Source organism: Pseudomonas sp. MTM4 (assembly GCF_019355055.1).
Classification (GTDB): Bacteria; Pseudomonadota; Gammaproteobacteria; order Pseudomonadales; family Pseudomonadaceae; genus Stutzerimonas.
Genome location: NZ_CP048411.1, coordinates 2,255,172 through 2,311,656, shown reverse-complemented (window position 1 = coordinate 2,311,656; position 56,485 = coordinate 2,255,172). Strand labels below are relative to the sequence as shown.

54 protein-coding genes (2 of these 54 only partly in view) are annotated in these 56,485 nt (G+C 60.6%); 39 read left to right on the top strand and 15 right to left on the bottom strand.

The genetic code is table 11. The features are described from left to right. The 8 genes from secY to GYM54_RS10525 all read left to right on the top strand — a co-directional run. A protein-coding gene (gene secY / locus GYM54_RS10560) for a preprotein translocase subunit SecY (RefSeq protein ID WP_181104973.1) crosses the window boundary here: on the top strand, window positions 1-1,196 show its 3' portion. 133 nt of this gene lie to the left of the window's left edge; 1,196 of the gene's 1,329 nt are visible here — the last part of the coding sequence; its start codon lies off the left edge, out of view; its stop codon occupies window positions 1,194-1,196. Window positions 1,197-1,225: 29 nt separating this feature from the next. Beyond that, entirely contained in the window at window positions 1,226-1,342 is a 117-nt protein-coding gene (gene rpmJ, locus GYM54_RS10555; RefSeq protein ID WP_021209367.1) for a 50S ribosomal protein L36, read from the top strand. Between the two features lie 131 nt (window positions 1,343-1,473). Next, the gene (gene rpsM / locus GYM54_RS10550; RefSeq protein ID WP_014854208.1) at window positions 1,474-1,830 is read left to right on the top strand and encodes a 30S ribosomal protein S13; all 357 of its coding nucleotides are present in this window, start codon (window positions 1,474-1,476) and stop codon (window positions 1,828-1,830) included. A 19-nt stretch (window positions 1,831-1,849) separates the two neighbouring features. Continuing rightward, complete coding sequence (rpsK, locus tag GYM54_RS10545; protein ID WP_014854207.1) at window positions 1,850-2,239, top strand: 30S ribosomal protein S11; 390 nt, start codon at window positions 1,850-1,852, stop codon at window positions 2,237-2,239. Between the two features lie 17 nt (window positions 2,240-2,256). Continuing rightward, the gene (rpsD, locus tag GYM54_RS10540; protein ID WP_131651928.1) at window positions 2,257-2,877 is read left to right on the top strand and encodes a 30S ribosomal protein S4; all 621 of its coding nucleotides are present in this window, start codon (window positions 2,257-2,259) and stop codon (window positions 2,875-2,877) included. Window positions 2,878-2,899: 22 nt separating this feature from the next. Further along, window positions 2,900-3,901, top strand: coding sequence for a DNA-directed RNA polymerase subunit alpha (locus GYM54_RS10535; RefSeq protein ID WP_019339960.1), 1,002 nt, complete (start codon window positions 2,900-2,902; stop codon window positions 3,899-3,901). Window positions 3,902-3,946: 45 nt separating this feature from the next. Continuing rightward, window positions 3,947-4,333, top strand: a complete 387-nt coding sequence (rplQ, locus tag GYM54_RS10530; protein WP_019339959.1) for a 50S ribosomal protein L17 — start codon at window positions 3,947-3,949, stop codon at window positions 4,331-4,333. Between the two features lie 182 nt (window positions 4,334-4,515). After that, a complete protein-coding gene (locus GYM54_RS10525) occupies window positions 4,516-5,976 on the top strand; it encodes a catalase (RefSeq protein ID WP_197445957.1) in 1,461 nt (486 codons plus the stop codon). An 88-nt stretch (window positions 5,977-6,064) separates the two neighbouring features. On the opposite strand, the gene uvrA is transcribed toward GYM54_RS10525, so the two are convergent. After that, the gene (uvrA, locus tag GYM54_RS10520) at window positions 6,065-8,911 is read right to left on the bottom strand and encodes an excinuclease ABC subunit UvrA (protein ID WP_197445956.1); all 2,847 of its coding nucleotides are present in this window, start codon (window positions 8,909-8,911) and stop codon (window positions 6,065-6,067) included. Window positions 8,912-9,041: 130 nt separating this feature from the next. Between uvrA and GYM54_RS10515 the strand changes: the two genes are divergently transcribed. From GYM54_RS10515 to GYM54_RS10470, 10 genes are all read left to right on the top strand, one after another. Further along, window positions 9,042-10,409: an MFS transporter gene (locus GYM54_RS10515; protein ID WP_197445955.1), complete on the top strand. Its 1,368-nt coding sequence runs from the start codon at window positions 9,042-9,044 to the stop codon at window positions 10,407-10,409. 183 nt (window positions 10,410-10,592) lie between these two features. Further along, complete coding sequence (locus tag GYM54_RS10510) at window positions 10,593-11,087, top strand: single-stranded DNA-binding protein (RefSeq protein ID WP_197445954.1); 495 nt, start codon at window positions 10,593-10,595, stop codon at window positions 11,085-11,087. A 143-nt stretch (window positions 11,088-11,230) separates the two neighbouring features. Then, a complete protein-coding gene (locus GYM54_RS10505; protein WP_003293055.1) occupies window positions 11,231-12,451 on the top strand; it encodes a site-specific integrase in 1,221 nt (406 codons plus the stop codon). Further along, on the top strand, window positions 12,438-13,973 hold the full coding sequence (locus GYM54_RS10500; RefSeq protein WP_374105184.1) for a site-specific integrase: 1,536 nt from the start codon (window positions 12,438-12,440) through the stop codon (window positions 13,971-13,973). The genes GYM54_RS10505 and GYM54_RS10500 overlap by 14 nt, the downstream gene beginning before the upstream one ends. Then, window positions 13,966-15,975 carry a hypothetical protein gene (locus GYM54_RS10495; RefSeq protein WP_003293111.1) on the top strand — a complete coding sequence of 670 codons (2,010 nt, stop codon included), beginning with the start codon at window positions 13,966-13,968 and terminating at the stop codon, window positions 15,973-15,975. The genes GYM54_RS10500 and GYM54_RS10495 overlap by 8 nt, the downstream gene beginning before the upstream one ends. 3 nt (window positions 15,976-15,978) lie before the next feature. Further along, window positions 15,979-16,392, top strand: coding sequence for a hypothetical protein (locus GYM54_RS10490; protein WP_003293109.1), 414 nt, complete (start codon window positions 15,979-15,981; stop codon window positions 16,390-16,392). Next, window positions 16,392-16,832, top strand: coding sequence for a VPA1267 family protein (locus GYM54_RS10485; protein ID WP_003293107.1), 441 nt, complete (start codon window positions 16,392-16,394; stop codon window positions 16,830-16,832). The genes GYM54_RS10490 and GYM54_RS10485 overlap by 1 nt, the downstream gene beginning before the upstream one ends. Continuing rightward, window positions 16,829-19,150 (top strand): ATP-dependent RecD-like DNA helicase, encoded by a 2,322-nt coding sequence (locus tag GYM54_RS10480; RefSeq protein WP_024162378.1) that lies wholly within the window; start codon window positions 16,829-16,831, stop codon window positions 19,148-19,150. The genes GYM54_RS10485 and GYM54_RS10480 overlap by 4 nt, the downstream gene beginning before the upstream one ends. Window positions 19,151-19,408: 258 nt before the next feature. Next, complete coding sequence (locus GYM54_RS10475) at window positions 19,409-20,293, top strand: sugar nucleotide-binding protein (protein ID WP_197445953.1); 885 nt, start codon at window positions 19,409-19,411, stop codon at window positions 20,291-20,293. Then, the gene (locus GYM54_RS10470) at window positions 20,286-21,215 is read left to right on the top strand and encodes an NAD-dependent epimerase/dehydratase family protein (RefSeq protein WP_197445952.1); all 930 of its coding nucleotides are present in this window, start codon (window positions 20,286-20,288) and stop codon (window positions 21,213-21,215) included. Before GYM54_RS10475 ends, GYM54_RS10470 begins: the two co-directional genes overlap by 8 nt. Before the next feature lie 73 nt (window positions 21,216-21,288). Here GYM54_RS10470 and GYM54_RS10465 read toward each other — a convergent pair whose 3' ends face one another. After that, window positions 21,289-21,975, bottom strand: coding sequence for an OmpW family protein (locus GYM54_RS10465; protein ID WP_197445951.1), 687 nt, complete (start codon window positions 21,973-21,975; stop codon window positions 21,289-21,291). A 195-nt stretch (window positions 21,976-22,170) separates the two neighbouring features. Here GYM54_RS10465 and GYM54_RS10460 point away from each other — a divergent pair, with 195 nt between their 5' ends. The 6 genes from GYM54_RS10460 to GYM54_RS10435 are packed head-to-tail and all read left to right on the top strand — an operon-like array spanning window position 22,171 to window position 27,052. Continuing rightward, window positions 22,171-22,941, top strand: coding sequence for a DUF3450 domain-containing protein (locus GYM54_RS10460; protein WP_197445950.1), 771 nt, complete (start codon window positions 22,171-22,173; stop codon window positions 22,939-22,941). Then, window positions 22,938-24,284 carry a MotA/TolQ/ExbB proton channel family protein gene (locus tag GYM54_RS10455; protein WP_197445949.1) on the top strand — a complete coding sequence of 449 codons (1,347 nt, stop codon included), beginning with the start codon at window positions 22,938-22,940 and terminating at the stop codon, window positions 24,282-24,284. Before GYM54_RS10460 ends, GYM54_RS10455 begins: the two co-directional genes overlap by 4 nt. A gap of 55 nt (window positions 24,285-24,339) precedes the next feature. Then, window positions 24,340-24,822 (top strand): MotA/TolQ/ExbB proton channel family protein, encoded by a 483-nt coding sequence (locus GYM54_RS10450; RefSeq protein ID WP_231752250.1) that lies wholly within the window; start codon window positions 24,340-24,342, stop codon window positions 24,820-24,822. Between the two features lie 10 nt (window positions 24,823-24,832). Beyond that, complete coding sequence (locus GYM54_RS10445) at window positions 24,833-25,243, top strand: biopolymer transporter ExbD (protein WP_131651917.1); 411 nt, start codon at window positions 24,833-24,835, stop codon at window positions 25,241-25,243. Further along, on the top strand, window positions 25,243-25,959 hold the full coding sequence (locus GYM54_RS10440; RefSeq protein WP_197445948.1) for an energy transducer TonB: 717 nt from the start codon (window positions 25,243-25,245) through the stop codon (window positions 25,957-25,959). Before GYM54_RS10445 ends, GYM54_RS10440 begins: the two co-directional genes overlap by 1 nt. Before the next feature lies 1 nt (window position 25,960). Next, window positions 25,961-27,052, top strand: coding sequence for a tetratricopeptide repeat protein (locus tag GYM54_RS10435; RefSeq protein WP_197445947.1), 1,092 nt, complete (start codon window positions 25,961-25,963; stop codon window positions 27,050-27,052). 171 nt (window positions 27,053-27,223) lie between these two features. Here the strand turns inward: GYM54_RS10435 and GYM54_RS10430 are convergent, their stop codons facing one another. The 4 genes from GYM54_RS10430 to GYM54_RS10415 all read right to left on the bottom strand — a co-directional run bounded on the left by GYM54_RS10430 (window position 27,224) and on the right by GYM54_RS10415 (window position 30,364). Beyond that, the gene (locus GYM54_RS10430) at window positions 27,224-27,736 is read right to left on the bottom strand and encodes a DUF3299 domain-containing protein (protein ID WP_131651952.1); all 513 of its coding nucleotides are present in this window, start codon (window positions 27,734-27,736) and stop codon (window positions 27,224-27,226) included. Between the two features lie 8 nt (window positions 27,737-27,744). Beyond that, entirely contained in the window at window positions 27,745-29,010 is a 1,266-nt protein-coding gene (locus GYM54_RS10425) for an ABC transporter permease (RefSeq protein WP_197445946.1), read from the bottom strand. A 2-nt stretch (window positions 29,011-29,012) separates the two neighbouring features. Continuing rightward, complete coding sequence (locus GYM54_RS10420; protein WP_197445945.1) at window positions 29,013-29,720, bottom strand: ABC transporter ATP-binding protein; 708 nt, start codon at window positions 29,718-29,720, stop codon at window positions 29,013-29,015. A 74-nt stretch (window positions 29,721-29,794) separates the two neighbouring features. Beyond that, entirely contained in the window at window positions 29,795-30,364 is a 570-nt protein-coding gene (locus GYM54_RS10415; RefSeq protein WP_197445944.1) for a DUF2796 domain-containing protein, read from the bottom strand. Between the two features lie 107 nt (window positions 30,365-30,471). Here GYM54_RS10415 and GYM54_RS10410 point away from each other — a divergent pair, with 107 nt between their 5' ends. Next, window positions 30,472-30,819: a hypothetical protein gene (locus tag GYM54_RS10410; protein ID WP_181104947.1), complete on the top strand. Its 348-nt coding sequence runs from the start codon at window positions 30,472-30,474 to the stop codon at window positions 30,817-30,819. Between the two features lie 4 nt (window positions 30,820-30,823). Here the strand turns inward: GYM54_RS10410 and GYM54_RS10405 are convergent, their stop codons facing one another. Both GYM54_RS10405 and GYM54_RS10400 read right to left on the bottom strand, forming a co-directional pair. Then, the gene (locus GYM54_RS10405) at window positions 30,824-31,684 is read right to left on the bottom strand and encodes a neutral zinc metallopeptidase (RefSeq protein WP_197445943.1); all 861 of its coding nucleotides are present in this window, start codon (window positions 31,682-31,684) and stop codon (window positions 30,824-30,826) included. Window positions 31,685-31,775: 91 nt separating this feature from the next. Next, window positions 31,776-32,210: a DUF411 domain-containing protein gene (locus GYM54_RS10400; RefSeq protein ID WP_197445942.1), complete on the bottom strand. Its 435-nt coding sequence runs from the start codon at window positions 32,208-32,210 to the stop codon at window positions 31,776-31,778. A 180-nt stretch (window positions 32,211-32,390) separates the two neighbouring features. Between GYM54_RS10400 and GYM54_RS10395 the strand changes: the two genes are divergently transcribed. Further along, the gene (locus GYM54_RS10395; protein ID WP_181104941.1) at window positions 32,391-32,981 is read left to right on the top strand and encodes a DUF4345 domain-containing protein; all 591 of its coding nucleotides are present in this window, start codon (window positions 32,391-32,393) and stop codon (window positions 32,979-32,981) included. Between the two features lie 32 nt (window positions 32,982-33,013). Here GYM54_RS10395 and trmA read toward each other — a convergent pair whose 3' ends face one another. Next, window positions 33,014-34,105, bottom strand: a complete 1,092-nt coding sequence (gene trmA / locus GYM54_RS10390; RefSeq protein ID WP_197445941.1) for a tRNA (uridine(54)-C5)-methyltransferase TrmA — start codon at window positions 34,103-34,105, stop codon at window positions 33,014-33,016. A 301-nt stretch (window positions 34,106-34,406) separates the two neighbouring features. Beyond that, window positions 34,407-35,702, bottom strand: a complete 1,296-nt coding sequence (locus GYM54_RS10385) for an NCS2 family permease (RefSeq protein ID WP_131651906.1) — start codon at window positions 35,700-35,702, stop codon at window positions 34,407-34,409. 355 nt (window positions 35,703-36,057) lie between these two features. Here GYM54_RS10385 and GYM54_RS10380 point away from each other — a divergent pair, with 355 nt between their 5' ends. The 3 genes from GYM54_RS10380 to GYM54_RS10370 are packed head-to-tail and all read left to right on the top strand — an operon-like array spanning window position 36,058 to window position 39,775. Then, window positions 36,058-36,591 (top strand): (2Fe-2S)-binding protein, encoded by a 534-nt coding sequence (locus GYM54_RS10380; RefSeq protein WP_197445940.1) that lies wholly within the window; start codon window positions 36,058-36,060, stop codon window positions 36,589-36,591. Continuing rightward, the gene (locus GYM54_RS10375; protein ID WP_197445939.1) at window positions 36,588-37,574 is read left to right on the top strand and encodes a xanthine dehydrogenase family protein subunit M; all 987 of its coding nucleotides are present in this window, start codon (window positions 36,588-36,590) and stop codon (window positions 37,572-37,574) included. Before GYM54_RS10380 ends, GYM54_RS10375 begins: the two co-directional genes overlap by 4 nt. Beyond that, window positions 37,571-39,775, top strand: coding sequence for a xanthine dehydrogenase family protein molybdopterin-binding subunit (locus GYM54_RS10370; protein WP_197445938.1), 2,205 nt, complete (start codon window positions 37,571-37,573; stop codon window positions 39,773-39,775). The genes GYM54_RS10375 and GYM54_RS10370 overlap by 4 nt, the downstream gene beginning before the upstream one ends. Window positions 39,776-39,959: 184 nt before the next feature. Here GYM54_RS10370 and GYM54_RS10365 read toward each other — a convergent pair whose 3' ends face one another. After that, window positions 39,960-41,087, bottom strand: a complete 1,128-nt coding sequence (locus GYM54_RS10365) for a class I SAM-dependent methyltransferase (RefSeq protein ID WP_197445937.1) — start codon at window positions 41,085-41,087, stop codon at window positions 39,960-39,962. 86 nt (window positions 41,088-41,173) lie between these two features. Between GYM54_RS10365 and GYM54_RS10360 the strand changes: the two genes are divergently transcribed. Beyond that, complete coding sequence (locus tag GYM54_RS10360; RefSeq protein ID WP_197445936.1) at window positions 41,174-41,950, top strand: ferredoxin--NADP reductase; 777 nt, start codon at window positions 41,174-41,176, stop codon at window positions 41,948-41,950. A gap of 286 nt (window positions 41,951-42,236) precedes the next feature. Here the strand turns inward: GYM54_RS10360 and gdhA are convergent, their stop codons facing one another. Beyond that, window positions 42,237-43,574: an NADP-specific glutamate dehydrogenase gene (gdhA, locus tag GYM54_RS10355; protein WP_131651900.1), complete on the bottom strand. Its 1,338-nt coding sequence runs from the start codon at window positions 43,572-43,574 to the stop codon at window positions 42,237-42,239. A gap of 274 nt (window positions 43,575-43,848) precedes the next feature. On the opposite strand from gdhA, the gene GYM54_RS10350 reads away from it, so the two are divergent. After that, entirely contained in the window at window positions 43,849-44,364 is a 516-nt protein-coding gene (locus tag GYM54_RS10350; protein WP_257626594.1) for a gluconokinase, read from the top strand. Window positions 44,365-44,460: 96 nt separating this feature from the next. On the opposite strand, the gene ettA is transcribed toward GYM54_RS10350, so the two are convergent. Continuing rightward, on the bottom strand, window positions 44,461-46,128 hold the full coding sequence (gene ettA, locus GYM54_RS10345) for an energy-dependent translational throttle protein EttA (protein WP_197445935.1): 1,668 nt from the start codon (window positions 46,126-46,128) through the stop codon (window positions 44,461-44,463). Window positions 46,129-46,344: 216 nt separating this feature from the next. On the opposite strand from ettA, the gene GYM54_RS10340 reads away from it, so the two are divergent. The 6 genes from GYM54_RS10340 to GYM54_RS10315 all read left to right on the top strand — a co-directional run bounded on the left by GYM54_RS10340 (window position 46,345) and on the right by GYM54_RS10315 (window position 53,894). Beyond that, a complete protein-coding gene (locus GYM54_RS10340; RefSeq protein WP_231752249.1) occupies window positions 46,345-49,344 on the top strand; it encodes an EAL domain-containing protein in 3,000 nt (999 codons plus the stop codon). A gap of 181 nt (window positions 49,345-49,525) precedes the next feature. Then, window positions 49,526-50,779: a serine hydroxymethyltransferase gene (gene glyA, locus GYM54_RS10335; protein WP_181104928.1), complete on the top strand. Its 1,254-nt coding sequence runs from the start codon at window positions 49,526-49,528 to the stop codon at window positions 50,777-50,779. 106 nt (window positions 50,780-50,885) lie between these two features. Beyond that, window positions 50,886-52,238 carry a cache domain-containing protein gene (locus GYM54_RS10330; protein WP_197445933.1) on the top strand — a complete coding sequence of 451 codons (1,353 nt, stop codon included), beginning with the start codon at window positions 50,886-50,888 and terminating at the stop codon, window positions 52,236-52,238. Between the two features lie 36 nt (window positions 52,239-52,274). Next, window positions 52,275-52,913 carry a response regulator transcription factor gene (locus GYM54_RS10325; RefSeq protein ID WP_131651894.1) on the top strand — a complete coding sequence of 213 codons (639 nt, stop codon included), beginning with the start codon at window positions 52,275-52,277 and terminating at the stop codon, window positions 52,911-52,913. Between the two features lie 87 nt (window positions 52,914-53,000). Further along, entirely contained in the window at window positions 53,001-53,462 is a 462-nt protein-coding gene (locus GYM54_RS10320) for an isoprenylcysteine carboxylmethyltransferase family protein (protein ID WP_181104924.1), read from the top strand. A gap of 63 nt (window positions 53,463-53,525) precedes the next feature. Then, window positions 53,526-53,894 (top strand): PilZ domain-containing protein, encoded by a 369-nt coding sequence (locus GYM54_RS10315; RefSeq protein WP_197445932.1) that lies wholly within the window; start codon window positions 53,526-53,528, stop codon window positions 53,892-53,894. Between the two features lie 5 nt (window positions 53,895-53,899). Here the strand turns inward: GYM54_RS10315 and radA are convergent, their stop codons facing one another. After that, entirely contained in the window at window positions 53,900-55,261 is a 1,362-nt protein-coding gene (gene radA / locus GYM54_RS10310) for a DNA repair protein RadA (RefSeq protein ID WP_197445931.1), read from the bottom strand. A gap of 115 nt (window positions 55,262-55,376) precedes the next feature. Here radA and GYM54_RS10305 point away from each other — a divergent pair, with 115 nt between their 5' ends. Next, complete coding sequence (locus GYM54_RS10305) at window positions 55,377-55,811, top strand: CopD family protein (protein ID WP_197445930.1); 435 nt, start codon at window positions 55,377-55,379, stop codon at window positions 55,809-55,811. Between the two features lie 177 nt (window positions 55,812-55,988). On the opposite strand, the gene GYM54_RS10300 is transcribed toward GYM54_RS10305, so the two are convergent. After that, window positions 55,989-56,246: a YdcH family protein gene (locus tag GYM54_RS10300; RefSeq protein WP_197445929.1), complete on the bottom strand. Its 258-nt coding sequence runs from the start codon at window positions 56,244-56,246 to the stop codon at window positions 55,989-55,991. 219 nt (window positions 56,247-56,465) lie between these two features. Here GYM54_RS10300 and mscL point away from each other — a divergent pair, with 219 nt between their 5' ends. Further along, window positions 56,466-56,485, top strand: the start of a protein-coding gene (gene mscL / locus GYM54_RS10295) for a large-conductance mechanosensitive channel protein MscL (protein ID WP_197445928.1). The gene runs 391 nt beyond the window's last position; the window shows 20 of its 411 coding nt (coding positions 1-20); it begins with the start codon at window positions 56,466-56,468; its stop codon lies beyond the right edge, outside the window.

Sequence of the window (56,485 nt, the reverse complement as noted above, 5' to 3'; positions counted from 1 at the left end):
CCGACAGGTTGGCCGAGCTGTTCCGTCAGAACGAAGGGACCATCCTTAGCCTGTTCAACATGTTTTCCGGTGGTGCGCTGGAGCGCATGAGTATCTTTGCGTTGGGGATCATGCCGTACATTTCGGCGTCGATCATCATGCAGCTCATGACCGCCGTCAGCCCTCAGTTGGAGCAGTTGAAGAAAGAGGGTGAGGCCGGTCGCCGCAAGATCAGCCAGTACACGCGTTACGGTACGCTGGTGCTTGCCGTGGTGCAGGCTATTGGCATGTCGGTCGGCCTCGCCGGACAGGGAGTCGCATTCAGCAATGACTTCGGCTTCTACTTCGTGGCAATCACCACCTTTGTGGCTGGTGCGATGTTCATGATGTGGCTGGGCGAGCAGATCACCGAGCGGGGTGTCGGTAACGGCATTTCGATGTTGATCTTTGCAGGTATCGTTGCGGGTCTTCCGGGTGCGCTGGGGCAGTCCTTCGAGTCCGCGCGGCAGGGTGATGTGAATATCATCGCGCTGCTGGCTGTTGGGCTGGTGGCTGTTGCCATCATCGGTTTTGTGGTCTTCATCGAGCGTGGGCAGCGGCGTATCGCCGTGCACTATGCCAAGCGTCAGCAGGGTCGTAAGGTCTTTGCTGCGCAGACGAGCCACCTGCCGCTGAAGGTCAACATGGCTGGAGTTATTCCAGCCATCTTCGCCAGTAGCATTCTGCTGTTCCCTGCTTCGCTGGGACAGTGGTTCGGTCAGTCGGAGAGCATGGGTTGGTTGGCTGATATTTCTCAGTCGATCGCTCCTGGTCAGCCGTTGAATATCCTGTTGTTCAGCGCCGGTATCATCTTCTTCTGCTTCTTCTACACGGCATTGATGTTCAATCCGAAAGATGTTGCGGAAAATCTGAAGAAGTCCGGTGCGTTTATCCCGGGGATTCGGCCTGGCGAGCAGTCGGCGCGCTATATTGATGGCGTATTGACTCGCTTGACCATGTTCGGCGCCCTGTACATGACGGCTGTATGCTTGCTGCCTCAGTTCCTTGTGGTTGCTGCAAATGTGCCGTTCTACCTTGGCGGGACATCGTTGCTGATTGTGGTCGTGGTTGTAATGGACTTCATGTCTCAAGTGCAGTCGCACCTCATGTCTCACCAGTACGATTCCCTGATGAAAAAAGCCAACCTGAAGGGCTATGGCGGCGGAATGCTCCGCTGAAGGTAGTTCGTAAGGTTCCAGGAGTTGTCATGAAAGTTCGTGCATCGGTCAAAAAACTGTGCCGCAACTGCAAAATCGTCCGTCGCGAAGGCGTCATTCGGGTGATCTGCAGTGCAGAACCGCGTCACAAGCAGCGCCAAGGCTGATTGTGAGCTAAGGCTCGAGCCCGGTAGCTAGTGCGCTGCCGGGTTGATTATTTGTTATTACAGCGTTAGTATCTCGCGCCCTTTTCTTGGCTTCCGGGGCGTTGGGTAGCTGTCAATTGGAGTTTCACTGAATGGCCCGTATTGCAGGCGTAAACATTCCAGATAACAAGCACACTGTTATCTCGCTGACCTACATCTATGGTGTTGGTCGCACTCGCGCGCAGACTATCTGCGCAGCTACCGGCGTAAACCCGGCAGCGAAAATCAAAGATCTCTCCGACGAGCAGGTCGAACTGCTGCGCGGCGAAGTGGCAAAGTTCATCGTTGAGGGTGATCTGCGTCGCGAAGTCAACATGAAGATCAAGCGCTTGATGGACCTAGGTTGCTACCGCGGCCTGCGTCATCGTCGTGGTCTGCCGGTGCGCGGTCAGCGTACCAAGACCAACGCCCGCACCCGTAAGGGCCCGCGCAAGCCGATCCGCAAGTAATCGCGTAGGAATTTAAGTAATGGCAAAACCTGCTGCTCGTCCTCGTAAAAAAGTCAAAAAGACAGTGGTTGATGGCATCGCCCATATCCATGCGTCTTTCAATAACACCATCATCACGATCACCGATCGCCAGGGTAACGCATTGTCCTGGGCTACTTCCGGTGGCTCGGGCTTCCGTGGTTCACGTAAAAGCACCCCGTTCGCTGCTCAGGTAGCTGCTGAGCGCGCCGGTCAGGCCGCTCTGGAATACGGTCTCAAGAACCTTGATGTCAACGTCAAAGGTCCAGGCCCGGGTCGTGAATCCGCTGTTCGTGCTTTGAACGGTTGTGGTTATAAAATCGCCAGCATCACCGACGTGACGCCGATCCCGCATAACGGGTGCCGTCCGCCGAAGAAGCGTCGCGTGTAATCAGGAGACAGTGAAGAATGGCTCGTTATATTGGTCCCAAGTGCAAACTGTCTCGTCGTGAAGGCACCGATCTCTTTCTGAAGAGTGGTGCGCGCGCGCTCGAATCGAAATGCAACATTGAAACCCCGCCAGGTGTTCACGGCCAGCGCCGTGGACGTCTGTCTGATTACGGTACTCAGCTGCGTGAAAAGCAGAAGGTCCGTCGTATCTATGGCGTGCTCGAGCGCCAGTTCAGCGGTTACTACAAGGAAGCGGCTAGCCGCAAGGGCGCTACCGGCGAGAATTTGCTGCAACTGCTGGAGTGCCGTCTGGATAACGTGGTTTACCGCATGGGCTTCGGCTCTACTCGTGCTGAATCGCGTCAGCTGGTTTCCCACAAGGCAATCAGTGTAAATGGCAAGACCGTGAACGTTCCGTCCTACCAGGTCAAAGCTGGTGACGTGGTTGCCGTTCGCGAGAAGTGCCGTAACCAGCTGCGTATCGCCCAAGCCCTGGAACTGTGCGTACAGCGCGGTCGTGTTGAGTGGGTCGAAGTAGATGCCGACAAGAAATCCGGCGTTTTCAAGAATGTTCCGGCTCGCAGTGATCTGTCCGCCGACATCAACGAAAACCTGATTGTCGAGCTCTACTCCAAGTAAGGGCTAGAAAATAGGTGTATCCATGCAGATTTCGGTAAATGAGTTCCTGACCCCCCGCCATATCGATGTGCAGGTGGTCAGTCCGACCCGTGCCAAGATCACGCTCGAACCTCTCGAGCGTGGTTTCGGCCATACCCTGGGCAACGCGCTGCGTCGTATTCTGTTGTCCTCCATGCCCGGCTGTGCTGTGGTCGAGGCTGAGATCGACGGTGTGCTCCACGAGTACAGCGCTATCGAGGGCGTGCAGGAAGATGTCATTGAAATCCTGCTCAATCTCAAAGGTATCGCCATCAAGCTGCACGGCCGTGATGAAGTGACCTTGAGCCTGGTGAAGAAGGGCGCGGGCGCTGTTACCGCTGCCGATATCCAGCTGGATCACGATGTCGAAATCGTCAATGGCGATCATCTGATCGCCAACCTGGCGGCTAATGGTTCGATCAACATGAAGCTCAAGGTCGCTCGCGGCCGTGGTTACGAGCCTGCTGATGCGCGTCAGAGCGACGAGGACGAAAGCCGTAGCATCGGTCGTCTGCAGCTCGACGCCACCTTCAGCCCGGTCCGTCGCGTGGCTTATGTGGTCGAAAACGCTCGTGTCGAGCAGCGTACCAACCTGGACAAGCTGGTCATTGACCTGGAAACCAATGGCACTTTGGATCCCGAAGAGGCGATCCGTCGTGCCGCGACTATTCTGCAGCAGCAGCTGGCCGCATTTGTCGACCTCAAGGGAGACAGCGAGCCGGTTGTAGTCGAGCAGGAAGACGAGATCGATCCGATCCTGCTGCGTCCGGTTGATGATCTGGAGCTGACCGTTCGTTCGGCCAACTGCCTCAAAGCAGAAAACATCTACTACATCGGTGATCTGATTCAGCGCACCGAAGTCGAGCTGTTGAAAACGCCGAACTTGGGCAAGAAGTCTCTGACCGAAATCAAAGACGTTCTGGCCTCTCGTGGTCTGTCCCTGGGCATGCGTCTCGACAATTGGCCGCCGGCAAGTCTCAAGAAGGACGATAAGGCTACGGCCTGATCGCCCATAGTCACCGAACTGATCGTTTGGTAAGGAATTTCAATCATGCGTCATCGTAAAAGTGGCCGTCATCTCAGCCGCACAAGCGCACACCGCAAGGCCATGTTCCAGAACATGGCGGTGTCGCTGTTCGAGCACGAACTGATCAAAACAACCCTGCCTAAGGCCAAGGAACTGCGTCGCGTTGCCGAGCCGCTGATCACCCTGGCCAAGGAAGACAGCGTCGCCAACCGTCGTCTGGCTTTCGACCGTACTCGCTCGAAGGCTATCGTTGGCAAACTGTTCAATGACCTGGGTCCGCGTTATGCCACCCGCCAAGGTGGTTACCTGCGTATTCTCAAGTGCGGTTTCCGCGCTGGGGACAATGCGCCCATGGCTTATGTGGAGCTGGTTGACCGTCCGGTTACCGGTGAAGTCGAAGCAGCTGAGTAAGCTAGCTTCGTCAAGAAAACCGAGCCTTCAGGCTCGGTTTTTTTTCGTCTGAAGATTTTGGCTATCGGTAGCGTTGATCTTGATCATTAGAGTGTATTGGTTGCGATTCATATGATGGCACTCAACCAGCCGGTGACGTGACCGACACTGGATAGTTCTCGAATTGCCACGGAGTAGTAGCCATGACCGATCAGCCCAAACTCACTACCGTCGCCGGTGCCCCGGTAGCCGAAAACCAGAATTCCATGACCGCCGGTGCGCGCGGTCCCATGTTGCTGCAGGACGTGTGGTTTCTAGAGAAGCTCGCACATTTCGATCGTGAAGTGATCCCTGAACGGCGTATGCATGCCAAAGGCTCTGGCGCCTTTGGTGAGTTCGTTGTTACTCATGACATTACCCGCTACACCAAGGCGGTAGTCTTCTCGGAAGTGGGCAAAAAAACACCGATGTTTGCGCGGTTCTCTACCGTTGCCGGCGAGCGCGGTGCTGCCGATGCCGAACGTGACATCCGCGGCTATGCCCTGAAGTTCTACACCGAGCAAGGCAACTGGGACATGGTCGGCAACAACACGCCAGTGTTCTTTTTCCGCGATCCACTGAAATTCCCCGATCTGAACCATGCGGTCAAGCGCGACCCGCGCACCAACATGCGTAGTGCCAACAATAATTGGGACTTCTGGACCGGCCTGCCGGAGGCGCTGCACCAGATTACCTATGTGATGGGCGACCGTGGGATACCGGCCTCCTACCGGCACATGCATGGTTTCGGCTCGCACACCTACAGCTTTATCAGCGCCGATCACCAGCGGTACTGGGTCAAGTTCCATTTCAAAACCCAGCAGGGCATCAAGAACCTCACCGACGCCGAAGCAGCAGCTATCGTTGCTGGCGATCGTGAAAGCTCTCAGCGTGACCTGTTCGAGGCAATCGAGCGTGGCGATTTCCCTCGCTGGACCATGTACGTACAAGTAATGTCCGAAGCTAAGGCGGCAAGCTATCGTTTCCATCCGTTCGATCTGACCAAGGTCTGGTCGAAGAAGGATTGCCCGCTGATCGAAGTGGGTTACTACGAGCTCAACCGCAACGCCGACAATTACTTCCAGGATGTGGAGCAGGCGGCATTCACGCCCGCGAACGTGGTGCCGGGCATCAGCTTCTCGCCGGACCGCATGCTTCAGGGGCGCCTGTTTTCCTACGGCGATGCGCAGCGCTACCGCTTGGGCGTCAACCACCACCAGATCCCGGTGAACGCGCCGCGCTGCCCAGTGCACAGCTTCCATCGCGATGGCGCGATGCGGGTCGATGGCAACCACGGTGGTCGCTTGCATTACCAGCCGAACACTTACGGGGAATGGCGTGAGCAGCCAGACTTCAGCGAGCCGCCGTTGGCGCTCGAAGGCGCCGCCGCCCGTTACGATTACCGGTTGGACGATGCGGACTACTTCACTCAGCCAGGCGATCTGTTCCGGTTGATGGAGGCGGACGAGCAGCAGCGTCTATTCGAGAACACAGCGCGGGCGATGGGCGATGCGGCACGGCATATCAAGCTGCGGCATATCAAGCACTGCTACTTGGCTGATCCAGCCTACGGTACCGGTATCGCCAAGGCGTTGGACCTCCCTGTCGAGGAAGCGCTGGCTTAGGCCTTCTGTGACGAAATAGCCCGCAGCATGCTGCGGGCTTTCGTATCGGGTCGGATTTACGATAGGGCTCGGGGCAGACCTGTAGCGTTCATTTATGCCGGGCTTGATCACGCTCAAGCAACGGCTTAAGAAAGTGACCGGTATGCGACTGCGGCATCTCGGCAACGTTTTCGGGGGTGCCCGTAGCGATGATCTGGCCGCCTTTCGAGCCCCCCTCGGGGCCGAGATCCACCAGCCAGTCCGCCGTCTTGATCACGTCCAGATTGTGCTCGATGACTACCACCGTATTGCCGTGATCGCGAAGGCGGTGCAACACATCCAGCAACTGCTGGATATCGGCGAAGTGCAACCCCGTGGTGGGCTCGTCGAGGATGTACAGCGTCTTGCCGGTATCCCGTTTGGACAGCTCGCGCGACAGCTTGACCCGTTGTGCCTCGCCTCCTGATAGGGTGGTCGCGCTCTGTCCGAGCTTGATGTAGGACAGCCCCACATCGATTAGCGTCTGCAGCTTGCGTGCGACGGCTGGCACCGGAGCGAAGAATTCCCGCGCCTCTTCGATGGTCATATCCAGCACTTCGGTAATGCTTTTGCCTTTGTACTTCACTTCCAGCGTTTCGCGGTTGTAGCGCTTGCCCTTGCACACGTCGCAGGGCACGTAGATATCCGGCAGGAAGTGCATTTCCACTTTGATCACGCCGTCGCCCTGGCAGGCCTCGCAGCGCCCGCCCTTGACGTTGAAGGAGAACCGCCCCGGGCCGTAACCGCGAGAGCGGGCTTCAGGTACGCCAGCGAAAAGCTCGCGGATCGGCGTGAACAGTCCGGTATAGGTCGCAGGGTTAGAGCGCGGTGTGCGTCCTATCGGGCTCTGGTCGATGTCCACGACCTTGTCCAGATGCTGCAGACCATCGAACGAATCATGAGGTGCCACCTCGAGCGTCGTCGCGCCGTTCAGGGCCGTGGCGGTGATCGGAAAGAGCGTGTTGTTGATCAGCGTCGACTTGCCCGAGCCCGACACCCCGGTGATGCAGGTCAGCAGGCCCACGGGGATTTCCAGATCGACGTTGCGCAGATTGTTGCCGCGTGCGCCCTTGAGCCTGAGCAGCTTGCTCGTATCGCGAGGGGTGCGTTGCGCGGGATAGAGAATATTTACCCGGCCGGAAAGATAGCCGCCGGTCAGCGAGGCGGGATTGTTCATCACCTCGTCCGGCGTGCCTTGCGCCACGATCTGTCCACCATGCACACCGGCGCCGGGACCTATGTCGACCACGTAGTCGGCGAGGCGTATGGCATCTTCATCATGCTCGACGACGATCACCGTATTGCCGATGTCGCGCAGGTGACGCAGGGTGCCGAGCAGGCGTTCATTGTCGCGCTGATGGAGGCCGATAGAGGGTTCGTCGAGGATGTACATGACCCCGACCAGACCGGCACCGATCTGGCTGGCCAGGCGGATGCGCTGAGCTTCGCCGCCGGACAGGGTGTCGGCGCTGCGGTCCAGCGTCAGGTAGTCTAGGCCTACGTTGACCAGGAACTGCAGCCGTTCGCGAATCTCCTTGAGAATCTTGTCGGCGATCTCACCGCGACGTCCGATGAGCGACAGGTCACCGAAATACTCGGTGGCATCGCCGATCGGCAGGCCAGTCACCGCCGGTAGGGTCTTGTCCCCGACCCATACATGGCGTGCTTCGCGACGCAGGCGGGTGCCGCGGCATTCCGGGCAGGGCTGAGTACTGAGATATTTGCCCAGTTCTTCACGTACCGAATTGGATTCGGTTTCACGGTAGCGCCGCTCAAGATTGGGGATGATTCCCTCGAAGGGGTGAGAGCGTTTGACGATGTCGCCGCGGTCGTTCAGATAGCGGAAATCCACGTTCTCCTTTCCACTGCCGCGCAAGACGACTTTCTGCTGCTCCGCCGGCAGTGAGTCGAATGGCTCGTCAAGACTGAAACCATAATGCGATGCGAGCGATCCGAGCATCTGGAAGTAATAGACGTTGCGCCGATCCCAACCGCGAATGGCGCCCTCAGCCAGGGTCAGCTCGCCATTGACCAGGCGTTTGGCATCGAAGAACTGTTTGACGCCCAGGCCGTCGCAGGTCGGGCATGCGCCGGCCGGGTTGTTGAACGAGAACAGCTTGGGCTCGAGCTCGCTGATCGAATGCCCGCAAATTGGGCAGGCGAAGCGGGCTGAGAAAATCATTTCCTCAGTGTCATTCTCGTCGTCCATCGAGGCGACCAGGGCGATGCCGTCGGCGAGCTTGAGTGCCGTCTCGAAGGATTCGGCGAGACGCTGCTGCAAGTCGCTGCGCACTTTGAAACGATCCACCACGACATCGATGGAGTGCTTCTTTTGCTTATCGAGTTTCGGCAGTTCATCGAGTTCGTAGAGCCGCCCGTTGATCCTCGCCCGTACGAAGCCCTGCGCGCGCAGCTCATCGAACACCGCCAGATGCTCGCCCTTGCGTTCGCGAATGACGGGCGCGAGCAGCATCAGCTTGCGGCCTTCCGGTAGTGCCAGCACCTGATCGACCATCTGGCTGACCGTCTGGGCTTCCAGCGGTGCATCGTGATCCGGACAGCGCGGCGTACCGACGCGTGCATAGAGCAAGCGCAGGTAATCATAGATCTCGGTAATGGTGCCGACGGTCGACCGGGGATTGTGCGAAGTCGACTTCTGCTCGATGGAGATGGCCGGGGAGAGGCCTTCGATGGTATCGACGTCCGGCTTTTCCATCATCGAGAGGAATTGCCGGGCGTATGCCGAAAGCGACTCGACATAACGGCGCTGCCCTTCGGCATAAAGCGTATCGAACGCCAGAGAGGACTTGCCGGAACCGGACAGGCCGGTAATCACGATCAGTTTGTCGCGCGGCAGAGTCAGGTCGATGTTCTTCAGGTTGTGGGTACGAGCCCCACGAATCAGAATCTTGTCCAAAGCAGCCTCGCGTGGCGGGCGAAAACCCGCAAGTATACGGCTGGGGCGGCATCGCGGCAAAAGCGTGCGCCTGTGCCAAGCAGGGGATGGCTGCTAGAATCGCCGCCGGTTCATTCAGGCGAGACCCCACATGCAGGATCCCTACAGCGAGCGCATGAGCGCCAGCGAAACCCGCGCAGCATCCGGGCTGGCCCTGGTTTTCGCGTTTCGCATGCTCGGCATGTTCATGGTGCTGCCAGTGCTGGCAACCTATGGCATGGATCTGCAAGGTGCTACGCCGGCACTGATTGGTCTCGCTATCGGTGCTTATGGTTTGACCCAGGCGGTGCTGCAAATTCCGTTCGGCATGCTCTCTGATCGGATCGGCCGCCTGCCGGTGATTTATTTCGGCTTGCTGATCTTCGCTGCCGGGGCAGTGCTGGCGGCGACGGCCGATTCTATCTGGGGCGTAATTGCCGGCCGCGTCCTGCAGGGTGCCGGGGCGATCTCGGCAGCAGTGATGGCGCTGTTGTCGGATCTCACACGCGAGCAGCATCGTACCAAGGCGATGGCGATGATTGGCATGAGCATCGGCATTTCGTTCGCAGTGGCAATGGTCGTCGGCCCTCTGCTGACCCGTGCTTTCGGTCTGTCCGGATTGTTTTGGACGACTGCCGGCATGGCGTTGATGGGCGCGCTGGTTGTCGCCATATTGCCGCGCGCTCACCAGCATTTGCGCCATCGTGAATCAGGTGTCGCCAAGCAGGCGCTCGGTGCCACGCTGCGTCATCCCGATTTGTTGCGCCTGGATTTCAGTATTTTCGTTCTGCACGCCATCCTCATGGCAAGTTTCGTTGCGCTGCCTCTGGCATTGGTCAGTGAAGCGGCATTGCCAAAGGATGAGCATTGGTGGGTCTATCTCACAGCGTTGGTAGTCGGTTTCTTCGGTATGGTTCCTTTCATCATCTATGGCGAGAAGAAGCGCCAGATGAAGCGCGTCGTGCTGGGAGCCGTTAGCGTGCTGCTGTTGGCCGAGGTGTTCTTCTGGTGGTTCGGTGATCGTCTCTGGTCGCTGGTCGGCGGCATGATCGTGTTCTTCATCGCGTTCAACCTGCTGGAAGCATCACTGCCCTCGTTGATCAGCAAGGTTGCGCCAGCTGGTGGCAAGGGCACGGCGATGGGGGTTTACTCCACCAGTCAGTTTCTTGGTGCCGGCATTGGCGGCATTCTCGGTGGCTGGTTCTACCAGCAGGGTGGCCTAGGGTTGGTTTTCGCTGGTTGTGCAGGGCTTTGCGTGCTGTGGTTGATGGTTGCCTGGAGCATGCGCGAGCCACCGTACGTTACCGGCCTGCGCCTGCCATTGTCGGCTGACGCCGCGCTTAATCCTATTCTTGCTAAGCAAATGCTGGCGGTTCCGGGCGTGTCGGATGCAGTGGTGATTGCCGAGGAAGCGGCTGCCTATGTCAAGGTCGACATGCGGGCGTTGGATCGGGCGGCGCTTGATCGTCTGCTCGCCTGATTAGCCTGGCTGCATTGTGAGCATCGGCCACCATCGAGCTGTCCACATTCCCATATCGTGAAGTCGCGCCGGTTGGCCGGCATGGGGCGGTGAGGTAAGATTCGCGGTCATTGGCTTTTTCCTGTTTGCAGGGATTCTCTCCAGTGAGCCAACCTAATTCATGTTTGAGCAAAGGAGTTACCCATGGCCAGAGGGGTGAATAAAGTCATCTTGATCGGCAATGTCGGCGGCGACCCGGAAACCCGCTACATGCCCAATGGCAATGCGGTGACCAACATTACGCTGGCCACCACTGACAGCTGGAAGGATAAGCAGACCGGTCAGCAGCAGGAGCGCACCGAGTGGCACCGTGTCGTGCTGTTCGGCAAGGTTGCCGAGATTGCCGGCGAGTATCTGCGCAAGGGCTCGCAATGCTACATCGAAGGTCGTCTGCAAACCCGTGAATGGGAAAAGGACGGCGTCAAGCGTTACACCACCGAGATTGTGGTGGACATGGGCGGCACCATGCAGCTTCTTGGTGGCCGCGGTGGCAGCTCCGACGATACCCCTCGTCAGTCCCAACCACGTCCGCAACGTGAGTCGCAACCGCAGCAGCAATCGCGGCCACAGTCCCAGCCGCAGCCGGCTCAGCAGCCAGCACCGGACTACGACAGCTTCGACGACGATATCCCGTTCTAGCGAACCCCTGAGACTTTTTTGTAAAGTTTCCGTCGAGAACCCCCGCTTAGCGGGGGTTTTCTCGTTTTTAGGGCGTAAAAAATCAGTTGACGATTTTTGGCTAGGCTCATACCTTGAATTTACGTAAGGAATTCGAGGTATTCATGCGGCTATCAGTGAGGAGGTTTCAAACCGAGTCAGGCGAGAGGTTTCTGATTCTCGTTGATGACGCGGGCATGCCTCTCTACTACCCTGCGCTCTTTGTGACAGCGGTTCTGCGTGGGGGAAACCGCGCCATCAATACCATCAGTCATGCCCTCACAGCCATCAAGCTGCTGTACGCATGGGATGACTACTACTGCGTTGACCTGGAGTCGCGCTTTAAGCGAAGCGAGCTGCTCTTCGAGCATGAGATCCACTCTCTTCGTGATTTCTCGCAGAAGCGCTTGGCTGACACGAAGCCCAATGAGGGCAAGGTCACTTCAATCAAGCGTCGCCAGCGGCTGGTCTCCACCGAAAGCCAGTTCAATCGAATGTCTGTGATTGCCGATTACGTGGGGTTCATCGCAGGGCGGCTATATCCGGTGACGGCAACCAGTGCCAAAGACATCAGCGCCATGGTGGCAATGATCAAAGCAAATCGGCCTCGGATAAATGAGCTTACCGAGAAGGACAGCTCTGACACTCACCTAGACGACGGCCTCCTGGACGCTCTTGAAGATGTCATCAGGCCAGGCGGCGAAGCCAACCCGATAGCCGATTCCGGTATCCAGGTTCGTAACGCACTCATGTTCACCATCCTTCGTTTAACGGGGATGCGCCGAGGCGAGCTACTCAATCTCAAGATCGATGATTTCGACTTCAAGACCGAGGTTGTTCGAGTGGTGCGGCGACCGGACTCCGCTGGAGACCCTAGGCAGTACCAACCATTGGCGAAAACCAGGGAGCGAACCCTCCCGTTGACGCCGGAGGTGATGGAGCGGATCAGCGACTATATCACTAAGTACCGTAATAAGGTGCCAGGCGCTCGAAAGCACGGGTTCCTATTTGTTACTCATAAAGCAGGCCCAAACCAAGGGTGGCCAATATCCAACTCAGGCTTCGGTAAATTCATTTTCGGCTTAACGGAGATAGCCTCAAATCTAGAAGGCTTTCACTCGCACGCCCTTCGCCATCACTGGAACTACGTGTTTTCACGACTAGTTACTGAGAAGGGAATAACGCCTGAGCGCGAAGAAAAACTGCGCTCCTATTTGATGGGGTGGAGTGAAACATCTGGCACCGCGAGTACGTATAACAGGCGCCACATCAGGGAAGAGGCTGGTAAGGCCGTAATAGAGTTGCAGAATAAGCGCCTAAGGAAGTTGTCTGATGAAAACAAATAACATGCATGGTTATGCTGCTAGATTACCCGCGCAATATGAACGCACAGAGTTTTTGTCTAGAGACGGTTATGCGGTTGTTGTTGCATCTGATTACTGGCGGCTGAGCAAGGATGTAGCCTTCAATCTTGATTGGCTTTGCGAATTTTTGAGCGATGATATGGTTCTTAGCTTTAGGCACGTTTTGAGTGTTTATGCTCAAACCTGCTCTTCAAAGCACGCTATAAACTTGCACGCTAGGCTTAAGGAGTACTTGAGATTCTCCGCAGGTCAAGCAGTCTTCAGTCCAGAGTCGATCATTTCATATCGAGCAAAGCTGCTCGGTGAAGAGTGGAAGCTCAGTGGTGTTCGCGCCTTCATCCGCACATGGGTTTCTACTGGGTACAAAGGTATTCCATCTGAAACGCTACCCATGATGGAAAAGTGGCGGATCAAGGGGAACGAAAAGGGTTTTGCTGTCCAATCCATGTGCCCAGAGAGCGGGCCGCTTACCGACATAGAGATGGATGGAATAGTCTCTGGGGTGCTGGAGTGCTATTCGAACGGCCAGTTAGATCTGCGAGACACTTGCTACGCAATGATTTTGGCAATGACAGGCAGAAGGTCGATCCAGATCACTTCCCTTAAGAATAAGGATCTTTTGTCTGTTGGGGATAAGTACTATATAAATTTCCCGCGCGGTAAACAGCGCTATGGGAAGTGGCGAACTGCGTTCAAAAAATTCCCTATCGTAGAGGATCTTTGGCTTCTCCTTCAGACCCAGGCGGAGCGCGTAAAGGCGCTATTCAATGAGCGAGTTTCTGGTGGGGTTTCACTGGAGCTTGTACGGGAACTGCCGCTTTTCCCTGCTATAGAGAAGTACGATGCATCGAAAAGCCTAGAGGAGTTGCTCTCAGGTGATTTCTTACATGCGCCGACTTCAGCGATCACATACGCAATGAATACCGTTAAGTCTCAGGTGGCTGTAATTAGCGAGCGGACAGGCGCTATTACTCACATGAACCCTACTCGCTTCCGATACACCCTCGGAACTAACCTCGCCAGAGAGGGCAAAGGGGAATACGTCATCGCCGAGGCGCTAGATCACTCAGATACTCAAAACGCGAGCGTGTACGTTAGAAACATCCCTGAATTCGTCGAGCAAATCGACAAGGCTGTGGCCTTGCAGCTTGCACCTCTCGCCCAGGCGTTCAGAGGGGTGCTTGTGGTCAATGAGGCTGCTGCTCATAGAGGAGGGGATCCCACCAGCCGGATATACAGTTCGGGTGGCAATGTCGGCAGCTGTGGAAGCTTTGGCTTCTGTGGTGCACTGGCTCCTGTCGCCTGCTACACATGCGCCCACTTCCAGCCGTGGCTGGAAGGCCCTCATGAACTCGTGCTGGATCAGCTGATCAGCGAGCGAGACAGCGTTCTTCAGGCAACAGGTGACCCAAAGGTCGCTTCTGTGAACGATCGGCTCATTCTAGCGGTTAGTGATGTTGTCACTCGCTGTAACGCGATGAAGAGCGAGCCTGTGCATGTCTAACGTCTTCCTATTCGTCCCCAAAACCCAGCTAACCTGCCGCGAGAACCTCAACGAGTTCGTGCTCAGGTGCCGAGATCAGCTCACAGTCTTCGGTGAGGATCTCAATTGGCACAGCCACGCCTGGCCTGGTGTCGGTAACTTCACTAAGAAAGGAGCGCCTTCTCGCGGCTACACAGAAGCTCAGCTGTTGAGCGCCGACATCATGTCCTTCGCTAAGGCATATGTGCGCTATCAACAGGGGCATAACCCCAACAAGCTGAAGAACGAGTTCAAGGCTATCCGCTGTATTGAGGAGGCGCTCTTAACGGTCAAGGGATGTGCAGACATCACGCTGACAGATCTGAGTGTGCTGGATGAGGCCGGCAGGGTCGCTGCGGCGTATGGATCCTCCAGCTATCAGGCGAGCATCAATCTGGTGAAGCTGGTTGAGTTCCTTAACGAGAGCGGGATCATTGCAGCCCCGCTTGTTTGGAAGAACCCCATCAGAAAGCCGCAGGAAATTCATCGCACGGACGCGATTGCAAAGCAGAAGCGCGAAGAAAAGATGCCCCCAGAAGGCGCTCTAGAGGCCATGGCGGAGATGTTCTTTAACGACCTACAAGCGCCAAGGGATCGCTTCACAACGTCGATTTTCGCCTTGTGTGCCAGCGCGCCGTCGCGAATTACCGAGGTTCAAGAGCTACCGTTGAACTGCCTCCACCGGGAGCGTGATCCTAAGACCGGGATGGAACGAGTCGGACTCCGATTCTATGCCGGTAAAGGCTATGAGTCCGATATCAAGTGGATTCCGACCGTCATGATTGAGGTCGTCGAAGAAGCTGTTCGACGTCTCACTGAATTGTCGGCGCCAGGCCGGAAACTGGCTCAGTGGCTAGAGGCTCATCCTGATAAATTTTATCGACATGAGGACTGTCCCAATGTCGGCGAGCATCACCCATTAACGCCCGTCCAGGCATTGGCTGCTCTGGGGCTTTTGCCGGGGAATTCCCCTCAGAGTGCTTTGAAGCAAATGCTGAAGTCTTATGCGCCGTTCAAGGAGTTCTACGCCAAAAACGGCTTCGTCACTTTGGCATTTCTGAATGAGTTTGTTCACAGCAGGTTACCGAAAGGCTGGCCATGGCTGAATAAAGAGCGCCACATCAAGTATAGCGAAGCGCTTTGCTGCTATAGGCGGAACGAGTTACGAGACGATCTATCCACGAGCCGCGTTATTGTTTGGGCCCCTGGGAAAAGTACGTTCACCACGGACATCAACTACATCGACGGCCAAGAGCGCAGCATCTGGGAGCGCTACGGCTACAAGAACGTCGACGGAACCCCCATCTCGATGGCTTCGCACCAGATCAGGCACTTCCTGAACACCATCGCTAATCGAGGCGACATGGGGCAGTTGGCCATTGCCAAGTGGTCGGGCCGCAAAAACATTCACCAGAACGCTACCTACAACCACATGAGCGACGAAGAGCACGTCGAGATGGCTAGGGACGCTGGGATCGGCACTGCTCTGGGAAAGGTTAGGCAGAACTTACCAGTAACACTGGCTGATCTCGAAGCGGTTGGCGATGGCGTAGCCCACGTCACCATCTTCGGTTTCTGTGTGCATGACTACTCAATGCTTCCCTGCCAGAAGCACCGGGACTGCTTGAACTGCACCGAGCATGCTTGTGTGAAGGGCGAGGCCGTTAAGCTGGAGCGTTTGAAGGCGCATCGTGATGCAATTTGGGATCAGCTTGTTAAGGCCCAGAGTGCAAATGAGGACGGAATCTACGGGGCTGATCGGTGGAGCGCACACCAGATCAAAACACTTGAAAGGGTTGATCAGCTCATCGCAATCCTGGAATCGAAAGAGACCCTTGATGGGACGATCATCCGCCTGAACAGTGATCAAGAGTTCAGTCCGCTTAAGCGCGCTATTGCTGCTCGCTCAGCCGCCCCAAGCCTGCCAGCACCTAAGGAGGCCGAGCCAGGCATGGACGAGCTTCGTGCTCTGCTGGGGGTTTAATCAATGGCCAAACATCTGAGCGCGAAAGATCTTGATCTGATTGTGAAGCTGATCGATGGCTGGGAAGGGAAGCTGGGGTGGGAGGCTCTTTGCGATGCTGTTGAGCCGCTGATTGGGTCTCGGCCCACCCGTCAGACACTGAACTCACACGAGCGAATCAAGAGCGCTTTCACCCACCAGAAGGCCCGCTTGAAATCAGGGTTCGTTTCAACGAAGCGTCCACCAAGCCTCAGTATTGCCGAACAAAGGATTCGCCGGCTGGAGGCTGAGAACTACAGGCTGGAGCGTGAGAACGCCCGGCTGTTGGAGCAATTCATGCGTTGGCAGTACAACGCCCACAAGCACAACGTCTCGCAAGAGAAGCTGGACGCTCCGCTGCCGTTTGTTGACCGTAACTCATCGGAGAAGAAGTCCTAATGGCCAACGGACAGCAGATCGCCGAAGAAAACCTGGCCGCGTTCCTCGCCTGGTCGACCTCCAAGTCTGATGGCGACTTCCTTGAGTACGTGCATCGCGGCAAGCTGAAGCGTTCTGAGATCGCTGCTGAGTGCGGGTTCGGCAAGAGCGCGCTGACGCAGAACCCCGCAATTCGCCAGGCGCTAGAGGCGCTGGAGAACGAGCTGCGAGCTGCCGGGGTTCTAGCCCCTCTCGTGGCCTCTCTGCCTGCTGGACAGAAGGTCGAGCCTCCACTGCGTGACGGCGATGCCAAGCAGCGGCGGCAAGACGGCCAGCGCCTGAACTCATTGGAGCAAGAAAATGCAGCCCTGCGTGCCGAGCTCCAGGCTGCAAAGCAGATGCTCACTCGCTACACGCTTATGACCGAGTTCTTAGAAGAAACCGGCAGGATGCCCCGGTGAACGCCGTTGTCCCCAACTTGATCAATATCAGCGTGCGAGTCACCAGCATTCGCTCTGTTAATCGCAAGGGGTGCATTGCATACGGTCACCGTATGGACATCCAGAAGGGCATTAATGACCGCTCCAGCCCTGTGGTCATCAAGGTTGCGGATGCCATCGCCAGGCGTTCTGATATCTCTGTAGGTGGAATATTCGATGTATACGGCGAGGCCAGTACTGTCCTGAGGAAGCATGGCGCCTTCGCGATCAACGAGATGACGGTTGATGCTCAAGATATCCGGCTTGTCCGCCCTAGTGGATCCCAGCTCATCCAGTGGATAGGCGATAACGTCAAGGGCGTGGGGGAGGTTAAGGCCACGCGGCTTTGGGATGCCCTCGGAGAGCGGCTGTACAACGCACTGGATGAGGCCGATCACTGCGCTATCTCGATGATCATCCCCACCGAGGAAGTGCGGGAAGGGATGTTCTCGCGCTGGAGTGAGGACGGTGACGCCAAGACACTCCGCTTCGTTCAGGACAAGAAAATCCCCCTGGTGCTCGCCAGGAAGGCTATTCGCTTCCACAAAAAGAACACCATCGCTGCCTTGCTCGCAGACCCGTATCGCCTTCTCAGCTTTGCAGGCGATTGGGCTGTGGTGGATAGCGTCGCCAGGGATAGCTTTGGCCTGACCCTGGATGATCCTCGCAGGATCACTGCGGCGCTGGAAGAAGCCCTGTACCGGGCTTCTGAGAAGGGACACACCTGTAGCTCATTGGCAGACCTCCATTCCACTGTCCGCCAGTTGATCAAGCCTCATGCTGCGCCTAGTGAAGCGCTAGCCAAAGCCCTAATGGATGGGGGCGCAGCTGGGCAGTTTGTGTTTCAGGATCTGGCGCTGTTGGGCCCAATGCTCTTCGCTCCGGGATCCTGGCTCATGGAGCGTCGTTGCGCCGAGTTCATCCGGGATTTGATAGTCACCCCATCACTTCAACCCCAGCTGTTCCCTGTGGATGTCAGTGAAGTCATCGCGCAGTTTGAGGAAGGGGAGAGGGCGTTCCTGGGGCTACCGTCGTTCGGTCTGAACCAAGCTCAGCGCGACGCCGTGAATACGTCGTTTTCGACGCGCTTCAGCGTGATCACCGGTGGTGCTGGCGTCGGCAAGACAACCGTGCTTAAGGCCCTGTATAGGGCCTTGGATACGACTGGCCTCCCACGCTTCCAGATGGCGCTTTCTGGCCGGGCTACTGCACGGATGATCGAGGCTACTGGCGAGGAAGCGACGACCATTGCCGGGTTCTTGAAGAGGGTGACCGAGAAGGACATGGGGCCAGCGCCAATCATTGTCATCGACGAGGCATCAATGCTTGATCTGGTCACCTTTTTCCGGTTGGTTCAGAAGCTGCCGCCCGATTGCCAGGTGATTCTCGTGGGTGATCCATACCAATTGCCCCCAATCGGAGCCGGGCTGATCCTACACGTGCTGTGCAGGCTTGCTGGAGTGCCGACGACTGAGTTGGTTGAGGTAAAGCGCCAAGCTAAGGAATCCTCAATTCCTGTTGCGGCGCGACGCATCCGGGAAGGGTTGCGTCCTTCGTTCAGTGCCGACGAGCACGATGATGTGGTGTTCCTGCCATGCCCTGACGCAGAGATACTTTCGACAGTAATCAGGCTGTACGAGCAAGACGCGGGGAACACCCAGATTCTCTCGGCTACCAAGTCTTGCGGCTTTGCTGGCGTGGATGCGATCAATCGGGTCTGCCACGGCAAATACGCGGATCACAGCCAGCCACTGCTCGCTGAGAATCCAGAAACAGGTGAGATCGAGGCGACAGGCCTATGTGCTGGCGATCTGGTGATGTTCACGGCCAACGATTGGGCGCGGAACCTCCAGAACGGCTCGCTTGGGCAGCTCAACGTGGTCTTTGATAGCCCACGAGAAGTGAACATCGGGAGTGATGAGAACCCTCGCATCGTCTCTGCGCTGGGCAGAGCCACCTTTGAGGGCGTGCAACACTACATCTTAGATACCGATGTCGACTCGCTGGAACTCGCCTATTCCATCACCGTCCACAAAGCTCAGGGCTCTCAGTTTAGGCGCGTGATCATTCCCGTCCGGAAGTCGCGTATTCTGGACAGAACCTTTGTTTACACAGCAGCTACTCGCGCCCAAGTGCAGGTCATCTTCGTGGGGGATTTCGAAGCGGTAGAAGAGGCTATTGAGCTACCTCCCAAGGCCTTCTTACGGCAGGTTGGTTTGCAAGCCCTGCTAGAAGCTGAGCTCTCCAGGCCTGCTGCGCAGTCAAAGACGGAGATCGAAAGTCGCAGCAAGCCAGGGTAGTGGCTCGCGTCCTTACCGCTCGTCGGAATTAATCATCTCTCTGTGTGGTGCTCGAACGCAAAGTCACCCAGGGTATTTTGTAAAGTTTATGGGTGCTAAACTGTAACTATATGGCAAAAATTTACAGAAATTTTTACGAAAGTGTCCATGGTTCAATGGGGCGCAGCATGCTAGGTGCCAAAGAATACGCCCTCCCACTCACTCACTCGGTCACCCATTTGGGTTTCCGGTGTTTATAACCGTTCTAGAGTCCACTCAATGCGAATGCGCCTGATGCTGTTGGGCGGCGGCAATGCCCTGGGTCAGGCGCTTATCCGCCTCGGCGCCGAGGAAGATATAAGCTTCCTCGCACCGCGCCCGCCCGACCAGGGTTGGGACGCGCCCAGCCTGACCAAATTGCTCGATGACAATCGCCCGGATGTCGTGATCAACCTCGCCTATTATTTTGACTGGTTTCAGATCGGCCATGTCGATGAAGCCGTGCTTGCCCATCAGGAGCGAGCGGTAGAGCGGTTGGCAGAGCTTTGCCAGCATCACGAGTTCGTACTGATGCAGCCCTCCAGCTACCGCGTGTTTGATGGCGCTCGCACCACCGCTTACAGCGAGAAGGACGAAGTGGCGCCACTGGATGCGCGCAGCCGTGCGCTCTGGCGTATCGAGCAGAGCGTTCGCGCGCTCTGCCCGCGACACGTTCTGCTGCGGTTCGGTTGGTTGCTGGACGATAGTTCGGACGGTTTGCTGGGGCGGTTTCTGCAGCGTCTCGAACAGGACGATGAGCTGTCTCTTGCTGATGACCGCCGTGGCAATCCGACGCCTGTCGACGATGCGGCGCGTGTCATCCTCGCCGTGCTGAAGCAGCTGGACTGTCGGGCGCCGCTGTGGGGCACCTATCACTATGGTGGGCACGAGGCGTCGACGCCATTGGTGGTCGGTCAGGCGCTGCTTGCCGAGGCGGCCCACCATCGTCAGTTGAAAATCGATAGCCTTACCCCGGTTGCGCACGCAAGCTGTCCAGACGCTCAGGACGAGCCGCAGCATGGTGTGCTGGCCTGCAAGAAAATCTTCAATACTTTCGGAATCAAGCCGCGCGCCTGGCGTACCGGATTGCCGAGCCTCCTGGAGCGTTACTACCGACATGGTTGAATCACCGATTCTGGTTACCGGGGGCGCCGGTTTCATCGGCTCGAACCTCGTCGATGCATTGGTTGCTCGCGGCTATGCGGTGCGGGTGCTGGACAACTTGTCCACGGGCAAACGCAGCAACCTGCCGGACGGTGTGCGCGTGGAGTTGATCGAGGGCGACGTCGCCGACGCGCAGGTCATGCGGCGGGCTGTCCGTGGCGTGCGAGCCGTGGTGCATCTGGCTGCCGTGGCATCGGTGCAAGCATCGGTCGATGACCCGGTGGGTACGCACCAGAGCAACCTGGTCGGCACGTTGAACCTGTGCGAGGCCATGCGCGACGAAGGTATTCGCCGAGTCGTCTTTGCGTCGAGCGCTGCCGTCTACGGCAACAATGGCGAAGGGCAGCCCATTGATGAAGATACCCCGAAGGCGCCGCTGACACCTTATGCGGCGGACAAGCTTGCCAGCGAGCATTACCTGGATTTCTACCGCCGCCAGCATGGGCTGGAGCCGGTCATCTTCCGGTTCTTCAATATCTTTGGCCCTCGTCAGGACCCTTCATCGCCGTACTCCGGGGTGATCAGCATTTTCACTGAGCGTGCGCAGAAAGGCCTGCCGATCGCGGTGTTCGGCGACGGCGAACAGACCCGCGATTTCCTTTACGTCGGCGATCTGGTCGAGGTGCTGGTGCAGGCGCTGGAATGCGATGAGGTGAAAGCGGGAGCGATCAATGTCGGGCTCAATCGCGCCACTTCGCTGAACGAGTTGCTGGCGTCCATTAGCGATGTGCTGGGCGGGCTACCGTCGGTCAGTTACCAGGCGGCGCGAAGTGGCGATATCCGCCACTCGCAAGCGAACAATGCACGTCTGTTGCAGCGCTTTCGGTTGCCAGAGCCAGCTACCGATATGCGGATGGGGCTGGCGAAATTGCTGGGTCGCTAGTAAAGCTGCGAAATGGAAAAAGGCGCCCTAGGGCGCCTTTGCTTTGCTCAACGATCCGGTGGTTCTGGTTTCGTCAGAATTTGTAGCCGAGGCCGACCATGTAGACCATCGGGTCGACATCTACATCGACCTTAACTTTGGCTCCGCCATAGCTCGTTGTGCCGGTAGTGTCGATATCGATATAGCGTACCTGAGCGTTGATCATCACGTTCTCGGTCAGCATGTAATCCATGCCCACTTGGGCCGCTAAGCCCCATGAATCCTTCATGTCCAGCCCGTTGAAGCCCTTGCCCTCAGCTTCGCTGGTGAGCTTGTCGTCAAAGAACCATGTGTAGTTGATCCCCGCACCGACGTAGGGCTGGAATGCGGACTTGCTGTCGAGCGGGTAGTAAACGAGGCTGAGGGTCGGCGGTAGGTGCTTGAGTTCGCCCAACTTTCCGTTCAGGCCTGCAAACCCGCCAGGCATGCCGGAAACCCCCACGTCGTGGGTGAAGGGGCTTGCAGCGAGCAATTCAATGCCGATCTTGTCGGTCAACATATAGGCGAAGTTCAGGCCCAGCTGGGTGTCGCTATCGAGGGTAGCCTTTGTTCCTGGAACGCTGGTCGAAAGCGCGCCTACATAGATATCGCCGCTATCCTCATGCGGATCAACCGTAATGGCACCGGCGCGCAGAATCAGATCACCCGCCTGATGGGCCTGGGCGAGGGGGGCGGCGAGGGCCATGGCCAGCACGGAAGCGGTAAACAGGGTCTTGCGCATAATGAGCTCCATCGAGACGTGATCTGTTGCGTTGGAGCCATGGTAGGGCCCGGTGCGCTGTCGAATTTGATCCAGCTCAACGAAACGCTTCGCTTTGCCTGGGCTGCGACGTATTGCCCTGGGTTGCCTTCCTTTGTTCACCTAGATGATAATGTTTCTCTTTCGAGTTTGACCTTCGTCTGCAAGGATCCATTAATGCAAGCCCTTATCCCCCGCCTCTTGGCGGTCGCCGTGTTGCCATGCTGCGTTCAGCTTCACGCAGCTCCGCTGGATGCCGCACTGGACGAAAGTCAGCGTCTGGCAGCGGAGGCCAAGGCATCTCAAGCACGCATCGAGCAGCTCGACGATGCCACTCGGCAGATGCTCAACGACTATCGCAACGCTGTGCAGCAGGCGGAGGCGCTGGAAGCCTATAACAAGCAGCTGACCGAGCTCACCGCGGGGCAACGTAAGGAACTCGAAGGTTTTCAGCGTCAGCTGGACAGTATCGAGCGCACCCAGGAGGCCGTTGCGCCTCAGATGGGGCAGATGATCGAGGTGCTCGAGGAGTTCATCGCGGCGGATCTGCCGTTCCTTCCCGACGAGCGCGCCGACCGCCTGGCCAGCTTGCAGGACATGCAGGCGCGCGCGGATATCAGTCTGGCCGAGAAATACCGTCGAATCCTCGAGGCTTATCAGATCGAAAGCGATTACGGCAGAACGCTGGAAGCCTGGCGCGGCGAGCTGCCGGTCGAGGGCGGCAGCCGTAGCGTTGAATTTCTGCGTCTAGGACGGACGATGCTCTATTACCAGACACTCGATGCGCATGAGAGCGGTTGGTGGAATCCCCAAACCGGTGCGTGGGAGACGCTTGATGCAAGCGCCCGCCGGCCAATCACCAAGGCGATTGCCATTGCGCGTCAGCAGCAAGCGCCCAGCTGGCTCGAACTGCCGGTGAAGACCCTGGCCAAGGAGGCGGCGCAATGAACCGTTTATTGACTTTTTTGCTGATCGGCTTGCTGCCGGCGCTGGCTCAGGCAGCCGAACCGCTGACTCCAGATCAGCTGCTGCAACGCATTCGCAGCGAGCGCGCCGCGGAAGTCGAGGCCATGCAGGCGCGTGAGCAGGCGTTTATCCAGAATCGCAGTGAGCAAGCGCAACTGCTGGCACGAGCCAACGCCGCGCTTGAAAAGCAGAAGGCCGAAGCCGAGCGTTTGAAAGCCGAGTTCGATCGTCAGGAGGCCGAACTGGCTGAGCAGGAAACACTACTGGCACAGCGGGTTGGGCATCTAGGCGAGCTGTTCGGTGTGGTTCGCCAGAGCGCAGGTGATATCGCTGGCCAGTGGCAGGACAGCCTGCTCAATGCCCAGTATCCAGATCGACTGACGCGGCTGAAGGCGCTGGCCGAAAGCCGTGCGCTTCCGTCCGCAGAGGATCTGGATGGCTTTTGGATGACCTTGCTCGAGGACCTTGCCGCCAGTGGGCGAGTCGAGCGGGTTGAGCTACCGGTCGTGGGCGCCGACGGTCAGCGCAGCGTTGAATCGGTGCTACGGGTCGGTGCTTTCTCCGTATTCACTGATGATGCCTTCCTGCGTTACGACAGTGATGCCGGTGAGCTTCTGGCTCCGGCGCGGCAACCTGCCGGGTTGGGCCTGGTCGATGAGTACCTGAGCAACGGCGACGCGCTGGCGACCCTGCCGATCGATCCAACCCGCGGCTCGTTGCTGGCACAGCTGCAGCGCCAGCCGCAATTATGGGATCGGGTTCAGCAGGGCGGTCTAGTCGGCTGGGTCATCTTGGTGCTCGGCGCCATCGGCCTGCTGTTGGCGATCTGGCGCATGGTCTACCTGACTGGTGTCGGGCGCGCTGTGGGTCGGCAGATGAATGAGCTGAACAAGCCGCGCGATGACAACCCGCTGGGCCGCATCATTGGAGTGCTCGGACCTAAGCCGCAATTGTCCGATCTGGAAACCCTCGAACTGAAACTCGACGAAGCGATTCTTCAGGAAACGCCGCCGCTGGAGCGTGGGCAGCCGCTACTCAAACTGCTGGCCGCCGTCGCGCCGCTGCTCGGGTTGCTGGGTACCGTGACCGGCATGATCGTGACCTTCCAAGCTATCACCCAAAGCGGTGGCGGTGATTCTCGGCTGATGGCCGACGGCATTTCTCAGGCGCTGGTCACTACGGTGCTGGGGCTGGTTGTGGCGATTCCGCTGTTGTTTCTGCATAGCTTGCTGGCCAGCCGCAGCAAGGCGCTGATTCAGTTGTTGGAACAACAAAGCGCCGGCCTGATCGCGCTGCATCTGTCGGGAACACCGCGCCGTGAATGATCTGCACGGTAGCTGGCTGCGTCTGGTCGACAGCGGACACGCGCTGCTCGACTTCATGGCTGCGGGTGGCGTGGTGATGTGGGCGCTGGCCGGATTGTGCGTGCTCTATTGGACGCTGGTGTTCGAACGCCTGTGGTTCATGCGGCGGGTCTTTCCGCGCTGGGCCGAGACACGTCGCCAGGCTTGGGCGCGGCTGGGCGATGAGCCCGGCAGCTGGCAGCGCGCGGTGCGCAGTACCTGGCTGGCCCAGGCCCAGCAGCAGCTCTCCGGCCCTTTGCGGATGAGCAAGACCCTGGTGGCGATGTGTCCGCTGCTCGGCCTGCTTGGCACCGTCAGCGGCATGATCGCGGTATTCGACGTGCTGGCGCTCAACGGCACCGGGAACCCTCGTGGCATGGCCGCGGGCGTCTGGCAGGCGACCCTGCCGACAATGGCCGGCATGGTGCTGGCCATCACTGGACTGTTCAGCTTGGCGCGCCTCGAGCGAATCGCGCGACTGGCTCTCGACCGGCTGGCCGACCAGCTGCGTCACGATTGAGGATTAACGGATGCGTATGCGTCGTCACCACCAGCAGGAAGAAGACACCGGCATCGACCTGACGCCGATGCTCGACGTGGTCTTCATCATGCTGATCTTCTTCATCGTCACCAGCTCCTTCATCAAGGAGTCCGGTGTCGAGGTTCAACGCCCGCAGGCCGATACCGCCAGCGCGCAGGACAAGGGCAACATCCTGATTGCGGTAACGGCTGAAGGTCAGGTCTGGATAGATAAGCAGGCGGTGGATGTACGCAGCGTGCGTGCGCACGTCGAGCGCATGCGCGTAGACCAGCCCGAGGGCGCCGTGGTGGTGCAGGCCGATCAGGATGCGCGGACCGGGCTCGTGGTTCAGGTCATGGATCAGGCGCGTCTGGCCGGGGTCCGGGACGTGGCGCTCGCTGCCAGTTCGGGAGTGCAGTGATGGTCCGCGGACTGGGCCGGATCGCGTTGTCGTTCGTCGCTGCTTGCGTGGTGGCGTTGCTGTTGTTCGCCTTGATGTTGAGCATGGTCACCCCGCCGCGCAGTGAGGTGGCAGACGATCCTGTGGCGATCGCCAATTTCGTGCGCATGGACAGCCGCAACGAAAGCGCCTCGACTCGTTCGCGACAGCAGGCTCCAGAGCCGCCGCAACCGAAGACACCACAACCGCCAACGCCACCCACGCCGAGCATGGCCAGCCCAAGCGCCAACCTGCCGAAACTCGACCTGCAGCTGCCGAACATCGACAGCGGGCTATCCGTCGCCAGCGCGCCAGCGCCGAGCCTGAGCGGTCTGACCGCGGCGGCACCGGCCGCAACGCCGGCTCCTGCGCCCACGGCGGCCGCGGTCGCAGATGCGGCGGCGCAGTCCGGCGGCCCAGAGCAGGAAGTCATGCCGCTGAATGATGTCCGTCCCGAGTATCCGTATCGCGCTCGCCAGCGTGGCATCGAAGGTCATATCAAGCTGGCCTTTACCATCACGCCAGCTGGCAAAGTCGAGAACATCCGTGTTCTGGAAGCCTCGCCACGCAATGTGTTCGATCGTGAAGCTCGCCGTGCCGCCGCGCGCTGGCGTTTCGCGCCGCGTACCGAAAACGGCGCGGCGGTATCGCGTGAAGCGGTAAAAACTCTGCACTTCCGCCTGCAAGGAGAACGCTGACATGCCTCGTTTGCTGCTGTTGATCTCATTGTTGTTCGCTGTCTCGACGCAGGCGGCCCAGACCATCGACCCGTTGGTGTTCAAGGCGCTTGAGCGCGCGCAGACCGCGCAGGAAAAAGGCGATTACAACGCCGCGCGAAACGCGCTTACGCAAGCCGAGGCCAAAGTCGGCAGTGTCGAAGAGGCGCTGTTGTGGCGTAGCCGGGCGTATCTGGCCTGGGCCGAAGGCAACAACCGTCAGGCGCTGGAGTTGCTCGACAAGGCGATCACGAGCGGCAAACTGGACGAGGCGATGCTGCCCAACGAACGGCTCAATCTGGCGAAACTCAATCTGATCGAGCGACGTTATGCCAAGGTGATCAGCCTGCTGGGTTCGCCGGCCGAGGCAAGCGAGGAAGTACTGCAAATGCTAGTGCAGGCCTATCAGGGCCTTGGCCAGCACAGCAAGGCATTGCCGCTGGCCGAGCGCTACGTGCAGGCCAACCCCAACGCGGCGGATACCTGGCTGCAGTTCCTGGTTGCGGGCAACGCCGAGCTGAAGCGTTATGAGACAGCGGAGCGTTGGCAGCGCAAGTTGCTGTCGCGCCATCCGAATGAGGCCAAGATCTGGCGTCAACTGGCCGGGCTGCAGCAGATGGCGGGTGATGAGGACAAGGCGCTTGCCACGCTGCGTGCCGCGCATGCCAAGGGCCTGCGTTTCAGTGAATCGGAGCTGGATAATCTGGTGCTGCTGGCCAGCGCTGCGGATCAGCCCTGGCAGGGTGCCAAGCTGCTTGAAGGGATGCTTGAGTCGCGTTTGCTGGCGAGCAATGCCAGCCGTCACGAGCGCTTGGGCATGCTCTGGTGGCAGGCGCGCGAGCGGGCTGCTGCCGCGACGATCTATCGTCAGCTGGCCGCGCAGACGGCGAGCGCCAAGTTTTGGATGAATGTGGCTCAGCTGGAGCTTGAGCAGGCCCGCTGGCAGGCCGGGCTCGACGCTCTGAAGCAAGCCGAGCGGGCCGGAGCAGAGCGGCGCCAGGTACGCGCTTGGCGTGAATGGGCCGAAGGTGAGCTGAGTTTCGAGCGCGAGCGTCAGATCGCCCGCGTCAACTGAAACGTAAGCGAGTCATCGTAGGGTGCGCTCCGCGCACCGACGTTGATGTATATGGACGCCCCCTCTGGACCATTTCGCTCTTTGATCCGCTCGGTGCGTGGAACGCACCCTCAAAGCTCGAGCTTCGTACCCGGCGCGCCGCGTCCCCGGGAAGCGGACAGCGCTGCCTCCTTATTCCAGCTCGTAGAAATAGATCTTCTCTGCCGACATTCGATACCCGGCTTCGGCCAATTCGCTGCTGGCGTGCTCGACGCGAAGCGGACCTTCGATCCAGAAGGGCTGATAGAGCTGATCGACCTTCACACCCAACTCGCTGGTGGCATGCACGATTTGGTTCGAGGGTGGTGGTGGAACGTGAATGCACGCACCGAAATAAGGCACCAGCAGAAACTCGGTAACGCGACCGTCCTCACTCATGTCCAGCGGCACGATGTAGCCCGGCAACTTCGCCTGGATGCCGTCCAGTGCTTCGACCACTGGTGCGGCGGGAGATTGTTGCGTGGCGGCTGGGCCGGTTTCGGCAGCCAGCGCATCGGCCAGTTGCGACATATCGTGCATCGCGACGGGAGGCGGGGGTGGCGGGGCGTCGGCGGGAATCAGGTCCGACCACTGCAACTCGCGCACATCGGCGATTGCGAGATTGGCCGCAAGGATCAGCAGGGCAGCAAGCAACAGATTTGGCACGGTCATCCTCATAGTCGTATCGACAGGCCATCGGCCAGCGACTGCCGATAAGCACGCCAGGCGGGCACGCTGCCCATCAGCAGCCCGGCCAGCAGTATCGCGGCAAGCAGCGACCATTCATAAGCGCTGGGCCAAGCCAGCGGCAGGTAAAGGCCGTACTCGGCCTGCAGCGGCGTCTGGGCCACGGCGATGGCTACATATAGCAACAACAGCCCGAGCAGCACACCGGCCAGCGCCAGGCTGAAAGCCTCGGCCACCAGCAGGCCGCCGATATGCCAGGGCCGAGCGCCCACCGAACGCAGGATCGCCATCTCCCGGCGTCGCTCGTTGAGGCTGGTCAAGATCGCCGTCAGCATTCCGATGAGTCCGGTCAGCACGACAAACAGCGAAACCACGAACAATGCCTTTTCCGCCGTGCCCATCAGGCTCCAGAGTTCCTGCAGGGCGACGCCGGGCAGGATCGCCAGCAGCGGTTCGCCGCGATACTGGTTGATCTCGCGCTGCAGGGTGAAGGTCGCGATCCTGCTGTTCAGGCCGAGCAGAAATGCGGTGATCTGTTGCGGTTGCAACGCGAGCTGGCGCGCCTGTTCGGCATCGATACGCGCAGCGCCCCGCGCCGGCATGCCGTTCTGCCAGTCGATATGCAGCGCTTCCATCCCAGCGAGGTTGATGTGCAAGGTGCGATCGACCGGTGTCCCGGTGCGTTGCAGGATGCCCACCACACGGAACGGTTTGTCGTCGTGCTTGATCAGGCTGACCGTCGCGACTCCGTGTGCCAGCACCAGCTGTTCGTCCAGCGTGTAGTTCAATGCCCGAGCGACCTCGGCGCCAAGGACCACTTCGAAGGGGTCGTCGGCAAAGGGCCGGCCTTCGGCAAGTTGCAGGGCTTGCTTGCGGCCGTAGCGGTAATGTTCGAAATAGTCAGCGCTGGTGCCTAGCACACGATAGCCACGGTGGGAGTCACCCAGCGAGATGGGAACCGCCCAGTCCACCCGCGGATGCTCGGCGAAATGCTCGAAGCTGTCCCAGCGAATGTTGTTGGTCGCGTTGCCGATACGAAACACCGAGTACAGCAACAGATTCACCGAGCCGGAGCGGGCGCCGACGATCAGGTCGGTGCCGCTGATGGTGCTGGCAAAGCTGGCGCGGGCTTCGGTGCGCACGCGCTCGACAGCGAGCAACAGGCACACCGACAGGGCGATGGCGAATACCGTGAGCAGGGCGGTGAAGCGGCGATTGATCAGGCTCGCCAGGGCCAGACGCAACAGGTACACGATCAAACCTCCGCGGCGCGGCTGGCGCGGTTGAGGTCGCTCAGCGACAGGCTGCGGTCGAAAAGCGGCGCCAGGCTCTGGTCGTGGCTGACGAACAACAGGCTCGAACCGGCTTCGCGGCATTCGGCGAACAACAGCTGGAGAAAGGCTTCGCGGCTGTCCGCATCCAACGCCGAAGTGGGTTCGTCGGCAATGACCAGCTCCGGTTGGCCGATCAATGCCCGCGCCGCGGCGACACGTTGCTGCTGTCCGATGGACAGCGCTTCGGCGCGTCGTTCGAACAGCGCTTCGGATAGCCCAAGATGCGCTAACAGGCTGGCGGTCGCCTGCGCAACGCTACCGTGACGCTGACGGGCACGCTCGGCTCGGAGGGTCGAAAAGCGGCAAGGCAGGCTGACGTTCTCAGCGACAGAAAGAAATGGCAGCAGATTGAATTGCTGAAAGATATAGCCGGTGTGATCGACCCGATAGCGATCCCGTGCACCGGAAGATAGCGTGGCGAGATCCGAACCGAGCAGGCGAACCGTTCCGCGCTGGGCTTTCTGCACGCCGCCGATCAGGCCGAGCAGTGTGGTTTTGCCGCTGCCGGACGGTCCTTTGAGAAACAAACTCTGGCTTCGCTCCAGTTCGAAGTGGGGAATGTCGAGCAGCTCCGTCTGGCCAGGCCAGGCGAAGCCGAGTTCGTTGAGTTCGAGCAGTGGAGCGGTCATTGAATGTTCTGGATCGTTACGGGCGATTCGGGAGTTTACTGACTCATGATCGGGTTGCGGCAGGCCGCGTCGGGTCAGAAGTCCAGCTGTGGATGTTCGGTAGTCAGCTGCGCGCCGCGCTGGCCGTTTGGACCGATCAGTTGTGTCTGGATCTGCTCGGTAGCCGGAAAGGCTTCAAACAGCTTCTGCAGATTGATTCCCTGCAGCGCCTCGGGATTCATGCAGTTATAGCGGTAGCGAGCATGAATGTCGCTGTGCTGGCTGTCATGGTCGTGATGTTCATGCGCGTGCTCAGCCGTTTCGGCGTTTGGGTGGAACAGCGGGCTTTCCAGCTCGACCGTTTTCAACTCGCAGCCGGCGGATGCAGGTAAACCAAACAGTGCGGCTGGCTGTTCGAGCTGCTTGCGCGCGTCGGCAACCTTGTGCTCGTCCGCCGTGCTGCCCGGCGCATGCTCGAAGCCGACCAGATTCATCGCCGGGCTGCGCAGTTCGATGTCCAGCTCAGCGCGTTCCAATGCGATATCCAGCTCCGCCGCGCCATGTACATGGGCGCCCAGGTTGTCCTGCTGATGATCGGGTGCCGGGTGTGCCTGGGCGAGGGTGGATAAAAGGATGAAGGGTAGTGCGAGCGAAAGGTGATACATGGCGAGCTCCCGGCTTTAAAGTGGTTACGTTATAACAAAGGCGTATCGAGACTGGCCAGCCCATTGATAGTCATGTGACCATGCCGTGGCTTTTCGGGAGATGAGAGATGATTCGAATACGTGGGCATATCGGTGAGTTGCCGGTGGATCTGAGTGTGGAACTGGATGAACAGGATTGGGCACAGCTGGCGCGGCAGATGCCGGCGAGCGCCAACGTGCAGAGTATGCAGGCATCAACCGAAGAGGGCATCGACCCGCACTGGCTCGGCGCTCAGCAATTGTTACGCGATGTGGGGCGAATGGAGGGGCCGCAGCTGTTGGCCGAGCTGGAAGCCCTGAGCGGCAGCGCGCAGGTGGCGAAGCGCCTGTTGGTGCGCCTGCGCCACAATGCGCAGGTCAAGGTGCAGAGCAGCGCCGACGCGCCGATCTACAGTTGGGTGGGCGAGGGGGATTGATCGCTCAGAGACGACTTGCCTGAAAGGTGTCGCAGCGGCCCGGCTCGCCACTGTCGAAGCCGGTACGGAACCACTTCACCCTCTGCGCCGAGGTGCCATGGGTGAAGGCATCCGGCACGACGCGTCCCTGGCTCTGCTTCTGCAGGTTGTCGTCGCCGATGGCATTGGCCGCATTCAGGGCTTCTTCCAGATCGCCTTCTTCGAGCCAGTCATGGCGCTGCTGCGCATGGTATGCCCAGACACCCGCGAAGCAATCGGCCTGCAGCTCCTGGCGAACCAGCAAACCGTTGTCGCCTTCCATGTGGGCACCACGCTGGCGTGCGGCCTGCATCTGCTGAGACACGCCTAGCAACGTCTGCACGTGATGACCCACTTCGTGAGCGATGACGTATGCCTGAGCGAAATCCCCTGCCGCGGAGAACCGGGAGGCCATCTCGTCGAAGAATTGCAGATCGAGGTACACCTGGCGGTCGCCAGGGCAATAGAAGGGTCCGACCGCCGAACTGGCGAAACCACATGCTGAATTGACGCCGCCGCGAAAGAGCACCAGCGTTGGGTCGCGGTACTGCTCGCCGGCTTGCTGAAACAAAGCGCGCCAGGTGTCTTCGGTATCTCCCAGGATCGCCTGGACGAAGGCCACCTGCGGATCGTCGCCGCGCGCCGGTGTGTCGCTCTGCTGAGTGGGAGCCGGGCCTGCCTGGTTGGCCAGCTGGCCAAGAATCTGCAGTGGATCCTGGCCGGACAACAGTCCGATCACGACCACCACCGCCACGCCCGCCAGACTCAGACGGCCGCCCCCGATGCCGCCACGTCGGCCACGAGCATCCACCACGTTGTCACTGCGTCGTGCTTTCTTCCAACGCATACATGAGTCCTTCTACCAGACAGTGCTGGTGGATAGACCTCTCGTGTTGGCCGCTAATTCAGCCGGCGGCTTGCGCTTCGTCTGTTTTCGTTCAACGCACCGGGTAGTCGGTGAGTACCGACTGGTCGCCGTCTTTGCTCAGGCCAATGACCTGGTAGGCATCCTTGCGGTCGCCCATCTCCATACCTGGGGAGCCCATGGGCATGCCGGGCACAGCCGCGCCTATCAGATCCGGCTGAGCGCGAAGCTTGAGAATATCGCTAGCAGGTACATGGCCTTCGACGAACTTGCCGTCGATCACGCCGGTGTGGCAGGAGCCCAGGCGGTGCGGCACGCCAAGCTTGGCTTTGACCGATGCCATGTCGGTTTCGACGTGATCGTTCACTTCGAAGCCGTTTTCCTCGAGATGCTTGATCCAGGACTTGCAGCAGCCACAGTTGGCGTCGCGGTGTACATCGATGGCGATGGGCTCGGCTGCCTGAGCAAGGCTGGCGAAAAGGGCGGTAGCGAACAGAAGACGGCGCATGGAAATTCCTCCGGGCGGGATTCGCGGCAGCATACCGCCAAGACGCCCTGGTGCCCAAGTACCGGTCTGTGTGCAAATGTCGCAGTTTCGGGCGCATTGATTAGTTGTAGGGCGAACCAAAGCGGGGCGTTTCGGTCCGATGACCACTGTGGTGCGCAGCCGCTATCAGGAGAGTTTTCGATGCGTTTTGCCCGTTTCGTTCTGATTGTTCAGGCCGTGGTCATGATTGGTTTGAGCCTGGCTTATTGGCTGTGGCCTTATGAGATGGCCAATCTGAACGGGATGCTGCTGATGGAGACCGCCTCGGTCAGCCATATGCGCGTCTATTACGGTGGGTTGCAGTTGGGGCTGGCGCTGTTTCTGCTCTGGGCCATGCGCGCGCCGGAGCGTGTCCGGGCGGCGCTGACGATGCTGGTGATCACCATGCTGGCGCTGGTTGCGGGGCGGCTTGGATCCTTGTGGCTGGACGGCGGTGAGTTGATTGGTTTCGACCTGGCCTCGTTGATCTATCGGGTAGGTGCCGCGTTGCTCGCTGCAGTCGCGTTGCTGCTGATGCGTGAACGCTCGGTGGGTGTGCCTGTTGCCGAGCCAGAAGTGGAACCCCGGCCCAAACGGCCCCCGATCGATGACGGGCCGCCCAAGCCGTTTCGCCTGGGTGACGGACCAGCGGCGCCAGCCGACCATGAGCCTGCGTCAGGGCTTGAGCCGTTTCGGCGGGGTGATCCAGACGGCCCACCGCTGAAAACTCCCTCGGATTCGCCCGTCAGATAACCAGTCCGCAGCGTTGCTGCTCGGTTCAGGCGTTAGCCGCGGCGCACCAGCAGCACGCCCGATTCCATGTGGTGGGTATAGGGGAATTGGTCGAACAGCGCGCAGCGTTCGATGCGATGAGTGTCGTGTAGCAGGGCGATGTTCTGCGCCAGCGTCTCGGGATTGCAGGAAATGTAGAGGATGCGCTCGAAGCGGCGCGTCAGTTCGCAGGTGTCCGGATCCATGCCGGCGCGGGGCGGGTCGACGAAAACGCTGCCGAAGTCATAGCTCTTCAGGTCGATGTCAGCCAGCCGGCGGAACGGGCGCACCTCGTTCAGCGCCTGGGTCAGTTCCTCGGCCGAGAGGCGCACCAGGCTGACGTTGTCGATGCCATTGTCGTCGAGGTTGCTTAGTGCGGCATTCACCGAGGACTTGCTGATCTCGGTGGCCAGCACTTTACGCACGTGGGTGGCCAGCGGCAGGGTGAAGTTGCCGTTGCCGCAGTAGAGCTCCAGCAGGTCGTCGTTGCGCTGGCCCAGTGCTTCGAAAGCCCAGTTCAGCATCTTCTGGCAGACCTTGCCGTTGGGCTGGGTAAAGGCGCCTTCCGGCTGGCGATAGCGGAAGCTGCGGCCAGCCACCACCAGTTCCTCTTCCACGTAATCACGGCCGATGACGATGCGCTTGCCGCGCGAGCGGCCGACGATGCTCGCGCCCAGTTCCTCGCTCAACTGCTCGGCGGCGGTCTGCCAGGCCTCGTCCAGCGGACGATGATAGGCGAGGGTGATCAGTGCATCGCCCGCCAGGGTGGTGAGAAATTCCACCTGGAACAGCTTGAAACTCAGTGCTTCGCTGGCCTGCCAGGCGGCTTTCAGTTGCGGCATCAACTCGTTGATGCGGCGGCTGGCGATAGGAAAGTCGTCGATCAGGATCGGCGTTCGGTTATCGCCCGGCTCGAACATGGCGTAGTGGCGCTGACCAGCCTCGCGCCACAGACGGAATTCGGTGCGCAGCCGGTAGTGCTCGCGCGGCGAATCGAAGACTTCCGGCGCCGGCGCGTCGAACGGCGTCAGCAGCTCGCGCAGCCGCTCGGCCTTGGTGGCGAGTTGAGTGTCGTAGGTGGCGGGGTCGAAGCGAAGATGAGTCATGGTGGCGGCCGTTGCGTGGTGGCCGCGGCGTGTCCGCGCGGCGATCGATGACGAAGGCTGGGCTCGCGCCCACCGATGGGGGCGCCGATTGTACGGAGCTGGGGCGGTATTGTCAGGGGCTGCGGGTGGGTGAGGTGGGGCGGGATGGGGCGGAAAAGGTGGGCTTGAAGCGGACCGCCGCCCGGCCCACGCTACCGTGCATGGCCTTGTAGGGTGGGCTTTAGCCCACCGATAACAGTGCATGACCTCGTAGGGCGGACCGAGCGGCGGTCCGCTTCAGCCCACCGACAACACCGCAAGCTCAGCCGTTGAAAAAGCCCAGCTTGATCACGAACAGAATCGACAGGATCCACATTGCCGGGCTCAGTTCGCGCCAGCGACCGGCCAGCAGCTTGACCGCGGTCCAGGCGATGAAGCCGAAGGCGATGCCGTTGGCGATGGAGAAGGTCAGCGGCATGGCCAGGGCGGCAACCACCACCGGCGCGGCGACGGTCATGTCGTCCCAGTCGATGCCGGCCAGGCTGCTCATCATCAGCACGGCGACGAACAGCAGGGCCGGCGCCGTGGCATAAGCCGGCACGGCACCGGCCAGCGGCGCGAAGAACAGGCTGAGCAGGAAAAGCAGCGCGACCACGCAGGCGGTCAAGCCGGTGCGGCCGCCGGTACTGATGCCGGCGGCGGATTCGATGTAGCTGGTGGTGGTGGAGGTGCCGAGCGCCGCACCGGCCATGGTCGCGGTGCTATCGGCCAGCAGGGCGCGGCCCAGGCGCGGCATCTTGCCGTCCTTGTCCAGCAGATTGGCCTTCTGTGCCACGCCGATCAGGGTGCCGGAGGTGTCGAACAGATCGACGAAGAGAAAGGCGAAGATCACGCTGATCAGGCCGATATCCAGCGCGCCGGCGATATCCAGCTGCATGAAGGTCGGCGCCAGCGATGGCGGCATCGAGACCACGGCATCGAGCTCCGACAGCCCGAGCAGGATCGACAGGCCGGTCACCAGCAGGATGCCAATCATCACCGCGCCGGTGACCTTGCGGTACGCCAGCGCAGCGATGACGAAGAAGCCCAGGCAGGCCAGCAGGGGGCCGCCGGCAGAAAGGTCGCCCAGGCCCACCAGGGTGGCCGGGTTGTCCACCACGATGCCGGCGTTCTTCAGCGCGATGATCGCCAGGAACAGGCCAATGCCTGCCGCAATGCCGGCGCGCAGGGGCAGTGGAATGCTGTTGATGATCCATTCACGGATCTTGAAGATCGACAGCAGGAAGAAGATCGCACCGGAGAGAAACACTGCACCCAGCGCCGTCTGCCAGGTGTAACCCATGGTCAGCACCACGGTGTAGGTGAAGAAGGCGTTCAGGCCCATGCCCGGCGCCAGCGCGATCGGGTAGTTGGCCAGCAGCCCCATGATTGCCGAACCGATGGCACCGGCGAGACAGGTAGCGACGAACACCGCGCCGTGATCCATGCCGGTTTCGGCGAGGATGCTCGGGTTGACGAAGAGGATGTAGGCCATCGTCAGGAAGGTGGTGATACCGGCCAAAACCTCGGTGCGCAGCGTGGTGTTGTGCGCCTTCAGTTGGAACAGCTTCTCCAGCATGGTGAATCCCCTTGTGTGCCGGTCGTGGCCTGGCGGTTGGGTGATGTCTGCCTCTCGGGGGCAGTCTCGCTACAGCAAAGCCTATAAGCGGGTTACTCGCCAAGGCGGCGCATCTTACACCGGCCCCGCGGCGGGTTGAATTTCCCATTGCGTGACCAGCGGGTTTCGCCAGCTGGCACATCGATTGCCATCGTCTACCGGCATTCGCTCACTGGCCACCCCGTCATCCGGCTGAACGTTCTTCCCGCCTGGGCAGTCGTACGCCAAGACGCACGGACAGCGCACCAGATGCCTGAGGTCCTCGGCGAACCTGCGCAGAACAGGTCGCGGATGACTCCCGAACCGTGAGGCTGCCATGAGCGAAACATCTTCCGCTGCAGGTGGGATTGCCGCCTGCTCCATTACCCTTGAATTGAATGGCGAGAGCCGCCAAGTCGAGGTCTATCCCTGGACCACGCTGCTCGATCTGCTGCGCGAACAGCTGTCATTGACCGGGACCAAAAAGGGCTGCGACCACGGTCAATGCGGCGCCTGTACGGTGTTGCTCAATGGCAAACGGATCAATTCCTGCCTGACCCTGGCGATCATGCACGACGGTGCGCAGCTGACCACTATCGAGGGCTTGGCCCGAGGCGAAGAACTGCATCCGATGCAGGCTGCCTTCGTCAGCCACGACGCCTTTCAGTGCGGCTATTGCACGCCAGGGCAGATCTGCTCGGCGGTGGGGCTGGTCGCCGAAGGTCACGCTCGGACACGCGATGAGCTACGCGAACAGATGAGCGGCAACCTGTGCCGCTGCGGCGCCTATCCGAACATCCTCGCCGCCATTGAAGACGCGATGCCGCAGACCCGCGACCGCCTGACTGCCGTGCGGGAGGTGAAGCCGTGAACCCTTTCAGCTATGCGCGCCCCGCCGCGATCGACGAAGCCATAAGTCTGTTTCGCCCGGACAGCCGCTATATCGCCGGCGGCACCAATCTGCTCGATCTGATGAAGGAAAACGTTACCCGTCCGGCGCAGCTGATCGACATCACCCAGCTGCCGATGAGTGATATCGAGGAAACTGCCGATGGCGGTCTACGTATCGGCGCACTGGTGAGCAATTCGGATCTGGCCTGGCATCCGCGGGTGCAACAACACTATCCGCTGCTGTCCCAAGCGATTCTCGCCGGCGCCTCGCCGCAGCTGCGCAACATGGCCACCACTGGCGGCAACCTATTGCAGCGCACCCGTTGTTACTACTTTTATGACAGCACCACGCCGTGCAACAAACGTGAGCCCGGCAGCGGCTGCCCGGCGCGTGATGGCCTCAATCGCATTCACGCGATTCTCGGCCACAGCGAGGCCTGCATCGCGGTGCATCCCTCCGACATGTGCGTGGCTCTGGCGGCACTGGAGGCCGTAGTGATTGTGCAGGGCCCGCAGGGCGAGCGGCGTATTGCCTTTGCTGATTTCCATCGCTTGCCCGATGAGACGCCGGAGCGCGACAACACGCTGGCCGAGGGCGAACTGATCACTGCAGTCGAGTTGCCTGCGCAGGGCTTTTCCGCACATTGCAGCTACCTCAAGTTGCGTGACCGCGCCTCCTATGCCTTTGCACTGGTCTCGGTCGCAGCCGCGCTGGAGCTGGACGGCGACACCATTCGCAGCGCCCGCATCGCCATGGGCGGCGTGGCGCATAAGCCGTGGCGCAAGCATGAAGCTGAAGCGCTGCTGATCGGCAAGGCGCCGGATGAGCCCGCCTTCACCGCAGCGGCCGATGCCCTGCTCGAAGGCGCCAGCGGCTTCGAGCACAACGCCTTCAAGATCGAGCTGAGCCGGCGCGCCATCGTCCGCGCCCTGACCGACGCCGCCAAAGGAGCCGCCCGATGAAACCCGCCACTTCCCCTTTTGGCCAGCCCATCGATCGCGTCGACGGACCGCTCAAGGTCACCGGCCAGGCACGCTATGCCGGCGAATTCCATGTGCCGGGGCTGCTCTACGGCAGCGTCGTCAACAGCGGCATTGCTCGTGGTCGGATCGTCAGCATCGATGCCAGCGCGGCCGAGGCGGTGCCCGGCGTGGTGCTGGTGCTGACCCACCAGAATCGCCCGCCAATCGCCAGCTATGACGAACCCTACGAGGACGACGATGCGGCGGAGGGCTCGCCGTTCCGTCCGCTGTTCAACGACCGCATCCTCTACAGCGGCCAGCCGATTGCGCTGGTGGTGGCGGAAAACCTTGAGCTGGCCCGTTATGCCGGCAGCCTGGTGCGGGTGGAATACGATCGCGAGCCCCACCGGACCGATCTGCTCAGTGAGCTGGAAAGCGCACACAAGGCGCCGGCCGAGCTGCCGCCACCGCGCGGCGACGTGGACGCCGCGCTGCGTGGCGCACCACTCAGGCTCGATTTGGAATACAGCACGCCGGTGGAACATCACAACCCGATGGAGCCGCACGCATCCACCGTTCACTACCTGCCTGAAGGCAAGCTGGAAATCTACGACAAGACCCAGGGCGTGCAGAACTGCATGCGCTATGTGGAAGGTGTGTTCGGCATGGAGGGCAAGATCCGCGTGCTTTCGCCCTTTGTCGGCGGCGCTTTTGGTTCCGGCTTGCGACCGCAGCATCAGCTGCCGCTGGCAGTGATGGCGGCGCTCAAGCTCAAGCGCTCGGTGCGCGTCACGCTCAAGCGTCAGCAGATGTTCACCTTCGGTTATCGCCCGCGTACCGTGCAGCGTTTTGCCATCGGCGCGGCGGCCAACGGCCAGCTGGTGGCGATCAGCCACCAGGCGATCGGCCAGACGTCGTCGTTCGAAGACTTCACCGAACATGAAGTCGAGTGGTCGGGGATGCTTTATCAATGTCCCAACGTGAAGCTGGATTACCAGCTGGTGCCGCTGGACGTTTACACCCCTCTGGACATGCGCGCGCCCGGCGCGGCCATCGGCGTATTCGCCCTGGAATGCGCCATGGATGAGCTGGCCTATGCGGCAAAGGTCGATCCGCTAACGCTGCGCCTGACCAACTATGCCGAGCGCAACGGTAACGAGGACAAGCCCTATTCCAGCAAGGAACTGCGCCAGTGTTACGAGCAGGGCGCCGAACGCTTCGGTTGGTCGCGCCGGTCGATGGAGCCGCGTTCCATGCGCGACGGTAATCAGCTGATCGGCTGGGGACTGGCCACTGGCGTCTGGGAGGCGATGCAGATGCCGGCCAGCGCCAAGGCCTGCATCGAGCCGGATGGCCGGCTCGTGGTTAGCAGCGCCACGGCGGATATCGGCACCGGCACCTACACGGTGATGACCCAGATCGCAGCGGCCGCCATGGGCCTGCCGATGGAGCGCGTGGAGTTTCGCCTGGGCGATTCGAACCTTTCCCAGGCTCCGCTGGAGGGCGGCTCGGCGACTGTTTCCTCAGTGGGCAGTGCCGTGCAGCAAGCCTGCGAGGCGCTGTGCCAGAAGATACTGGATACCGCGCAGCAGACACCGGTGTCGCCATTCACCGGAGCCAAACTCGACGACGTGGAGTTCGTCGACGGCCAGATGCGGCTGAAGGCGGCGCCTGCGCACAGCGTCGAGATCGAGCAGGTCGTCGCGGTCACTGGCGTACTCGAGGCCGAGGTGAGTATCGAACCGGGCGAGAAGCGCAACGAATATTCCACCGCCACGCATTCGGCCGTGTTCGTCGAAGTGCGGGTGGACGAGACGTTGGGTACCGTCAAGGTGAGCCGCGTGGTCAGCGCTGTGGCAGCCGGGCGCGTTGTTAACCCGAAAACAGCCGGTAACCAGATCGCTGGCGGCGTGGTCTGGGGCATCAGCCAGGCGCTGCACGAGGAGACCATGATCGACCACGCGCTGGGCCGCTACATGAACCACAACCTTTCCGAGTATCACGTTCCGGTGAACGCCGATATCGGTGAGGTGGACGTGATCTTCGTCGAGGAAAAAGACGAGATTGTCAACGCGCTCGGCTCCAAGGGCGTCGGCGAGATCGGCAATGTCGGTGTCGCGGCAGCGGTGGCCAATGCCATCTACCACGCCACCGGCAAGCGGGTACGGGATCTGCCGATCACGATGGATAAGTTGCTCTAGGGCGGCTGGAAGCTGTAAGCGTCTCTGGTGGGCTGAAGCCCACCCTACATTGGGGGGCGCGGAACGCTACAGCCCGTAGGGTGGGCTTTAGCCCACCACCATAGAGAGATACTGGCAGCCTCTGGTGTCTGAAGCGGAGCGCCGCCCGGTCCACCCTGCGTGCTCAGGCGAACCGGTGCCTCGCTCACGCCTTGATCGCTCGCAGGATCACGAACTTGGGCGTCGCCGCGACTTGCTCGACCTTGCCGAACAGCCGTTTGAGTTTCAGGTGATAACCCAGATGGCGGTTACCGACGATCCACAGCTCGCCGCCCTTGCTCAGCGCCGCCTTGGCCTGGGTGAACATGCGCCAGGCGAGGAAGTCGCCGACCACCTGTTGCTGGTGAAAGGGTGGGTTGCACAGCACCAGATCCAGCGAGCCGGCCGGCTGTTCGGCCAGACCGTCACCAGCGCGAATGTCAGCGGGGCGTTCGCCGAGGATCGCCTGCCAGTTCTCGCGGGCCGACTGCACCGCCATATAGCTTTCATCCACCAGCGTCAGTTGCGCCTGCGGGTTGCTCAGCGCATAGACGATGCCGAGCACGCCGTTGCCGCAGCCCAGATCCGCCACGCGCAGATCGCCGAGTGCCTTGGGCAGGTGCGGCAGGAAGGCGCGCGTGCCGATGTCCAGGTCTTCGCGACAGAACAGGTTGGCGTGGTTGGTCAACTCGATGGCTGGCTGATCGAGACGGTAGCGCGTGGGGTAGGGCGATACCGGTACCGGTATTTCGACGGGTATCGCCGTCAGCAAACGGGCCTTCTTCACCGCCAGCGAGGCCTGCACCGGGCCGACGTATTTCTCCAGCAGATCGCCCGCCGCGCGCGGTAGATGCTTGATCATCGCTGCGGCGATTACCTGAGCGCCGGGTGCCAGCTGGCCGTACAAACGGATCAGCTGTTCTTCCAGCAGTGCCAGGGTCTTGGGCACGCGAATCAACACCAAATCGAACGGGCCGCCGGCGACTTGGCTGGCGGGCATGAAGGCAACGCTGTCGGCCGGCATGCCGTTGCGTGCCAGATTCTTCTGCAACGCCAGGTGTGCGAGATGGGAGTCGCCGCTGCTGGTCACCTTCGCGTGCGGTGCCAGCGAGGCGGCCAGGGCGCCGAAGCCGTCATTGAGTACCAGCACCCGCGCGTCGGCCGGCAACCCCTGTGCGTGTAGATGTGCGAGCAGATACTCGTCGGCGGCATCGAACGCCTGTAGCGGTTCGTTCGGTTGCTCGGGCTGGCGGATCAGGTCGAGGCGCGCATACGGGGATTCGAGAATAGGCATAAGAACTGGCGGTGTTTGTTGGCGTCGGAAAGGTGTATCAAGGGCCTAACCCTCGAATCCGCAGATGTCCGCGAAGGGAGCGAAGTATGACCGTCAGCGAAGAGAAGTTCACCCGCCAGCGCCTGCTCGAGGTGCAGACGTTGACGCCCAGCCTGTTCACCCTGCGCACCACGCGCGATCCGGGCTTCAGATTCACGGCCGGACAGTTCGCCCGGCTGGGTGTGCGCAAGCCCAGTGGCAGCATCGTCTGGCGGGCCTATTCGATGGTGTCGGCACCGCACGACGAGTTTCTCGACTTCTTCTCCATCGTTGTGCCGGACGGCGAGTTCACCAGCGAGCTGAGTCGCCTCGAACCCGGCGATGAGTTGTTGATCGACAAGCAGGCGTTCGGCTTTCTGACCCTGGACCGCTTCCCCGATGGCCGTGATCTTTGGTTGCTGGCCACCGGTACCGGGCTGGCGCCGTTTCTCTCGATCCTGCAGGGCTTGGAGGTGTGGGAGCGCTTCGAGCGCATCGTGCTGGTCTACAGCGCACGTACCGAATCGGAGCTGGCGTATCAGCAACTGATCCGCGAACTGCCGGAGCGCGAATATCTGGATGGGCTGGGCAGCAAGCTGACCTATCTGCCGGTCGTTACCCGCGAGCAGGTGCCTGGCGCGCTGAACGGACGCATCACCACGCTGATCGAAGACGGCGAACTGGAGCGCGCCGCCGATCTGAAGCTGGAGCCGGAGCATTCGCGCATCATGCTCTGCGGCAACCCGCAGATGATTGAAGATACCCGCACCATCCTCAAGACACGCGACCTCAACCTGGCGCTGACCCGCAGGCCGGGTCAGGTGGCGGTGGAGAATTATTGGTAAGGGAAAACCGAAAAGCGCTGGAGGCTTTAAGGCTGGACTTCAGCCCAATGTTCCGAGCTCGAGGCTGTCGTGGTGGGCTAAAGCCCACCCTACGGTTGCGGGCGCATTTGGTGTCAATAGGTAGGGTGGGCTTCAGCCCACCAACCTTGCAGGCCCGACTGTTGTCGCGGTGGACTGAAGCGGAACGCCGCCGGCCCGCCCTACGAAGCCAGCCTTAGAAAACGAAAAACCCCCGCCGGACGATCCGGCAGGGCTTTGGCTTCCAGCTTCAGGCTTCCTGCTGCTTTTAAACCACGCCCTGCGCCAGCATGGCGTCCGCAACCTTAACGAAGCCGGCGATGTTGGCGCCTTTGACGTAGTTGATGCGGCCGTTTTCTTCGCCGTAGGCGACGCAGGCGTGATGGATGGACTGCATAATGCTGTGCAGCTTGGTGTCCACCTCGCCGGCGGTCCAGTGCAGGCGCATGGCGTTCTGGCTCATTTCCAGGCCGCTACAGGCCACACCGCCGGCGTTGGAGGCTTTGCCCGGCGCGTAGAGGATGCCGGCCTCGATGAACAGGTCCACCGCTTCCAGGGTGGAAGGCATGTTGGCGCCCTCGGCCACACAGATGCAGCCGTTTTTCAGCAGTGTGCGGGCATCTTCGCCGTCCAGTTCGTTCTGAGTGGCGCAGGGCAGGGCGATGTCGCACGGCAGGCCCCACGGGCGCTGGTCGGCCAGATAGGACACGCCGAAGTGAGCACCCATTTCTTCCAGGCGACCGCGACGCACGTTTTTCAGGTCCATGAGGTAGGCCCACTGCTCTTCGGTCATGCCGTCAGCGAAATGCAGGGTGCCGCCCGAGTCGGACAGGGAAATGACCTTGCCGCCCATCTCCATGACCTTCTGCGCGGCGTATTGCGCGACGTTGCCGGAGCCGGAAATCGAGACTCGCTTGCCTTCGAAGCTGCTGCGTACGCTCTTGAGCATTTCTTCTGCGAAATAGACGCAGCCGTAGCCGGTGGCTTCCGGGCGAATCAGGCTGCCGCCGTAGGCCAGGCCCTTGCCGGTAAGGACCGAAGTGAACTGGTTGGACAGGCGCTTGTACTGGCCGAACATGAAGCCGATTTCACGTCCGCCGACACCGATGTCACCAGCCGGCACGTCGAGATCGGCGCCGATGTGGCGATACAGTTCGCTCATGAACGACTGGCAGAAGCGCATGACTTCGTTGTCGCTCTTGCCCTTGGGGTTGAAGTCCGAGCCGCCCTTGCCGCCGCCCATGGGTAGCGAGGTCAGGGAGTTCTTGAAGACCTGTTCGAACGCGAGAAATTTAAGAACGCCGACGTTGACCGAAGGGTGGAAGCGTAGGCCGCCTTTGTAGGGGCCGATGGCGCTGTTCATCTGAATGCGGAAACCGCGGTTGACCCGTACCTGACCCTGGTCGTCGACCCAGGGCACCCGGAACATGATTGCCCGCTCGGGCTCGACCATCCGCTCCAGAATCCCGGCTTGCATGTAGCGCGGGTTGGCTTCCAGAAAGGGCCAGAGGCTGCGAACGACCTCTTCTACGGCCTGATGGAACTCTGGTTGGTGAGGGTCGCGCTGCTTAACACGGGCAAGAAAGGCGTCAACGGATTCGATCATTTAAAGAGCCCTCGTCGGACCGCTAGCAGCAGTCATTAAAATTTTTTTGGGCGGCGACTCTAACAAACAACTTTTGCACCGTGAAGGTGCCACATGGTCCGAAGTGTCGCATCTTGGTGCGTGAATGGTCCGGTGCGGCTGTGAGCTGCGCGCCGCGAAGCAAGGAACTTCGGTGCGCCCGTATGACCGAAAAAAGAAGGCGTGCGTGCCCTGGCGCGGCGCTGGGGGGCTGTCGCTGGCCTCGAATTTTTAACTGCCGGAAGAAAACCAAGGGGTGCAAGTGATTGTCGTGATCATGGGTGTATCTGGAAGCGGCAAAACGACCATTGGCGAGCAGTTGGCCGCTCGTCTGGGGTGCGGTTTCTCGGATGCCGATGAGTATCACGGACCTGCCAACAAGGCGAAAATGGCCGCCGGAATCCCGCTCACCGATGAGGATCGCCAGCCTTGGTTGCAAGCGATGCATGAAGCCATCGCCGAACGGGCACGCCAGGGAAGGGATCATGTGTTCGCCTGCTCGGCGCTCAAACGTCGATATCGCGATGTGCTGCGTGGCGAAGTTGCCGATGTGAGACTGGTTTTTCTGCAGGGGCCTCGTGACGTGCTGGAGGAGCGCATCGCCAATCGTCGCGGGCATTTTTTCGCATCTGCGCTGTTGGATGATCAGCTCGCCAATCTCGAGCCGCCAGAGAAGAGCGAGGCGCTGATCATGGATATCCGCCATGAACCGGACGCGCTCGTCGAGCAGATCGTCAAGGCGCTTGCTGCGACAGGATGCAACCAGGACTAGCGTTATGGCTCGCTTGGCCGCATCGAGGCTCGGCGCTTCTGACCAGTAAGAAAGCCGATACGAAAACGGAGCCTTTCGGCTCCGTTTTCGGTTGTGTTACTGCGCCAACTTCTTGTATTTGACGCGATGCGGCTGAGCGGCGGCGTCGCCCAAGCGCTTCTTGCGGTCGGCCTCGTACTCGGTGTAGTTCCCCTCGAAGAAGACGATGTCACCGTTGTCCTCGTAGGAAAGGATGTGCGTGGCGACCCGGTCCAGGAACCAGCGGTCGTGGGAAATCACGATCGCCGCGCCGGGGAAGTCCAGCAAGGCTTCTTCCAGTGAACGCAACGTTTCCACGTCGAGGTCGTTGGACGGTTCATCGAGCAGCAGCACGTTGGCGCCTTCCTTGAGCGTCAACGCCAGATGCAGGCGACCGCGCTCACCACCGGACAGGTCCTTGACGAACTTCTGCTGGTCACCGCCCTTGAAGTTGAAACGCCCCACGTAGGTGCGCGACGGCACTTCATAGCTGCCGATGCGGATCATGTCGGAGCCGTCGGACACCGCTTCCCACACCGTCTTGCTGCCATCCAGGTCCTCGCGGCTCTGGTCCACGCAGGCGACCTGCACGGTGTCGCCGATTTCGATGCTGCCCGAGTCCGGCTGCTCCTTGCCCATGATCATGCGGAACAGCGTCGATTTGCCCGCGCCGTTGCCGCCGATCACGCCGACGATGGCACCCTTGGGCATGCTGAACGAAAGGTCTTCGATCAGTACGCGATCGCCGTAGCCCTTGGTCACGTTCTTGAAGTCGATGACCTTGTCGCCCAGGCGCGGCCCGGCCGGGATGTAGATTTCGTTGGTTTCGCTGCGCTTCTGGAATTCCTGCGATTGCATTTCCTCGAAGCGCTGCAAGCGTGCCTTGGACTTGGACTGGCGGGCCTTGGCGCCTTTACGCACCCACTCCAGTTCTTCCTTCATGGCCTTCTCATGGGCCGACTGCTGTTTGGATTCCTGGGCCAGACGGTTGGATTTGGTTTCCAGCCAACCGGAGTAGTTGCCTTCGTAAGGGATGCCCGCGCCGCGGTCGAGTTCGAGAATCCAGCCAGCGACGTTGTCGAGGAAGTAACGGTCGTGGGTGATCGCAACCACGGTGCCGGGGAAGTCGTGGAGGAAGTGTTCCAGCCAGGCCACCGAGTCGGCGTCCAGGTGGTTGGTTGGTTCGTCCAGCAGCAGCATGTCGGGTGCCGAGAGCAGCAGGCGGCACAGGGCGACACGGCGCTTTTCACCACCGGACAGGTGTTCGACCTTGGCGTCCCATGGCGGCAGGCGCAAGGCGTCGGCGGCGACTTCCAGCTGGCGTTCCAGGTTGTGGCCATCGCTGGCCTGCAGGATGGCTTCGAGCTTGGCCTGTTCGGCGGCCAGCTTGTCGAAGTCGGCATCGGGTTCGGCGTAGGCGGCATAGACTTCATCGAGGCGCGCCTGGGCGTCCTTGATGCTGCTGACGGCCTCTTCAACCACTTCGCGAACCGTCTTGCTCGCGTCGAGCTCGGGTTCCTGGGGCAGATAACCGACGTTTAGGTCGGGCATCGCCCGCGCTTCGCCGTCGAACTCCTTGTCGACGCCGGCCATGATCCGCAACAGCGTGGATTTACCCGCGCCGTTGAGGCCGAGCACGCCGATCTTGGCGCCGGGGAAGAAGGACAGGGAGATGTTCTTGAGAATCTCGCGCTTCGGTGGAACGACCTTGCTCAGCCGATGCATGGTATAGACGTATTGAGCCATGGAAACGAATGCCCGTGACAGAGAAATAGAGGAAGGAAAGCCCCGCCGCTGGGGCGGGTCAGAACAATCCGGCAAAGCTACCGGAATGCTCATGGCAGGGCAAACCACCGGCCATGCCTCAGCGTGATGGCATTTTGCCGCTCAACGGGGCATCATTGCGTTCTTTTCGCGTTAGCTGTATGGCTTTTCTCGCCTTATCACATAGGTCCGATCCGCTTGGCCGATACTGATCCCCTTCAGCCGCGCTCGTCCCGTCCCGAGTGGTTCACCAGGCTCGGCCAGCTGGCGGGCCGGGTGTTTAGCCGCTGTCTGTCGCCCCGGCGTTCTGTTTCCCGTTGGCAAGCGTTGCGCTATTCAGACTCCATACTGGACGCCATCGAAGAGCGTATCGTCATCAGCGACCTCACCGGTCGGCTGCAGTATCTCAATAGCCAGGCCGGGTCGATGTTCGGCCTGAACAATCGAGACGTGGGACGTTATCGACTGCAGGAGCTGCTGCCGACGCTCTGCCGCGATGCATTCGAGGCCGGCGATCCGCGCTCCGATCTCGATTTGGAGCCCGTGCGACGGCTGCAGGATGGGGAAACACACCTATATTCCATGACCCGCCGAGCACTGTGCCTGGGCGGCAATGCGCAGCCTTCCGGTTTCGTCTGGGTCATGCGCGACATCACGCGTGAGCAGCAGGCGCAGACAGCGCTGGCGGAGCGGGAGCGCTTCTGGTCCGAGGTGCTGCGTGCGGTGCCCGACACGCTTTACGTGCAGGATCTAACGGCGGGCAAGCTGCTGTTCAGTAATAACAATCTGGCCTCGCGCCTGGGTTACAGCGAAGAGGAGCGTGGCGAGGAAGCCAATTTCTTCTGGCAGCGCATCAGTCACCCGGACGACCAGGAATACATCGCGCGGCTACTCGCCCTGCGCGGCTCGATGACCGACGGTCAGAGCCAGGAATCTCTGCTGCGTTGGCGCCATCGTAACGGCAAATGGCATTGGTTCAGCGTTTCCGAACAGGTGCTGGCGCGCGATGAGCAGGGACGGGTGCAGCGGCTGATCGGCGTGGCCCGGGACGTCACCGCTAATATCGAGCACAGCCATTCCCTGCGTGTCAGTGAACGTCGGTACCGCATGCTGGCCGACAGCCTGCGCGATCTGATCTTCACCACTGACAGCGCGGTACGCATCAATTACATCAGCCCGTCGGTGCAGACCATGCTGGGCTACAGCCCGGAATGGGTGGCCCGTCATGGTCTGGATCGGGTAGTGACCAAGCCGCGCCAGGCCGCCGGCTTCTACGATTTGATGCGCAGAGTGCGCAAGGCTTCGGCCAATCCGGCAGCGATCGCTGAACTCGGCCAGAGTCTGCAAGGCGAAACGTTGTACTTCGATTGTGTTGCCGCCGACGGTCGAACGCTCGCGCTCGAGTTGCGCGTCATGTTGCTCTGGAACGAAAACAATCGTTTCGATGGCACTCTGTGCATCGCCCGTGACATAAGCGAGCAGCGCCAGGCGGAGAAGGCGCTGCGCCGCGCGGCGACGGTATTCGACCATTCCACCGCCGCTATCGTGGTCACCGATCCTGCTGGGCAGATCGTCCAGGTCAACGCGGCGTTCCAGCGCATCACCGGTTATCGCACCGACGAGATACTGGGCAAGCTGCCGACGGCGCTCAGCGCGGATCGACAGCAAGCCAACCAGATGACCTTCGTTCGCGACAAGATTCTTCAAGCTGGCACCTGGGAAGGCGAGTTCTGGCTCAAGCGCAAAGAGGGCGAAACCTATCCGTGCTGGGTCGGCATTACCGCCGTGCGCGACGCTGAAAACGACTTGGTCAGCTACGTCTGCTTCTTTAGCGACATGAGCGAGCGCAAGGCCAGCGAGAAACGCATCCATCGCCTGGCCTATTACGATGGCCTGACTCAGTTACCCAACAGGACGCTGTTCCAGGACCGCCTGCACAGCAGCCTGCAACTGGCCGCACGACGCGGTGGCTGGGTGGTGCTGATGTTTCTCGACCTGGATCGGTTCAAGCCAATCAACGACTCGCTGGGCCACGCCGCGGGCGATCGGATGCTTAAGGATGTCGCCGCGCGTCTGGCTTCGTGCGTCGACGAGGACGATACGGTGGCGCGCATGGGCGGTGACGAGTTCACCTTTCTTCTGCGCCCAAGCGGCGACCGCGATGAAGCCCTGAGCCGTGCAATTCAGGTTGCCGAACGCATTCTGGCCAGCCTGGCCGAGCCATTCGTGCTGTCGGGTCGGGAGTTCTTCGTCACCGCCAGCATCGGCATCGCGCTCAGCCCGCAGGATGGCAACGACCTCAGCCAGTTGATGAAGAACGCCGATACGGCGATGTACTACGCCAAGGAGCGCGGCAAGAACAACTTCCAGTTCTACCAGGCCGAGATGAATGCCCGCGCGCTGGAACGTTTAGAACTGGAAAGCGATCTGCGCCACGCGCTCGAGCAGCGGCAGTTGGTGCTGCATTACCAGCCGCAATTCCTCGTCGATGGCCACACCCTGACCGGCGTGGAGGCGCTGTTGCGTTGGCAGCACCCACTGCGTGGCCTGGTACCGCCAGACGATTTCATCCCGGCGCTGGAAGAGCTTGGGCTGGTGGTGGAAGTCGGCGACTGGGTGCTCCGCGAAGCCTGCCGGCAGATCGTCGAGTGGCAGGCGCAGGGGCTGGTCGTGCCGAAAGTCTCGGTGAACCTTTCCGCCAGGCAGTTCGCCGATGGTCGGCTCGGTCAGCGCATCGCGGCGATTCTGGCGTCCAGCGACATCCTGCCGGGCCGGCTGGAGCTGGAGCTGACCGAAAGCATTCTGATGCAGGATGTGAATGGAGCGATGCGCACCCTCGACTCGCTCAAGCGCCTCGGACTCTCCCTTGCGATCGACGATTTCGGCACCGGCTATTCCTCGCTGAATTATCTGAAGGCGTTCCCTATCGACGTGCTGAAGATCGACCGCAGCTTCGTCGACGGCGTGCCGGCGGGCGAGCAGGACACGCAGATCGCTCACGCAATCATCGCCATGGCGCACAGCCTCAGACTGTCAGTGATCGCCGAAGGAGTGGAAACACAGGCGCAGCTGGATTTTTTGCGCGAGCATGACTGCGATGAAGTGCAGGGTTACTTCCTCGGCCGACCGATGCCTGCCGACGGGTTGTCGATCTATTTGAGTGAGGATCGGACGATCGACAGAACTGTCGCAGACTAAGCGTGGTGCGCGAAACGCCGACCGTATTTTTCGCAACGACCAGCTTTCCAGTCTCCCGCGCCTTTTCCCCATCTCAGCATTCATGTTGCCTATGACCACAGTTCATACCCGCGATCTGGTGGATGGGGTAGAATCCGCGCCTCTCTTTTATCCAACGCCAGCTGATTCTCAGGGGACCGCCATGTTCAGCCGTGATTTGACCCTCGCCAAATACGACGCCGATCTTTTCGCTGCCATGGAGCAGGAAGCCCAGCGCCAGGAAGACCACATCGAGCTGATCGCCTCGGAGAACTACACCAGCCCGGCGGTGATGGAAGCCCAGGGTTCGGTGCTGACCAACAAGTACGCCGAAGGATATCCGGGCAAGCGCTACTACGGTGGTTGCGAGCACGTCGACGTGGTCGAGCAGCTGGCCATCGATCGCGCCAAGGAGTTGTTCGGCGCCGACTACGCCAACGTTCAGCCGCACGCCGGTTCCCAAGCCAACGCCGCCGTCTATCTGGCGCTGCTCAGCGCTGGTGACACCATTCTCGGCATGAGCCTGGCCCACGGCGGTCACCTGACCCACGGCGCATCCGTTTCCTCCTCCGGCAAGCTGTACAACGCCGTGCAGTACGGCATCAACGACCAGGGCCTGATCGACTACGACGAAGTCGAGCGCCTGGCCGTCGAGCACAAGCCGAAGATGATCGTTGCCGGTTTCTCCGCCTACTCGCAACTGTTGGACTTCGCCCGCTTCCGCGAAATCGCCGACAAGGTCGGTGCCTACCTGTTCGTCGACATGGCCCACGTGGCCGGCCTGGTTGCCGCAGGCGTCTACCCGAACCCGGTGCCCTTCGCCGACGTGGTCACCACCACCACCCACAAGACCCTGCGCGGCCCACGCGGCGGCCTGATCCTCGCCAAGGCCAACGCCGAGATCGAGAAGAAGCTCAACTCCGCCGTCTTCCCCGGCGCCCAGGGCGGCCCGCTGGAGCACGTGATCGCCGCCAAGGCCGTGTGCTTCAAGGAAGCGCTACAGCCCGAGTTCAAGGAATACCAGCAGCAAGTGGTGAAGAACGCCCAGGCCATGGCCGAAGTGTTCATCCAGCGCGGCTTCGATGTGGTCTCCGGCGGTACCCAGAATCACCTGTTCCTGCTGAGCCTGATCAAGCAGGACATCACCGGTAAGGACGCCGATGCGGCCCTGGGCAACGCTCACATCACCGTGAACAAGAACAGCGTGCCGAACGATCCGCGCTCGCCTTTCGTCACTTCCGGCCTGCGCATCGGTACCCCGGCCGTTACCACCCGTGGCTTCAAGGAAGCCGAGTGCCGTGATCTCGCCGGCTGGATCTGCGACATTCTCGACAAGATGGGCGACGAGTCGGTGATCGACGCGGTGCGTGGCAAGGTCGAGGCGGTCTGCGCCAAGTTCCCGGTCTACGGTAAGTAATAGTCAGCGCAGCATGGAGAAGCCCGGTCATTTGCCGGGCTTTTTCGTTTCTGCCTGAAATGAATTCGCAGCGTTCAGCAAGATTGGTGTTATCCGGGGAGCCTCGATGCAGCTCAGACACAAGATCGCCGCACTCAGCATCCTGCCATTGCTGCTGGCTGTGGCGGTGGTCTGCGCGCTGGTGTTGTTCCAGAACCAGCGCCTCGGTGAGCAACAGGCGCAACTGATCGAAAGCAGCATCCTGGCGAGCAAGCAGGCCGAGCTGAAGAACTACGTCGAAATGGCCCTCAGCACCATCGCGCCACTCTACGACACCGGCCTCGACGATGAAGAAACCCAGCGGAAGGTGCTCGCCGCGTTAGGACGCTTCAGTTTCGGCAGCGACGGTTACTTCTTCGTCTACGACCGCAATGGGCGCAACCTGATGCATCCGCGGCAGAGCGAGCTGGTCGGCAAGGACCTGTGGCACATGACCGACCCCAACGGTCTGCCGGTGATCCAGGCCCTGATGCACAGCGCCGAGACCGGCAAAGGCTTCCAGCGCTACGTCTGGCAGAAGCCCTCGACCGGCCAGTTCGCGGCGAAACTGGCCTATGTGGTGATGCTCGAACGCTGGGGCTGGATGCTCGGGACCGGCATCTACCTCGAGGATGTGGACCAGGCGATTCTGCTGGTGCGTGAAGAGGTTGCCAGCGGCATCCACACCACCATGCTGGCGATTGCTGCCGTGGCGCTGGTGGCCGTATTGCTGGTTTTCGCTAGCGGGCTGACGCTGAACGTCAGTGAGCGACGCTTGGCCGACCGCAAGCTGCAGCTGCTGACTCAGCGCATCGTCAGCCTGCAGGAAGAAGAGCGCTCGCGGGTCTCCCGAGAGTTGCACGACGGTATCAGTCAGTTGCTGGTGTCGATCAAGTTCCAGTTCGAGCTGGCCAGCCACGAACTGGCCAGCGGCAACCCGAAGGTGCAGACGACACTTGATATGGGTATCGAGCGACTGGCCGGCGCGATAGGCGAGGTGCGGCGAATCTCTCACGATCTGCATCCCTCACTGCTCGACACGCTGGGATTATCGGCGGCGATAGGCCAGCTCGTAGCCGAGTTCGAGCAGCGCAGCGGACTGAAGATGCGATACAGCAACGCGCTTGGCGACGAAGATCCGGACGATTCGGTGGCCGTCGCGCTGTTCCGGGTCTTGCAGGAGGCGCTGACCAATATCGACCGGCACGCCGCGGCGCAGTCTGTTCATATCAGCCTGGACGGGGACGAAGCCTCTGTGCGCTTGCGCGTTCGAGACGACGGCATCGGCTTCGACCCGCGTCGGCTCGATAGCATGAAGGGCAGCGGTATCGGCCTGCGCAACATCCGTGAACGGGTGGAGCACTTCGGAGGACGTTTCAGCCTGCTATCGGCCGCCGGCGGTACCGAGCTGGACGTGACCTTGCCGGCACGGGCCGGCTGACAAACATGGATATCCAAATAATAAGAGGCTCGCTCAATGAACCCGAAAGCTCGCATAAAGGTGGTACTGATCGACGACCATGCCTTGGTCCGGGACGGCATCCGCGCGCTGCTGATGGCCGTGCCCGAATTGGATGTAGTAGGGGAGGCCGGCTGCGGTGCCGAGGCGATCGACCTACTCGAACGTGTGTCGGCAGACGTGGTGCTGATGGACATTGGGCTAAAGGACGTCAACGGCCTCGAACTGACGCAATCGCTGCGCGAGCGCTTTCCAGGGATTCGCGTGCTGATTCTGAGCATGTACGACAATCAGGAGTACGTGACCACCTCGGTGAAAGTCGGCGCCCACGGTTACGTGCTGAAGGATGCGCCATCGCGCGAGATCATCGTCGCAATCGAGGCGATTGCTGCCGGTAACACCTACTACAGCGAAGGGATTGCCGAGAAACTGGCCAGCCGCGGCGGCGAAGAGCGCGAACTGACGCCACGCGAGCGCGAGGTGTTGCTCATGCTCGCCCAGGGGCATAACAACAAGACCATGGCGCGTGCGCTGCAAATCAGTGTTCGGACGGTGGAAACCCATCGGCTGAGCATCCGCCGCAAGCTCGATATCGATCGGCCTGCGGATCTGATGAAGCATGCGATGGTGCATGGCTGGTTGCCGGGACAGCACTAACGGCGGTTGTCAGGTTCAAACGCAGGCGGTGTGGTCCGTTGGACGCTGCTGCGATATTGAATGCAACCAACAGTCTCCGGAATCTACATGCCTGACAAATCACTCGGAGTGAGGCCTCCGCCTCCGCTGGTCTACCTGATCTTTATCGGCTCTGCCTGGGCGTTGTCGAGCGGGGTGCCGCTCGACCTGCCGGTGCATGAGCTGGCGTCCTGTGCCGGCTGGGCCTCGATTGTGATAGGCGTCCTGCTGATGGTCTGGGCGGCATGGGAGATGTTTCGCCATCGCACCACCATCAACCCCTATGGCAAGCCGAGCAGCCTGTTGCAGAGCGGGCCGTTCGGCTTTTCGCGCAACCCGATCTACTTGGCCGATACGATGATCTATTGCGGCATTGCGTTGCTGCTTGCCAGTCTCTGGCCCTGGCTGCTGCTACCCTTGCTGTTTCTCTGCATGCAGCGCACCGTGATCGTTCACGAAGAGCATTTGCTGACGAGTCTGTTTGGCGACGAATACCGCGCCTACCGGCGGCGAGTGCGCCGTTGGCTCTGAGCGCCGCTTTGGCAGGGCGGGCTCGTCTTGTCAGTTCACAGAAGTTTACCGGGAGCTGAAATCATGACCGAAAACACCCACGACCGTCGGCGTTTCCAGCGTATCGACTTCGACGCCGTAACGGAGCTCGCTCAGGGGCAGAACCGCTGGCCGGTGGAGCTGCACGATTTGTCATTGAAAGGATTGCTGGTCCATCGCCCGTCGAGCTGGGATGCCGACTCCGCGCAACCGTTTCATGCGCGGATTCGTCTATCGGACGATGCGGAAGTGCGCATGGAAGTCGAGATGGCGCATGCCGAAGGCGAGCTGATCGGCCTGGTCTGTCGCCATATCGATGTCGAATCGATCAGCCATTTACGGCGTCTGGTCGAACTCAATCTGGGCGATGAAGCGTTGCTCGACCGCGAGCTGGCTGCGCTTGGCGAGCCCTGAGCAAGCTATTCGAACAACGCATCCAGCGCCTGCTCCAGACGCGTCACCGCGATGATCTGCAGCCCTGCCGGCGCTTCCTTCGGCGCGTTGCCCTTGGGCACGATGGCGCGTTTGAAACCGTGCTTGGCCGCTTCCTTCAGGCGTTCCTGGCCGCTCGGTACCGGGCGGATTTCGCCGGACAGGCCCACTTCGCCGAATACCAGCAGATCGGTATCCAGCGGCCGGTTGCGCAGGCTGGAAATCACCGCCGCCATCAGCGCCAGATCCGCCGCTGTCTCCAGCACTTTTACGCCGCCGACAACGTTTATGAACACGTCCTGGTCGTAGGTCGGGATGCTGCCGTGGCGGTGCAGCACGGCCAGCAGCATGGCCAGGCGGTTCTGGTCCAGGCCCAGGGTGACGCGGCGCGGGTTGGCCAGGTGGCTGGTGTCCACCAGCGCCTGCACCTCCACCAACATCGGCCGGGTGCCTTCCCAGGTCGCCATGACCACGCTGCCGGGCACCGCTTCCTGGGCGCGGGTAAGGAAGATCGCCGAGGGGTTGGTGACTTCCTTCAGGCCCTTGTCGGTCATGCCGAACACGCCCAGCTCGTTGACCGCGCCGAAGCGATTCTTCACCGCGCGCAACAGGCGCAGGCGGCCATCGGACTCACCCTCGAAATACAGCACGGTGTCGACCATGTGCTCCAGCACGCGCGGGCCAGCCAGCGCGCCTTCCTTGGTCACGTGGCCGACCAGGAAGATCGCCGTGCCGCTCTGCTTGGCGAAGCGCACCAGCAGCGCCGCGCTTTCCCGTACCTGGGCAACGCCGCCGGGCGCCGATTGCAGCTGCTCGGTGAAGATGGTCTGGATCGAGTCGATGACCATCACCTTGGGCTTTTCCAGCCGCGCGGTGGCGATGATGGATTCGATGCAGGTTTCGGTCATCACCTTCAATTTGTCCTGCGGCAGATCCAGCCGCCGCGCGCGCATGGCCACTTGCTGCTGGGATTCCTCGCCGGTGACATAGAGCGCCGGGAAGCGCTGGGCGATGGCGCAGAGTGTCTGCAGCAGGATGGTGGACTTGCCGATGCCCGGATCACCGCCGATAAGCACCACCGAACCGTCCACCAGGCCTCCGCCGAGCACACGGTCCAGTTCACCGGACGCGGTGGAAAAGCGCGGCACTTCTTCGACGCTGACTTCGGCCAGAGTCTTGATGTTGGCCTGCTCGCCCGCCCATCCGGCACGGCCCGATGGCGGGGCGGCGCCGTCAATGATCGTTTCGACAAGGGTGTTCCAGGCGCCGCAATCGCTGCACTGGCCGGCCCATTTGGGAAAGGTCGAGCCGCACTCGGTGCAGCCGTACATGCGCTTGGCCTTGGCCATGGGAACTCCGCGTCGGGGAAATGGAGTCGCATGATAACGGCTGGCTTGATCGGCATCAGCTACAAGCGGCGCGCGAACGGCCAGACTGTGGGCAAACGACCAGGAGTGAAGTGCCATGCGCCATCTGTTGTTTCTGCATTTGCTGGGCGCCAGCGTCTGGGTCGGCGGCCATCTGGTGCTGCTGTTCAGCGTATTGCCCTGCGCGTTGCGCGGTCGTGACGTGCAGCCGGTGCGCCATTTCGAGCAGCTTTACGAACGGGTCGGCATTCCTGCCTTGCTGGTGCAGATCATCACGGGCGTCTGGCTGGCCCGGCGCTGGTTGCCGCATTCGCAGTGGTTCGGCGACTCACCCATCGCTCACCTGGTCCAGGCCAAGCTGGTCTTGCTAGCGCTTACTGCTGCGCTAGGCGTGCACGCGCGGCTGGCGCTGATTCCGAAGCTGGACGCGCAGCGCCTGCCGCAGTTGGGCGTGCATATTGTGCTGATTACCCTGACGGCGGTGGCGTTCGTCTGGGTCGGATCGGGATTCCGGTTTGGTGGGTTGTTCTAGACCGATCACCATCTACGAACGCCATTCGCCAGCAAGCTCGCTCCAAAGGTATAACGCGGTCTCGGCTTTTGCAGGAACAGCGAGGCTGCCTAGTCTTGCTGCGAAGATCTATAAACACGGCCGGCAAATGAAAAAAAGCCCGCCATAACGGCGGGCTTCGGCTGTATTTGTGGGCACTTAGCCGCAGCAGCCGCCACAGCAACTGCCGGAGGCACGCTTGAGGTCTCGGGCGATATCGTCCTTCAAGGTCTCACGCTCCTGCTTGAGCGCCTCGAGCGCTGCGTCGTCTATGTTTACGGCGCTGCTGATGCGCTTGTCCAGCGCTTCGTATTCCTCAGTCTTACGAGCGAAGACTGGGTTTTCCATGCGCAGTTTTTGCAGCTGCTCGCGTTTTTCTGGGAAGTCCTTGATCAATGCGTGATGTTCGACGTGCATGGAGCTGCTCCGGAGATGTACAGGGGAGCAACTACCTTAGCGTTGCGGCCGATTTACCCGGTTGACGGCGATCAAGCGATCGATATCCTCGCGCTCCAGCCGTCGGAGTGCGGCCCGCTCTGGTATGCGATCCGAAGGGTGCCTATGCTCTACAACGGTTGTTACGCCGTATTACGACGGCATTCCGATGCAAGCCAATTACCGTAAGGATTTTTCGATATGAGTCTGATCAGCGAATT

Coding starts and splice junctions, on each gene's coding strand:
- GYM54_RS10410 (WP_181104947.1), top strand. CDS start 30,472: ATGATTCGAATACGTGGGCATATCGGTGAGTTGCCGGTGGATCTGAGT.
- GYM54_RS10365 (WP_197445937.1), bottom strand. CDS start 41,087: ATGCCTATTCTCGAATCCCCGTATGCGCGCCTCGACCTGATCCGCCAG.
- rpsD (WP_131651928.1), top strand. CDS start 2,257: ATGGCTCGTTATATTGGTCCCAAGTGCAAACTGTCTCGTCGTGAAGGC.
- GYM54_RS10505 (WP_003293055.1), top strand. CDS start 11,231: ATGCGGCTATCAGTGAGGAGGTTTCAAACCGAGTCAGGCGAGAGGTTT.
- GYM54_RS10460 (WP_197445950.1), top strand. CDS start 22,171: ATGCAAGCCCTTATCCCCCGCCTCTTGGCGGTCGCCGTGTTGCCATGC.
- trmA (WP_197445941.1), bottom strand. CDS start 34,105: ATGACTCATCTTCGCTTCGACCCCGCCACCTACGACACTCAACTCGCC.
- GYM54_RS10325 (WP_131651894.1), top strand. CDS start 52,275: ATGAACCCGAAAGCTCGCATAAAGGTGGTACTGATCGACGACCATGCC.
- GYM54_RS10535 (WP_019339960.1), top strand. CDS start 2,900: ATGCAGATTTCGGTAAATGAGTTCCTGACCCCCCGCCATATCGATGTG.
- GYM54_RS10360 (WP_197445936.1), top strand. CDS start 41,174: ATGACCGTCAGCGAAGAGAAGTTCACCCGCCAGCGCCTGCTCGAGGTG.
- rpsK (WP_014854207.1), top strand. CDS start 1,850: ATGGCAAAACCTGCTGCTCGTCCTCGTAAAAAAGTCAAAAAGACAGTG.
- GYM54_RS10475 (WP_197445953.1), top strand. CDS start 19,409: ATGCGAATGCGCCTGATGCTGTTGGGCGGCGGCAATGCCCTGGGTCAG.
- rplQ (WP_019339959.1), top strand. CDS start 3,947: ATGCGTCATCGTAAAAGTGGCCGTCATCTCAGCCGCACAAGCGCACAC.
- GYM54_RS10500 (WP_374105184.1), top strand. CDS start 12,438: ATGAAAACAAATAACATGCATGGTTATGCTGCTAGATTACCCGCGCAA.
- GYM54_RS10490 (WP_003293109.1), top strand. CDS start 15,979: ATGGCCAAACATCTGAGCGCGAAAGATCTTGATCTGATTGTGAAGCTG.
- GYM54_RS10435 (WP_197445947.1), top strand. CDS start 25,961: ATGCCTCGTTTGCTGCTGTTGATCTCATTGTTGTTCGCTGTCTCGACG.
- GYM54_RS10420 (WP_197445945.1), bottom strand. CDS start 29,720: ATGACCGCTCCACTGCTCGAACTCAACGAACTCGGCTTCGCCTGGCCT.
- rpmJ (WP_021209367.1), top strand. CDS start 1,226: ATGAAAGTTCGTGCATCGGTCAAAAAACTGTGCCGCAACTGCAAAATC.
- GYM54_RS10440 (WP_197445948.1), top strand. CDS start 25,243: ATGGTCCGCGGACTGGGCCGGATCGCGTTGTCGTTCGTCGCTGCTTGC.
- GYM54_RS10470 (WP_197445952.1), top strand. CDS start 20,286: ATGGTTGAATCACCGATTCTGGTTACCGGGGGCGCCGGTTTCATCGGC.
- GYM54_RS10405 (WP_197445943.1), bottom strand. CDS start 31,684: ATGCGTTGGAAGAAAGCACGACGCAGTGACAACGTGGTGGATGCTCGT.
- GYM54_RS10455 (WP_197445949.1), top strand. CDS start 22,938: ATGAACCGTTTATTGACTTTTTTGCTGATCGGCTTGCTGCCGGCGCTG.
- GYM54_RS10320 (WP_181104924.1), top strand. CDS start 53,001: ATGCCTGACAAATCACTCGGAGTGAGGCCTCCGCCTCCGCTGGTCTAC.
- GYM54_RS10330 (WP_197445933.1), top strand. CDS start 50,886: ATGCAGCTCAGACACAAGATCGCCGCACTCAGCATCCTGCCATTGCTG.
- GYM54_RS10510 (WP_197445954.1), top strand. CDS start 10,593: ATGGCCAGAGGGGTGAATAAAGTCATCTTGATCGGCAATGTCGGCGGC.
- GYM54_RS10525 (WP_197445957.1), top strand. CDS start 4,516: ATGACCGATCAGCCCAAACTCACTACCGTCGCCGGTGCCCCGGTAGCC.
- rpsM (WP_014854208.1), top strand. CDS start 1,474: ATGGCCCGTATTGCAGGCGTAAACATTCCAGATAACAAGCACACTGTT.
- glyA (WP_181104928.1), top strand. CDS start 49,526: ATGTTCAGCCGTGATTTGACCCTCGCCAAATACGACGCCGATCTTTTC.
- ettA (WP_197445935.1), bottom strand. CDS start 46,128: ATGGCTCAATACGTCTATACCATGCATCGGCTGAGCAAGGTCGTTCCA.
- radA (WP_197445931.1), bottom strand. CDS start 55,261: ATGGCCAAGGCCAAGCGCATGTACGGCTGCACCGAGTGCGGCTCGACC.
- GYM54_RS10395 (WP_181104941.1), top strand. CDS start 32,391: ATGCGTTTTGCCCGTTTCGTTCTGATTGTTCAGGCCGTGGTCATGATT.
- GYM54_RS10415 (WP_197445944.1), bottom strand. CDS start 30,364: ATGTATCACCTTTCGCTCGCACTACCCTTCATCCTTTTATCCACCCTC.
- GYM54_RS10495 (WP_003293111.1), top strand. CDS start 13,966: ATGTCTAACGTCTTCCTATTCGTCCCCAAAACCCAGCTAACCTGCCGC.
- GYM54_RS10370 (WP_197445938.1), top strand. CDS start 37,571: ATGAAACCCGCCACTTCCCCTTTTGGCCAGCCCATCGATCGCGTCGAC.
- GYM54_RS10380 (WP_197445940.1), top strand. CDS start 36,058: ATGAGCGAAACATCTTCCGCTGCAGGTGGGATTGCCGCCTGCTCCATT.
- gdhA (WP_131651900.1), bottom strand. CDS start 43,574: ATGATCGAATCCGTTGACGCCTTTCTTGCCCGTGTTAAGCAGCGCGAC.
- GYM54_RS10515 (WP_197445955.1), top strand. CDS start 9,042: ATGCAGGATCCCTACAGCGAGCGCATGAGCGCCAGCGAAACCCGCGCA.
- GYM54_RS10315 (WP_197445932.1), top strand. CDS start 53,526: ATGACCGAAAACACCCACGACCGTCGGCGTTTCCAGCGTATCGACTTC.
- GYM54_RS10445 (WP_131651917.1), top strand. CDS start 24,833: ATGCGTATGCGTCGTCACCACCAGCAGGAAGAAGACACCGGCATCGAC.
- GYM54_RS10400 (WP_197445942.1), bottom strand. CDS start 32,210: ATGCGCCGTCTTCTGTTCGCTACCGCCCTTTTCGCCAGCCTTGCTCAG.
- GYM54_RS10485 (WP_003293107.1), top strand. CDS start 16,392: ATGGCCAACGGACAGCAGATCGCCGAAGAAAACCTGGCCGCGTTCCTC.
- GYM54_RS10465 (WP_197445951.1), bottom strand. CDS start 21,975: ATGCGCAAGACCCTGTTTACCGCTTCCGTGCTGGCCATGGCCCTCGCC.
- GYM54_RS10450 (WP_231752250.1), top strand. CDS start 24,340: ATGGCTGCGGGTGGCGTGGTGATGTGGGCGCTGGCCGGATTGTGCGTG.
- GYM54_RS10300 (WP_197445929.1), bottom strand. CDS start 56,246: ATGCACGTCGAACATCACGCATTGATCAAGGACTTCCCAGAAAAACGC.
- GYM54_RS10385 (WP_131651906.1), bottom strand. CDS start 35,702: ATGCTGGAGAAGCTGTTCCAACTGAAGGCGCACAACACCACGCTGCGC.
- GYM54_RS10305 (WP_197445930.1), top strand. CDS start 55,377: ATGCGCCATCTGTTGTTTCTGCATTTGCTGGGCGCCAGCGTCTGGGTC.